Source organism: Streptomyces lothianensis, from assembly GCF_047779955.1.
Taxonomy (GTDB): Bacteria; Actinomycetota; Actinomycetes; order Streptomycetales; family Streptomycetaceae; genus Streptomyces.
Window position 1 is genome coordinate 1 of sequence record NZ_JBLMKT010000062.1, and the last position, 54,583, is coordinate 54,583.

Annotated in this window: 53 protein-coding genes, 4 tRNA genes and 1 pseudogene (1 of these 58 cut by a window edge); 30 read left to right on the forward strand and 28 right to left on the reverse strand. The window is 71.9% G+C overall.

All coding sequences use genetic code 11. The annotated features are described in order from the left end of the window. Positions 1-19: 19 nt before the first annotated feature. A tRNA-Lys gene (locus ACLF6P_RS21090) sits at positions 20-93 on the reverse strand. A 198-nt stretch (positions 94-291) separates the two neighbouring features. Between ACLF6P_RS21090 and ACLF6P_RS21095 the strand changes: the two genes are divergently transcribed. The 8 genes from ACLF6P_RS21095 to ACLF6P_RS21130 all read left to right on the forward strand — a co-directional run bounded on the left by ACLF6P_RS21095 (position 292) and on the right by ACLF6P_RS21130 (position 7,765). After that, positions 292-1,605 (forward strand): peptidoglycan-binding protein, encoded by a 1,314-nt coding sequence (locus ACLF6P_RS21095; RefSeq protein ID WP_415952176.1) that lies wholly within the window; start codon positions 292-294, stop codon positions 1,603-1,605. Positions 1,606-1,847: 242 nt separating this feature from the next. After that, the gene (locus ACLF6P_RS21100) at positions 1,848-3,089 is read left to right on the forward strand and encodes an SPFH domain-containing protein (RefSeq protein ID WP_415952177.1); all 1,242 of its coding nucleotides are present in this window, start codon (positions 1,848-1,850) and stop codon (positions 3,087-3,089) included. 69 nt (positions 3,090-3,158) lie between these two features. Continuing rightward, positions 3,159-3,806 carry a maleylpyruvate isomerase family mycothiol-dependent enzyme gene (locus ACLF6P_RS21105; RefSeq protein ID WP_415952178.1) on the forward strand — a complete coding sequence of 216 codons (648 nt, stop codon included), beginning with the start codon at positions 3,159-3,161 and terminating at the stop codon, positions 3,804-3,806. Then, positions 3,800-4,492, forward strand: coding sequence for a nucleoside/nucleotide kinase family protein (locus ACLF6P_RS21110; RefSeq protein WP_415952179.1), 693 nt, complete (start codon positions 3,800-3,802; stop codon positions 4,490-4,492). Before ACLF6P_RS21105 ends, ACLF6P_RS21110 begins: the two co-directional genes overlap by 7 nt. Positions 4,493-4,679: 187 nt before the next feature. After that, positions 4,680-5,279, forward strand: a complete 600-nt coding sequence (locus ACLF6P_RS21115) for a lytic polysaccharide monooxygenase auxiliary activity family 9 protein (RefSeq protein ID WP_415952180.1) — start codon at positions 4,680-4,682, stop codon at positions 5,277-5,279. A gap of 100 nt (positions 5,280-5,379) precedes the next feature. After that, positions 5,380-5,835, forward strand: coding sequence for a DUF3592 domain-containing protein (locus ACLF6P_RS21120; protein WP_415952254.1), 456 nt, complete (start codon positions 5,380-5,382; stop codon positions 5,833-5,835). Positions 5,836-5,931: 96 nt separating this feature from the next. Beyond that, entirely contained in the window at positions 5,932-7,602 is a 1,671-nt protein-coding gene (locus ACLF6P_RS21125; RefSeq protein WP_415952181.1) for an AMP-binding protein, read from the forward strand. Positions 7,603-7,691: 89 nt separating this feature from the next. Continuing rightward, a tRNA-Lys gene (locus ACLF6P_RS21130) sits at positions 7,692-7,765 on the forward strand. A 95-nt stretch (positions 7,766-7,860) separates the two neighbouring features. Here ACLF6P_RS21130 and ACLF6P_RS21135 read toward each other — a convergent pair. After that, on the reverse strand, positions 7,861-8,346 hold the full coding sequence (locus tag ACLF6P_RS21135; protein WP_415952182.1) for a cupin domain-containing protein: 486 nt from the start codon (positions 8,344-8,346) through the stop codon (positions 7,861-7,863). Positions 8,347-8,644: 298 nt separating this feature from the next. On the opposite strand from ACLF6P_RS21135, the gene ACLF6P_RS21140 reads away from it, so the two are divergent. After that, the gene (locus ACLF6P_RS21140) at positions 8,645-8,908 is read left to right on the forward strand and encodes a hypothetical protein (protein ID WP_415952184.1); all 264 of its coding nucleotides are present in this window, start codon (positions 8,645-8,647) and stop codon (positions 8,906-8,908) included. A gap of 106 nt (positions 8,909-9,014) precedes the next feature. Here the strand turns inward: ACLF6P_RS21140 and ACLF6P_RS21145 are convergent, their stop codons facing one another. Beyond that, positions 9,015-10,259, reverse strand: a complete 1,245-nt coding sequence (locus ACLF6P_RS21145) for a M6 family metalloprotease domain-containing protein (RefSeq protein WP_415952185.1) — start codon at positions 10,257-10,259, stop codon at positions 9,015-9,017. A 722-nt stretch (positions 10,260-10,981) separates the two neighbouring features. Here ACLF6P_RS21145 and ACLF6P_RS21150 point away from each other — a divergent pair. Continuing rightward, positions 10,982-12,757 carry a putative bifunctional diguanylate cyclase/phosphodiesterase gene (locus tag ACLF6P_RS21150; protein ID WP_415952255.1) on the forward strand — a complete coding sequence of 592 codons (1,776 nt, stop codon included), beginning with the start codon at positions 10,982-10,984 and terminating at the stop codon, positions 12,755-12,757. A 122-nt stretch (positions 12,758-12,879) separates the two neighbouring features. Further along, the gene (locus tag ACLF6P_RS21155; RefSeq protein WP_415952186.1) at positions 12,880-13,935 is read left to right on the forward strand and encodes an LLM class flavin-dependent oxidoreductase; all 1,056 of its coding nucleotides are present in this window, start codon (positions 12,880-12,882) and stop codon (positions 13,933-13,935) included. 113 nt (positions 13,936-14,048) lie between these two features. Here the strand turns inward: ACLF6P_RS21155 and ACLF6P_RS21160 are convergent, their stop codons facing one another. Both ACLF6P_RS21160 and ACLF6P_RS21165 read right to left on the reverse strand, forming a co-directional pair. After that, positions 14,049-14,786, reverse strand: coding sequence for a maleate cis-trans isomerase family protein (locus tag ACLF6P_RS21160; RefSeq protein WP_415952187.1), 738 nt, complete (start codon positions 14,784-14,786; stop codon positions 14,049-14,051). A 32-nt stretch (positions 14,787-14,818) separates the two neighbouring features. Beyond that, positions 14,819-15,856 carry a maleate cis-trans isomerase family protein gene (locus ACLF6P_RS21165; RefSeq protein ID WP_415952189.1) on the reverse strand — a complete coding sequence of 346 codons (1,038 nt, stop codon included), beginning with the start codon at positions 15,854-15,856 and terminating at the stop codon, positions 14,819-14,821. A 344-nt stretch (positions 15,857-16,200) separates the two neighbouring features. Between ACLF6P_RS21165 and ACLF6P_RS21170 the strand changes: the two genes are divergently transcribed. After that, entirely contained in the window at positions 16,201-17,175 is a 975-nt protein-coding gene (locus ACLF6P_RS21170) for a D-2-hydroxyacid dehydrogenase (protein ID WP_415952256.1), read from the forward strand. A 108-nt stretch (positions 17,176-17,283) separates the two neighbouring features. Continuing rightward, positions 17,284-18,681: an amidase gene (locus ACLF6P_RS21175; RefSeq protein ID WP_415952190.1), complete on the forward strand. Its 1,398-nt coding sequence runs from the start codon at positions 17,284-17,286 to the stop codon at positions 18,679-18,681. Between the two features lie 78 nt (positions 18,682-18,759). On the opposite strand, the gene ACLF6P_RS21180 is transcribed toward ACLF6P_RS21175, so the two are convergent. Beyond that, positions 18,760-19,275: a DUF3830 family protein gene (locus ACLF6P_RS21180; protein ID WP_415952192.1), complete on the reverse strand. Its 516-nt coding sequence runs from the start codon at positions 19,273-19,275 to the stop codon at positions 18,760-18,762. A gap of 151 nt (positions 19,276-19,426) precedes the next feature. On the opposite strand from ACLF6P_RS21180, the gene ehuB reads away from it, so the two are divergent. From ehuB to ACLF6P_RS21205, 5 genes are all read left to right on the forward strand, one after another. Then, entirely contained in the window at positions 19,427-20,383 is a 957-nt protein-coding gene (ehuB, locus tag ACLF6P_RS21185) for an ectoine/hydroxyectoine ABC transporter substrate-binding protein EhuB (protein ID WP_415952194.1), read from the forward strand. Beyond that, the gene (gene ehuC / locus ACLF6P_RS21190) at positions 20,383-21,123 is read left to right on the forward strand and encodes an ectoine/hydroxyectoine ABC transporter permease subunit EhuC (protein ID WP_415952196.1); all 741 of its coding nucleotides are present in this window, start codon (positions 20,383-20,385) and stop codon (positions 21,121-21,123) included. Before ehuB ends, ehuC begins: the two co-directional genes overlap by 1 nt. After that, the gene (gene ehuD / locus ACLF6P_RS21195) at positions 21,120-21,767 is read left to right on the forward strand and encodes an ectoine/hydroxyectoine ABC transporter permease subunit EhuD (protein WP_415952198.1); all 648 of its coding nucleotides are present in this window, start codon (positions 21,120-21,122) and stop codon (positions 21,765-21,767) included. The genes ehuC and ehuD overlap by 4 nt, the downstream gene beginning before the upstream one ends. Further along, positions 21,757-22,566, forward strand: a complete 810-nt coding sequence (ehuA, locus tag ACLF6P_RS21200; protein ID WP_415952200.1) for an ectoine/hydroxyectoine ABC transporter ATP-binding protein EhuA — start codon at positions 21,757-21,759, stop codon at positions 22,564-22,566. Before ehuD ends, ehuA begins: the two co-directional genes overlap by 11 nt. A 232-nt stretch (positions 22,567-22,798) precedes the next feature. Next, on the forward strand, positions 22,799-23,560 hold the full coding sequence (locus ACLF6P_RS21205; protein WP_415952201.1) for an IclR family transcriptional regulator domain-containing protein: 762 nt from the start codon (positions 22,799-22,801) through the stop codon (positions 23,558-23,560). A 138-nt stretch (positions 23,561-23,698) separates the two neighbouring features. Here ACLF6P_RS21205 and ACLF6P_RS21210 read toward each other — a convergent pair. The 3 genes from ACLF6P_RS21210 to ACLF6P_RS21220 form a co-directional block, all read right to left on the reverse strand. Continuing rightward, positions 23,699-23,772 (reverse strand) — tRNA-Lys (locus tag ACLF6P_RS21210). Next, on the reverse strand, positions 23,763-24,377 hold the full coding sequence (locus tag ACLF6P_RS21215; protein WP_415952202.1) for a bifunctional DNA primase/polymerase: 615 nt from the start codon (positions 24,375-24,377) through the stop codon (positions 23,763-23,765). Before ACLF6P_RS21215 ends, ACLF6P_RS21210 begins: the two co-directional genes overlap by 10 nt. Before the next feature lie 200 nt (positions 24,378-24,577). Continuing rightward, entirely contained in the window at positions 24,578-25,504 is a 927-nt protein-coding gene (locus ACLF6P_RS21220; RefSeq protein ID WP_415952203.1) for an NAD(P)/FAD-dependent oxidoreductase, read from the reverse strand. Between the two features lie 99 nt (positions 25,505-25,603). Here ACLF6P_RS21220 and ACLF6P_RS21225 point away from each other — a divergent pair, with 99 nt between their 5' ends. The 3 genes from ACLF6P_RS21225 (at position 25,604) to ACLF6P_RS21235 (ending at position 27,419) form a co-directional block, all read left to right on the forward strand. Beyond that, entirely contained in the window at positions 25,604-26,281 is a 678-nt protein-coding gene (locus ACLF6P_RS21225) for an SAM-dependent methyltransferase (protein WP_415952204.1), read from the forward strand. A gap of 39 nt (positions 26,282-26,320) precedes the next feature. Beyond that, positions 26,321-26,932, forward strand: a complete 612-nt coding sequence (locus ACLF6P_RS21230) for a TetR/AcrR family transcriptional regulator (RefSeq protein ID WP_415952206.1) — start codon at positions 26,321-26,323, stop codon at positions 26,930-26,932. Positions 26,933-27,077: 145 nt separating this feature from the next. Continuing rightward, positions 27,078-27,419, forward strand: coding sequence for a hypothetical protein (locus ACLF6P_RS21235; protein ID WP_415952207.1), 342 nt, complete (start codon positions 27,078-27,080; stop codon positions 27,417-27,419). A 121-nt stretch (positions 27,420-27,540) separates the two neighbouring features. Here ACLF6P_RS21235 and ACLF6P_RS21240 read toward each other — a convergent pair whose 3' ends face one another. The 4 genes and pseudogenes from ACLF6P_RS21240 to ACLF6P_RS21255 all read right to left on the reverse strand — a co-directional run. Continuing rightward, a complete protein-coding gene (locus tag ACLF6P_RS21240; RefSeq protein ID WP_415952257.1) occupies positions 27,541-28,824 on the reverse strand; it encodes an AAA family ATPase in 1,284 nt (427 codons plus the stop codon). A 146-nt stretch (positions 28,825-28,970) separates the two neighbouring features. Continuing rightward, complete coding sequence (locus tag ACLF6P_RS21245) at positions 28,971-30,560, reverse strand: cytochrome c oxidase assembly protein (protein ID WP_415952208.1); 1,590 nt, start codon at positions 30,558-30,560, stop codon at positions 28,971-28,973. After that, positions 30,551-31,777 carry a hypothetical protein gene (locus ACLF6P_RS21250; protein ID WP_415952209.1) on the reverse strand — a complete coding sequence of 409 codons (1,227 nt, stop codon included), beginning with the start codon at positions 31,775-31,777 and terminating at the stop codon, positions 30,551-30,553. The genes ACLF6P_RS21245 and ACLF6P_RS21250 overlap by 10 nt, the downstream gene beginning before the upstream one ends. Positions 31,778-32,457: 680 nt before the next feature. Beyond that, a pseudogene (locus tag ACLF6P_RS21255) lies at positions 32,458-32,790 on the reverse strand (hypothetical protein); the annotation flags it as partial. Between the two features lie 417 nt (positions 32,791-33,207). Between ACLF6P_RS21255 and ACLF6P_RS21260 the strand changes: the two are divergent. Further along, a complete protein-coding gene (locus ACLF6P_RS21260; RefSeq protein ID WP_415952258.1) occupies positions 33,208-34,638 on the forward strand; it encodes a hypothetical protein in 1,431 nt (476 codons plus the stop codon). A gap of 30 nt (positions 34,639-34,668) precedes the next feature. Here ACLF6P_RS21260 and ACLF6P_RS21265 read toward each other — a convergent pair whose 3' ends face one another. Further along, complete coding sequence (locus ACLF6P_RS21265) at positions 34,669-35,265, reverse strand: histidine phosphatase family protein (protein ID WP_415952211.1); 597 nt, start codon at positions 35,263-35,265, stop codon at positions 34,669-34,671. A gap of 312 nt (positions 35,266-35,577) precedes the next feature. Here ACLF6P_RS21265 and ACLF6P_RS21270 point away from each other — a divergent pair, with 312 nt between their 5' ends. Further along, the gene (locus ACLF6P_RS21270) at positions 35,578-36,429 is read left to right on the forward strand and encodes a spermidine synthase (RefSeq protein ID WP_415952212.1); all 852 of its coding nucleotides are present in this window, start codon (positions 35,578-35,580) and stop codon (positions 36,427-36,429) included. 14 nt (positions 36,430-36,443) lie between these two features. Here the strand turns inward: ACLF6P_RS21270 and ACLF6P_RS21275 are convergent, their stop codons facing one another. Continuing rightward, positions 36,444-37,022, reverse strand: coding sequence for a hypothetical protein (locus tag ACLF6P_RS21275; protein WP_415952213.1), 579 nt, complete (start codon positions 37,020-37,022; stop codon positions 36,444-36,446). A gap of 155 nt (positions 37,023-37,177) precedes the next feature. On the opposite strand from ACLF6P_RS21275, the gene ACLF6P_RS21280 reads away from it, so the two are divergent. Continuing rightward, positions 37,178-37,870 carry a response regulator transcription factor gene (locus ACLF6P_RS21280; protein WP_415952215.1) on the forward strand — a complete coding sequence of 231 codons (693 nt, stop codon included), beginning with the start codon at positions 37,178-37,180 and terminating at the stop codon, positions 37,868-37,870. Continuing rightward, positions 37,867-39,267, forward strand: coding sequence for a sensor histidine kinase (locus ACLF6P_RS21285; RefSeq protein ID WP_415952217.1), 1,401 nt, complete (start codon positions 37,867-37,869; stop codon positions 39,265-39,267). Before ACLF6P_RS21280 ends, ACLF6P_RS21285 begins: the two co-directional genes overlap by 4 nt. 72 nt (positions 39,268-39,339) lie before the next feature. Here the strand turns inward: ACLF6P_RS21285 and ACLF6P_RS21290 are convergent, their stop codons facing one another. From ACLF6P_RS21290 to ACLF6P_RS21310, 5 genes are all read right to left on the reverse strand, one after another. Further along, positions 39,340-39,765, reverse strand: a complete 426-nt coding sequence (locus ACLF6P_RS21290) for a hypothetical protein (RefSeq protein WP_415952218.1) — start codon at positions 39,763-39,765, stop codon at positions 39,340-39,342. 124 nt (positions 39,766-39,889) lie between these two features. After that, positions 39,890-41,455 carry a GH1 family beta-glucosidase gene (locus ACLF6P_RS21295; protein ID WP_415952219.1) on the reverse strand — a complete coding sequence of 522 codons (1,566 nt, stop codon included), beginning with the start codon at positions 41,453-41,455 and terminating at the stop codon, positions 39,890-39,892. Positions 41,456-41,557: 102 nt separating this feature from the next. Next, positions 41,558-42,493 (reverse strand): carbohydrate ABC transporter permease, encoded by a 936-nt coding sequence (locus ACLF6P_RS21300; protein ID WP_415952221.1) that lies wholly within the window; start codon positions 42,491-42,493, stop codon positions 41,558-41,560. Beyond that, positions 42,490-43,464, reverse strand: coding sequence for a carbohydrate ABC transporter permease (locus ACLF6P_RS21305; RefSeq protein WP_415952223.1), 975 nt, complete (start codon positions 43,462-43,464; stop codon positions 42,490-42,492). Before ACLF6P_RS21305 ends, ACLF6P_RS21300 begins: the two co-directional genes overlap by 4 nt. Before the next feature lie 59 nt (positions 43,465-43,523). Beyond that, positions 43,524-44,855, reverse strand: coding sequence for an ABC transporter substrate-binding protein (locus ACLF6P_RS21310; RefSeq protein ID WP_415952225.1), 1,332 nt, complete (start codon positions 44,853-44,855; stop codon positions 43,524-43,526). Positions 44,856-45,221: 366 nt separating this feature from the next. On the opposite strand from ACLF6P_RS21310, the gene ACLF6P_RS21315 reads away from it, so the two are divergent. Then, positions 45,222-46,298: a LacI family DNA-binding transcriptional regulator gene (locus ACLF6P_RS21315; protein WP_415952227.1), complete on the forward strand. Its 1,077-nt coding sequence runs from the start codon at positions 45,222-45,224 to the stop codon at positions 46,296-46,298. Between the two features lie 19 nt (positions 46,299-46,317). On the opposite strand, the gene ACLF6P_RS21320 is transcribed toward ACLF6P_RS21315, so the two are convergent. Genes ACLF6P_RS21320 through ACLF6P_RS21330 form a run of 3 tightly spaced genes read right to left on the reverse strand, consistent with a single transcriptional unit; the run spans position 46,318 to position 48,169 of the window. Next, positions 46,318-47,331 carry a threo-3-hydroxy-L-aspartate ammonia-lyase gene (locus tag ACLF6P_RS21320; RefSeq protein WP_415952229.1) on the reverse strand — a complete coding sequence of 338 codons (1,014 nt, stop codon included), beginning with the start codon at positions 47,329-47,331 and terminating at the stop codon, positions 46,318-46,320. Between the two features lie 29 nt (positions 47,332-47,360). Next, positions 47,361-47,681 carry a transcriptional regulator gene (locus tag ACLF6P_RS21325; RefSeq protein ID WP_415952231.1) on the reverse strand — a complete coding sequence of 107 codons (321 nt, stop codon included), beginning with the start codon at positions 47,679-47,681 and terminating at the stop codon, positions 47,361-47,363. Beyond that, positions 47,678-48,169: a hypothetical protein gene (locus ACLF6P_RS21330; RefSeq protein ID WP_415952232.1), complete on the reverse strand. Its 492-nt coding sequence runs from the start codon at positions 48,167-48,169 to the stop codon at positions 47,678-47,680. The genes ACLF6P_RS21325 and ACLF6P_RS21330 overlap by 4 nt, the downstream gene beginning before the upstream one ends. Positions 48,170-48,465: 296 nt before the next feature. Between ACLF6P_RS21330 and ACLF6P_RS21335 the strand changes: the two genes are divergently transcribed. Next, positions 48,466-48,849: a fimbrillin family protein gene (locus ACLF6P_RS21335; RefSeq protein ID WP_415952233.1), complete on the forward strand. Its 384-nt coding sequence runs from the start codon at positions 48,466-48,468 to the stop codon at positions 48,847-48,849. Positions 48,850-48,924: 75 nt separating this feature from the next. Here the strand turns inward: ACLF6P_RS21335 and ACLF6P_RS21340 are convergent, their stop codons facing one another. Next, complete coding sequence (locus ACLF6P_RS21340; protein ID WP_415952234.1) at positions 48,925-49,527, reverse strand: DUF2867 domain-containing protein; 603 nt, start codon at positions 49,525-49,527, stop codon at positions 48,925-48,927. A gap of 95 nt (positions 49,528-49,622) precedes the next feature. Here ACLF6P_RS21340 and ACLF6P_RS21345 point away from each other — a divergent pair, with 95 nt between their 5' ends. Beyond that, a complete protein-coding gene (locus ACLF6P_RS21345) occupies positions 49,623-50,183 on the forward strand; it encodes a TetR/AcrR family transcriptional regulator (protein WP_415952235.1) in 561 nt (186 codons plus the stop codon). 49 nt (positions 50,184-50,232) lie between these two features. On the opposite strand, the gene ACLF6P_RS21350 is transcribed toward ACLF6P_RS21345, so the two are convergent. Continuing rightward, on the reverse strand, positions 50,233-50,895 hold the full coding sequence (locus ACLF6P_RS21350; RefSeq protein WP_415952236.1) for an ATP-binding protein: 663 nt from the start codon (positions 50,893-50,895) through the stop codon (positions 50,233-50,235). Positions 50,896-50,962: 67 nt separating this feature from the next. On the opposite strand from ACLF6P_RS21350, the gene ACLF6P_RS21355 reads away from it, so the two are divergent. Continuing rightward, positions 50,963-51,382 carry an MmcQ/YjbR family DNA-binding protein gene (locus tag ACLF6P_RS21355; protein ID WP_415952237.1) on the forward strand — a complete coding sequence of 140 codons (420 nt, stop codon included), beginning with the start codon at positions 50,963-50,965 and terminating at the stop codon, positions 51,380-51,382. 142 nt (positions 51,383-51,524) lie between these two features. Here ACLF6P_RS21355 and ACLF6P_RS21360 read toward each other — a convergent pair. The 3 genes from ACLF6P_RS21360 to ACLF6P_RS21370 form a co-directional block, all read right to left on the reverse strand. Next, positions 51,525-51,597, reverse strand: a tRNA-His gene (locus ACLF6P_RS21360). Between the two features lie 94 nt (positions 51,598-51,691). Beyond that, the gene (gene orn / locus ACLF6P_RS21365) at positions 51,692-52,300 is read right to left on the reverse strand and encodes an oligoribonuclease (protein WP_415952238.1); all 609 of its coding nucleotides are present in this window, start codon (positions 52,298-52,300) and stop codon (positions 51,692-51,694) included. A gap of 4 nt (positions 52,301-52,304) precedes the next feature. After that, a complete protein-coding gene (locus ACLF6P_RS21370; RefSeq protein WP_415952239.1) occupies positions 52,305-53,633 on the reverse strand; it encodes a helix-turn-helix domain-containing protein in 1,329 nt (442 codons plus the stop codon). Positions 53,634-54,442: 809 nt separating this feature from the next. Between ACLF6P_RS21370 and ACLF6P_RS21375 the strand changes: the two genes are divergently transcribed. Continuing rightward, a protein-coding gene (locus tag ACLF6P_RS21375; protein ID WP_415952240.1) for a universal stress protein crosses the window boundary here: on the forward strand, positions 54,443-54,583 show its beginning. 402 nt of this gene lie beyond the right edge of the window; only the first 141 of its 543 coding nucleotides appear in the window; it begins with the start codon at positions 54,443-54,445; its stop codon lies off the right edge, out of view.

Genomic DNA, 54,583 nt, shown 5'->3' on the forward strand with positions numbered 1-54,583 from the left:
TGGAGGGCTTCCCTTCGCGTGCGCCGCCAGGGACTCGAACCCCGGACCCGCTGATTAAGAGTCAGCTGCTCTAACCAACTGAGCTAGCGGCGCCTGCTGACCTGAAGAACTCTACCCGATCTCCAGGGGTGCTCCTGACCACGCCCGGGCGCGGGGGTCGGGCGCAGAGGCCTCCGCGTACGGCATTCGGACCGTCAGCATGCGGTTTCCGGGAGCAGTTGGGAAACTGACGGTCATGCAGATTCGCGTACGGCGCTTTTCCGGTCGATTCCCGAGTGTGAGGCAGGTCGCATGAAATCCTCCGCCGCCGGCCTCCCGGCCTTCGGGGAAAACGAAGGGCCCGCCTTCCGGGAATTCGAACCCACGGATGAATGCGGATGCGAGGGGTGCGCCGACCCGTGGCTCACCGCCGCGGCGGGCGCGGACTCCAGTGCACCGCGCCGCTTCCACGCGGCAGGCTGCGCGCGCCGCGCCCTCGTCACCCTGACCGCCACCGGCACCCTCCTCGCCGGCGGCCCGCCGCTGACCGCGGCCGCCGCCCAGTCGCTCGCCCGCCCGGCCGCCGACGATCCCGACGGCAGCCCGCAGGGCACCGCGGCCCCGCTGCACGGCGCCGCCGGTACCCCCGCACCGGCCGCCGCAGCTCTCAAGCCCACCACCCGGACGGAGATCATCAAGCGGGCCAAGACCTGGGTGGCCGCGCAGGTGCCGTACAGCCTGCGCACGTACTGGCGCGACGGCTACCGCCAGGACTGCTCGGGCTTCGTCTCGATGGCCTGGGGTCTCGGCTCCAACCAGTGGACCGGCAGCCTCGACCGATTCGGCGTGCGGATCACGCGCGACGAGCTGCAGCCCGGCGACATTCTCCTCTTCCACAATCCCGACGATCCGGAAAGGGGTTCGCACGTGACGATTTTCGGCGGCTGGACGGATTACACCCGCGCCTATTACTACGCCTATGAACAGGCCCGGCCGCACACCAGGAAACAGGCCACCCCGTACGCGTACTGGAGCCATTCCAAGCGCTATACGGCCTACCGCTACAAGGCCCTGACGGCGACCTCCTCCGGCGCCCCCGTCACCCGCTACCCGGGCCGGGCGGCGTTCGGGACCGGGGTGCGCAGCCCGTACGTGACCCGGCTCGGAAGGATGCTCATCGAGCGCGGCGGCCGCCGCTTCTACCGGGTGGGCCCCGGGCCGGTCTGGGGCGAGGCGGACCGCAGAGCCACCCAGGCCTTCCAGCTCGCGCAGGGCTGGCGCGGCAAGGATGCCGACGGGCTGCCGGGCCCGCTGACCTGGGAGCTCCTGGTCAGCGGCAAGGGCAAGGACATCCCGCCGGGCGGGGCCTTCGGCGGGGGAGGCGGGGCGATGGCGTACCCCGGGCGGGGGCTGTTCCGGCCCGGACAGTCGAACGCTTATGTGACCGCGCTCGGGCGGCAGCTCGTGAAGAAGGGGTACGGACGGTTCTACGCGGTGGGCCCGGGCCCGCGCTGGGGCGCGGCGGACCGGCGCGCGGTTCAGGCCTTCCAGCGGGCCCAGGGCTGGCGGGGCGGGGCGGCCGACGGGTACCCGGGGCCGGAGACGTGGCGACGGTTGTTCCGGTGAGCGGGGTGGATGGGGTGGTGGACGGGGTGATGGGGGCGCTCGGGGTGACGGGCTCGCTCGGGATGACGGGCTCGGGTGGCTCGGTGGCGGCGGATCGGGCCATCGGGTCGGGGACGGCGGTGGAGCCGGGCGGTGGGGTGATGGGTCCGGTCGGTGCAAGGGGTCCGGTCGGGGCGATGGGTCCGGTCGGAGTGATGGGTCCGGTCGGGGCGACGGGTCCGGTAGGGGCGATGGAGGGTGCGATGGCGTCGGCTGGGACGGGCAGCGGTGCTCCGGGTGCCGAGCGGGTTCGGCTGATCCAGAACGAGGCGACGACCGAGATCCCGGTTCATCTGCTGTTCCGGGACGAGGCGGGCACCGGGGTGCGGCCGCCCGTACGGAAGCCGGGAGCCGTGCCCAGGACGGGGCCCGGGCCGAAGGCCGGACCCGCACTCCGGGCGGGATCCGCACTCCGGGCAGGAACCGCGCTCCGGACGGGAGCCGACCCCCGGGCAGGGGTCGCGCCCGAGGCGGGACCCGGACCCGCGGGGTCCGCCCGTCCCGTACTGCCCCTGGACGAGGCCCTGGCCGAGCGCCCGGCCGCCGCCTGCTCCGGTGGTGTGGCCGTCGGCGCCGGGGCGGCGGGGGTCGCGGGCTGCGGGGCGGGGCTGTGGTGGTCCGGCCTCGTGCCGGATCTGGCGCTGCGGCTCGCCCACCTGCCGGTGATCGAGGGCGCGCAGCCGGGCCCCGCCCAGTGGGCGCTGCTCACCGGCTCGGGCGCGCTCGCGCTGTGCTCCTTCGCCGGACTCGGGCGCGGGCGGACCGGCCGGGCGTGGGTGCTCTCGCTCTTCGGCCGCTACCGGGGGAGTGTGCGCCGTACGGGCCTGGTGTGGATCAACCCGTTCCTCAAACGGCGCCGTATCGACGTACGCCTGCGGCACTGGCGCAGCGAACCCCTGTCTGCCGTGGACGCGCAGGGCGCCGCGCTGCGGGTGGTCGTGCTCGTGGCATGGCGCGTACAGGACACCGCGCGGGCGGCCATCGGCGTCGACAGCCATGAGACGTATCTGCGCGAGTGCGTGGAGGCGGCGATCGCCCGGGTCTTCTCGCAGCTGCCCGCCGACGCCCTCCTCGACGAGGGCCCGAGTCTCCGCGACGCGGAGACCGTCGGCGACGCGCTCACCCGCGTACTCGCCGCGCAGGCCGCACCCGCGGGCATCGAGGTCTTCTCGGCCCAGCCCACCCGGATCGAGTACGCGCCCGAGGTCGCCGAGGCGATGCAGCGCCGCCGCGCCGCCGCCCTCGACGCGCTGCACCGCGAGTCCGCCCTGGCCAGGATGGCCGATTCGGTGGAGGACACCCTGACCCGGCTGAGCCTGCGCGGGCTCGTCGACTTCGACGAGGGCGAGCGCAAGGCCTTGGTGAAGGATCTGACGGTGGCGTTCTGTACGGGCCACGGAGACCGGTCGGCCGGCCCGGACAAAGGCGTGGGGACCGCGCGATGAGTTTTGCGGTGATCGTGAGTCTGTGTCCTTGCGGGGGCAGCAGGCCGATCACCGAGGAGAGACGACGCCATGGGGAATCCGGAGCGTGACAGGGATGTCTGGCCGATCGTGCACGCGGAGCGCGCGGCACTGATCCACGACCTGGAGGGTCTCGACGACCCGCAGTGGGAGCAGCCGTCGCTGTGCGAGGGATGGACGGTCCATGATGTCGTCGCCCACCTCGTCCACTCGGCTCGTACGACACGTCTCGGCTTCGTGACCGGCCTCGCCCGGGCACGCTTCGACTTCCACCGCCAGAACGCCCGGGGCGTGGCGCGCGAGCGCGGTGCCTCGCCGGCGGAGACGCTGGCGAGGCTGCGGCAGGTGGCCTCGCGGACGTCGGCACCGCCGGCGCCCCTCGACAGCCGGATCGTCGAGGAGATCGTCCACGGTGAGGACATCCGCCGCCCCCTGGGGCTCACCCGGGCCTACCCACGGGATGCCGTGATCAGGGCGCTTCGCCTGCAGGCCCGCACCCCGGCGTCCTTCGGCGGCGCCAAGGAACGCGTGGCGCCTCTCCGCCTCACGGCGACCGACGCCGAGGTGTCGATGGGCGAAGGGCCGGAGGCGACCGGACCCGTCCTCTCCCTGCTGCTCGCGATCACGGGACGGCGCATGGCGCTCGACGACCTGGACGGCGAGGGGGTGGACGTGCTGCGGAGGGAGGACTCATGGTGAACCGTCCGGCCGACTCGACGCACCGGCGTCTCGACTTGACGCACCGGCGTCTCGACGCGCTGGCCGCCGAGGCCTGGAGACTGACCGCCGCGGGCCCGCGCGTGCTGCTCGGGCTCGCGGGGCCGCCCGGCGCCGGGAAGTCCACGCTCGCGCGGGCGCTCGTCGAACGGCTCGGCGAGCGGGCCGCGTATCTGCCGCTCGACGGCTTCCATCTGTCCAACGCGCAGCTGGCGCGGCTCGGGCTCGCCGCGCGCAAGGGATCGGAGCCGAGCTTCGACGTCCACGGCTATCTCGCACTGCTGCGGCGGGTCCTGAGCGAGACCGGCCGTGACCTGTACGTGCCCGACTTCGACCGGACCCTGGACGAGCCGGTCGCGGCGCGGCACCGCGTGGCCCCCTCGGCGCGGCTGATCGTCACCGAGGGGAACTACCTCGCCTGCGATCTGCCCGGCTGGCGCGAGGCGCGCGGGCTGATGGGGGAGCTGTGGTACGTGGAGGCGCCGGAGGAGGTGCGCCAACAGCGGCTTGTCGAGCGGCAGTTGGCCGGTGGGTGTACGCGGCAGGGGGCGGCGGACTGGGTGCGGACGAACGACCGGCCCAACGGGGAGCTGGTGGAGGGATCGCGGGGGAGAGCCGACCGGATCCTGTCGACCATTGGTATGGACATGTTCAACTCCCAGTCATAATCTGGTACTTGGTCTAGACCTGGAATCCCGGGGTGTCCGGTACCCGTACCTCCATGACCCGTACCTCCCTCGCCTCCTCCCGCCCCTTCGGAGGCCGGCGACGCTCTCCGGGGAATCCCCCTCAGTACTGCGCAGCGCTCGAAGCTCAGTCTCACCCCCACCTCTGAAGAGCACCTGGAGCAGCAGCATGCGAAGAAAGAAGACATACGCGGCCTTCGTCGGCCTGGCGACCGTGGGAGCCCTCGCGCTCTCCTCCGGCGGCGCGAGCGGCCACGGCTACACCGATCTGCCCATCAGCCGGCAGAAGCTGTGCCAGCTCGGCACGGTCACGAACTGCGGCAGCATCCGATGGGAGCCGCAGAGCGTCGAAGGCCCCAAGGGCTTCCCGGCCCTCGGCCCGTCGGACGGGACCATCTGCTCCGGCGGCAACGCCCGCTTCGCCAGCCTCGACTCACCCACCACGCCGAACGGCGGCGCCTGGCCCACGACTTCGGTGACGAGCGGAGCGACGTACACCTTCCGCTGGCAGTTCACGGCGCGGCACTCCACGACCGACTTCCGTTACTACATCACCAGGAACGGCTGGAACGAGAACGCCCCGCTGACCCGGTCCGCCCTGGAGACCACGCCGTTCCTCACGGTCCCGTACAGCGGCCGCCCCCCGGCGAGCCTCTCCCACTCCGGGCAGCTCCCGTCGGGCAAGTCCGGCCACCACGTCATCCTCTCGGTCTGGACGATCGCCGACACCGGAAACGCCTTCTACGCCTGCTCGGATGTGCGGTTCTGACGCTCAGATCTTCCTCAGATCCGGTTGCCTGCATCCGGTCCGCGGGCATGCGGTCCGTGCACACCGCGAGCGTCCGGTGTGCGCGGATCGGGGGTTGCAGGTGGATTTCTTCTTCTATGCCGTGCCGCTGCTGATGATGGCCATCGCCGCCGCAGCCGCAGTCGGCATCCTGCGCCGGGCCCGGCGGATGCGGGCCGCGTGGGCGAGCGGCCTCACGGCCCGGGCGCGCTGCCTGCGCACCTACGCGACCACCCGCGGCGGCAACAACCGGACCACGACCCAGCACCACGTCTACGAGTTCGTCGCCCGCGACGGGCGCCCGGTCCGCTTCGAGGAGGCGGACGGACCCGCCATGACCGTCGAAGGCGACATCGTGACCGTCCACTACACCGCCGAACACCCGGAGCACGCCACGGCCTGCCCGCCCCGGAGCGGTCTGCTTTCCGGTCAGGTTCTCGGCGTGCTGATCGTCCTCGGGGTCGTCGTGGCCTTCTGTGTCTTCTTCATGAGCGCGTTCGGGGGAGCGCCCGACGGTTTCGGAGGTGCGGTGCCCTGACCGGGTGCGCCACGGCACTCCGGGTCGGGCCGGTCCGGCCGATCCCCCCCGGCCCCCTCCTCCACTTCTGACGTCTCGTCAGTTATGGTCCGCGGTATGGCCACTCCACCCGAAACGGCCGCCGACCTGGTACACGCCCACTGGGCCGACCGGCGTCCCGGTCTGTGGTTCGAGGACGAGGCGTACACCCATCACCAGGTGACCGCGGCCGCCGCCACCAGGGCCGCGCTGCTCACCGATCTCCTCCCTCGCGGAGTCGAACCCCACGCGGCCCTCCTCCTCGACAACACCCCCGAGTTCCCGTACTGGCTGAGCGCCGCCGCCCTCGCGGGGGCGGCCGTCGCCGGGATCAATCCGACCCGGCGCGGGGCCGAGCTCGCCCGCGACATCCTGCACACCGAGGCCCGCCTCCTGGTCACCGAGCGCGCCCATCTCCCGCTGCTCGACGGCCTCGACCTCCCCGGCGTCCGCGTCCTCGTCAGCGATACCGACGCGTACGCCGAGCTCCTCGAGGCGTACGAGGGCGCGAAACCGGGCGAGTACACCCTTGCCCCGGTCACCCCGGACAGCCGCCTGCTCCTCTACTTCACCTCCGGCTCGACCGGTGCCCCGAAGGCCGCGATCTGCACGCAGGGACGCCTCGCCGCGGCCGGTCGCTCCCTGGTGCGCTTCCACGGCGTGCGGGCGGAGGACGTGCATTACGTCTGCATGCCGATGTTCCACGGCAACGCGGTGATCGCCGACTGGGCCCCGGCCCTCGCCGCGGGCGCGGGCGTGGCCCTGCGCCGCCGCTTCTCCGCCTCGGCCTTCCTCTCCGACGTGCGCAGGTACAACGCCACGTACTTCACGTACGTGGGCCGCGCGATCCAGTATCTCCTCGCCACCGAACCCGCCCCCGACGACCGCGACAACCCGCTGCGCATCGGCTTCGGCACGGAGGCGGGGGCGGTGGACGCGCAGCGGTTCGCGGAACGCTTCGGCGTCAGGCTCGTCGAGGGCTACGGGTCCTCCGAGGGCGGCGCCTCGATCCAGCGCACCGCCGACACCCCGCCCGGTGCGATCGGCCGCGGTTCCCCGGGCGACGACCTCGCCGTCGTCGACCCGGCCACCCGCGCCGAGTGTCCGCCCGCGCGCTTCGGCCCCGGCGGGCGGCTGCTCAACGGCGACGAGGCGATCGGCGAGCTCGTCAACCGCGGCCGCAGCCCCTTCGAGGGCTACTGGCGCAACCCCGAGGCCGACGCGGCCCGCCTGCGCGACGGCTGGTACTGGACCGGCGACCTCTTCTACCGGGACACGGAGGGCTTCCTCTACTTCGCGGGCCGCACGGACGACCGGCTGCGCGTCGACAGCGAGAACCTCGCCGCGGCGATGATCGAGAACATCCTGGCGCGCTGGTCCGCGGCCTCTGCGGTCGCGGTGTACGCGGTGCCCGACCCGGTGGCCGGCGACCAGGTGATGGCCGCGCTCGCCCTGCGCCCGGAGGCCGGCGCCTTCGACCCGGCGGCCTTCGGCCGCTTCCTCGACGGCCAGGCGGACCTGGGCCCCAAGATGGTTCCCACGTATCTGCGCCTCGTGGAGCGCATGCCGGTGACGGCCACGAACAAGGTCCACCGCGTGGCGCTGCGCCGGTCGGGTTTCCGGTGCCCGGACCCGGTCTGGTGGCGATCCGGCGCCTCACCCTCGTACGCCCCGCTGACGGACCGCGACCGCACTGCACTCCTCGCCCGCTACCGGGAGCACGGCCGGGAGGATCTCCTCGGCCGCTGAGCGACCGCGGGCTCGACACCGCGCCGGCGCCTCCGGAGGGGTAGTGGTCGGGAGCACCCTCCGGAACCAGGTACTATTTACGAGGTCAAGCGCCGCTAGCTCAGTTGGTTAGAGCAGCTGACTCTTAATCAGCGGGTCCGGGGTTCGAGTCCCTGGCGGCGCACCGACACGAAGGCCCTCCATCAAGGTGGAGGGCCTTCGTCGTGTCCGAGCCGGTTCGCGGTGCGACGGCTCTCGTCGGGAGGGGTGCGGGCCCGCTCAGTCCACCGGTGCGGGTGCCGACAGGGCCAGTGGGCTTCCCTCCGGGAGGAGGTACGTCACGTACAGGATCACCGGCGTCGTGCCCAGGTTGCGGCCCACGTGGACGTCGTGCGCGCCGCCGGGCTCCAGGACGGTGCTGCCGGGCGGGGAGACCTCGACGGAGCGGTCGGCGAGGGTGCGGGTCAGGGTGCCCTGTTTGACGACGGCCAGGACCTGGCCGGGGTGGTAGTGCCAGCCCGTCGTGCCGCCGGGCGCGATCGTGACCGTGCGGAACGTGACGTCCGTACGGCCCTTCGCCTCGAACTGGAGGGTGTCCCCGGAGGTGCCCTTCGCCAGGACCGTACCGGTGGTGCCGCCGTCGCCAGTGGCGCCACCGGATCCGGATCCGCCGTCGCCGCCGTGGCCGTATGTGCCGCCTTCGCCGCTGTCGGCCGGTCGCGGCCGCCGTCGCGAAGGGCCTCGGGGGTGGACGCGGTCGGTCATCGGGTACGGCCCTCTCCTGGTCGGCATCGGCCACCGGGCTGATCGGTACAGGACAAGCTGATCAACGAATCAACCGTACTGATCACAAAGAGGCTTGCCGAGATCGCTTCCGGACAAGGGTTTACCTCCCCGGTCAACTGCGTGATCCTTGGCCCGCGTTCACCGGCCGCACGAGACCACCAGAACACCGGACAGGAGAACGCCGGACCACGAAGACCACCAGAACCATCCGGGGGAGCAGCGCCACTGAAAGTCGACCTGCTGGGGGCCCGTACGGGCCGGGGGCGAGGAAGGCCCCGTGGAGATCGGCGGCGTACGGCTGCGCATGCTGCTCGCCCGGCTTGCCCTGAAGGGCGGCCGCCCGGTCGGAGCCGACGGCCTCGTGGACGGCCTGTGGGGCGAGCATCCGCCCGCCGATGCCGCCAACGCCCTGCAGGCCCTGGTCTCCCGGCTCAGGCCGGACAGGGCGTTGTCGGGCCGGACAGGGCGTTGTCAGGCCGGACAGGGCGTTGTCAGGCCGGACAGGGCGTTGTCAGGCCGGACAGGGTGCTGTCAGGGCTGATGGGGCGTTGTCAGTGGGCGCCGATAGCCTTGGACAAGGGCTCGGCCCCCGGGCGGGAGGGGTCTGTCCGGCGCAAGGCGGGGCAGCTGCGCAGGCCGGGCAGCCGTCAGGGCGTGATCTTCACCGTCCATGAGCCCGACGGCGTGCGCCCCACCACCTGCACGCGGGTGCGTTCGCCCGGGACCTTGAAGGTTTCGCCGACGCGCACCGGGGCGTCCGCGAGCGGCGGGTAGACCGAGGAGTCCCAGCACGCCTCGGTCTCCGGGTGCGCGTCCAGGACCTCGACGGGACCGCCGCCGGACTCGGTGCCGCTGCGCACCCGGTACACGAGCACGCCTTCCGTGCAGGTGCGTTCGTCGTTGCCGACCGAGCCGCGTGCCTCGATGGCGAGGGCGCTGTCCCGGCCGGTGCGCACCACCGCGAGCCGGGTGCCGCCCGCTGATCCGCTGTCGGTCGGCGCGGCCAGCGGGGCGAGGGTGAGCAGCCCCGAGTCCGGGCCCCGCACGCAGGTCACCTGGTGCGGCTGCAGCCAGCCCAGCTTCCACTTGTGCCAGCCGAACGGCTCGGGCGAGAGCCCGAACTGGCTGCCCATGACATCCCAGTCCCCGACATACGTATCCCAGTCGCCGTTGCCGTCGCTCGGCCGGTGGTAGAGGTCGGGCAGGTCGAAGACATGGCCGGTCTCGTGCGCGAGGACGTTGCGGTCCGGCGGATGCTGCTCGAAGACGGTGACGATCCGCCGTACGTCCGTGCCGTCGGCGCGCGGTGGATGCTCGAAGTTGACGACCTTCGTGGCATCCGAGTCCACGCCGGGTGCGTCCGGATCGGCGACGAAGTAGACGACGTCGTAGGCGCTGAAGTCCACCACCGGATCGGCCGCGGACAGCGCGTCCCGCAGATACATGGAGCGCTTCCCGGCCTCCCAGTCCCGCTGTATGCCGTACGCGGTGGAGGCCCGCGGCATCTCGATCCACTCGGTGCGCGGATGCGGCCGCAGCCGGAATTGGCCGTAGGAGGCCCGCTCGAAGAAGCGGCTGGTGGCGGGGAAGTGGTCGGCGGTCAGCTCTTCGGGTGTGGTCAGCGGGCGCGCGTCCGGGAAGGAGAGGAAGACGAGGACCGCGTCGAGCCGCCGGACCGGGCGCGGATACGCGGTGTTCCAGGTGTCGAGGCCCTCCGAGTGGTGCGCGGAGGTGCGCTGCAGGGCGCAGGGCGCCACGACGGGCTCGGCCACCGCCGGTCCCGCGACGAGCGACATGGCCGCGAGCGCCGCGAGCGACGTGAGCGCGGCGGCGGCACTGCGTGCCCGGTCCCCCTCAAGAGGCAGGCCCCCTCGGGGGAGCTGACGCGGCACGTAGACCTCCCTGTGCGGATCGCGGAACACCTCCCTCAGCCTGTGGTGGTTTGTTCGGCTTCGTCCTGTTCGGGTGGCCCGGTCGGGTGAGGGCGTGACATGCCCGGGGTTCACGGAAAGTCACAGCCGTTCAGGAGCGGTCCGTGGGGTGCGGGTGGGCGAAAGGATCCGGGCGCGACCTGCGCAGAAACGATCGGGCGGCAACGGCCGTGCCGGACAAGGGAGTCCGGAACCTGCCCCCGGGAGGGCTCCGGGGCCGCCGGGTGACTGGAACGGCCCGTGAAACAGCCTCTATGATCGGCACACTTTCCGGCCGGACACCCCGACCGTCAGACCTGAACACGACAACTGCCCTGCGGGGGTGTGCGGTGAGCGGAACGTCCGAAGGGCCGGCACCGACGGCGGGACCGACCGCCGCTGAGACCGGGTCGATGCTTACGGAGCGTCACGGGATGGTGCTACGAGAGGCAGCCGACGGCGGCGGCACGGGAGCCGCGGGCGAGGACGTCGTGAGCGAGGACGGCGCGGGAGCCGCGGGCGAGGACGTCGCGGGCGCCGTGGATCATGGCGGAGCCGGATCCGTCGACCCTGGATCCGGCGACCTCGGTGCCGAGCGTGGCGGCGAGAGCGGTGCCGAGAGTGGTGCCGAGCGTGGCGGCGAGGGCGCCTACGGCCACCGGGCCCCCGGCCCCGAACCCGCCGCCTCCAGCGCCCCCGCCCCCATGGACCGCCTCGGCCGCAGAGCCAAGGAGCTCCGCGACTACCGCGCCGCCTTCCACGCCGCGCACTTCGCCATGGCCGTCGTCGACCGCGAGGGCTTCGTGGTCTCCGGCAACGACGCGCTCGCAGACCTCATCGGCACCACCGCCGCCGAGCTCACCGGCCTGGTCGCCGCCGACCTCGTCGACCTGGCCTCCGACGCCCGTACCTGGCACGCCTACCGCGAGGTCCTGCGCGGCCGCCAGGCCCGACTCCGCTGCACCCGCCGCCTCAAGCACCCCGACGGCCACTCGCTCTGGGCCCAGATCACCGTCTCGCCGATGCCCGGCACGGCGACCGTCCTGCTCGCGCTCGCCGACATCAGCGCCCGCCGCGAACTCCAGGCCCAGCTGCGCCACCTGCAGATGTACGACGCGGTCACCCGTCTGCCCAACCGCACCCTGTTCTTCGAACGCCTCACCACCGCCCTGGAGTCCGCCGCGGACGAGGACGGCGGCGGCACCGGCCGGATCGGCCTGTGCTACCTGGACCTCGACGGCTTCAAGGCCGTCAACGACACCCTCGGCCACCGCATCGGCGACCGCCTGCTCGCCGAGGCCGCGGCCCGCCTGACCCGCTGCGCCGACCAGGTCGCGTACGACCGCTGGCAGCACGGCCATCCGGCACCGCTCGTGGCACGGCTCGGCGGTGACGAGTTCGCCCTCCTCGTCGAGGACTCCACCGGCACGGAGCAGCTCGCCGACCTCGCCGAATCGGTCCTGAAGACCCTCCAGGAACCCTTCGACCTCGCCGGTCACCGCCTCTCGGTCTCCGCCTCGATCGGCGTCGTGGAACGCCGCGCGGCCGGCACCACCGCCACCCACCTCATGCAGGCCGCCGACACCACGCTCTACTGGGCGAAGGCCGACGGCAAGGCCCGCTGGACCCTCTTCGACCCTGAGCGCAACGCCCACCGAATGACCCGCCAGGCGCTCTCCTCCACACTGCGCCCCGCCGTCGACCGCGGCGAATTCGCTCTCGAATACCAGCCGCTGGTCGGCCTGGACGACGGCGCCGTCCGGGGTGTCGAAGCCCTCGTCCGCTGGCACCACCCGCAGTTCGGCACCCTCACGCCGAATCGGTTCATCACATTGGCCGAGGAAGACGGCTCGATCGTCCAGCTCGGCCGCTGGGTCCTGCGTACGGCCTGCGCCCAGGCCCGCCGCTGGCAGCTCGACCACCCCACCGCCCCACCGCTCTTCGTCTCCGTCAACGTGGCGGTCCGCCAGGTCTGGGACTCGGATCTGGTGGCGGACGTGGCATCCATCCTCGCCGAAACCGGCCTCGACCCGTCCCTCCTCCAGCTCGAACTCACCGAATCCGCGGTCATGGGTTCATCGGGCCGCCCCTTGCGAGCCCTCAAGGCCCTCTCCGACATGGGCGTCCGCATCGCCATCGACGACTTCGGCACCGGCTACTCCAACCTCGCCTACCTCAGCCGCCTCCCCGTCTCGGTCCTCAAACTCGACGGCTCCTTCGTCCGCGGCTTCCAGTACCCGGACGACGACCCCACCCACACCAACCCCGCGGACGCCACCATCGTCGAGGCCATGGTCCACCTGGCCCACCGCCTGGGCCTCACGGTCACCGCCGAATGCGTCGAAACCGCCCTCCAGGCCGACCGCCTCCGCGCCATCGGCTGCGACACGGGCCAGGGCTGGCACTACTCCCGCGCGGTCCCACCGGACCGGATCTCGCAGCTCCTGCGCGAGGCGGCCGAGGCCAGGCCCAGCCGCTGAGCGGATGGCCTCCCCGTTGACATCGGTGCCCCTGGTCTCCTCCCCGCCGGGGAATAGCCGAGCGCCCGCACGGGTTCGCACCTCCTGTGCATCCCCGCAGGTCAGGTACAGGAGGCAACCCGGTGAGCGATCCCATCCGCGGAACAGTGCAGGGCGCGGCGCCCGTCCCCCTCTCCGTGCTCGACCTTGCGACCGTGGGCGAGGGGAGCAGCTCCACGCAGGCGCTGCGGACCAGCGTGGAGATAGCGCGTCTCGCCGAAGCGCGGGGGTTCCATCGGTACTGGGTGGCCGAGCATCACTCCATGCCCGGAGTCGCCTCCAGTTCGCCCGCGGTGATCCTCGCCCATCTCGCCGCGCACACCGAGCGCATCCGGCTCGGTTCGGGCGGGGTGATGCTGCCGAACCACGCGCCGCTCGTGATCGCCGAGCAGTTCGGGACGCTGGAGGCGATGGCTCCCGGGCGGATCGACCTCGGGCTCGGGCGGGCGCCCGGGACGGACGGTGCCACGGCGGCGGCCCTGCGACGCACTGAGAACCTCCATGAGGGTGCGGACGCATTCCCGCAGCAGCTCGCCGAGCTGGTCCGGTTCCTCGACGACGACTTTCCCGACGGGCATCCGTACGCCCGTATCCACGCCGTCCCCGGTCCCGTGCAGGGCGTGAAGGGGCGGCCGCCCGTGTGGCTGCTCGGGTCCTCCGGGTTCAGCGCGCGGCTCGCCGGCACGCTCGGGCTGCCGTTCGCCTTCGCGCACCACTTCTCCGCGCGCAACACCGTTCCCGCGCTCGACCTCTACCGCGAGAGCTTCCGCCCGAGCGCCGTGCTCGACGAGCCGTACGCGCTGATCGGCGTCGCCGCGCTGGCGGGCGAGGACGAGCGTGAGGCGCGGCGGCAGGTGATGACCGGGGCGCTGTCCATGCTGCGGCTGCGCAGCGGGCGCCCCGGGCTCATCCCGACGCCCGAGCAGGCCGAGGCGTACGAGTTCAGCGCCGTGGAGCGGGAGTTCGTGGACGGCTGGGTGCGCAACGTCGTCCACGGCACGCCCGATGCCGTACGGGACGGGCTCGACGCGCTGCAGAAGCGCACGGGCGCGGACGAGCTGATGCTGACCGCCAATGCGCATGGCGGTGAGGCACGGCTGCGGTCGTATGGGCTCATCGCGGACGCGTACGGGATGTGAGCCGGAGGTGCGCCCCGGGCGCCGGGTGCGGCGTGGTCGTTCCGGCGCCCCGGAGGCGGTGTGCGCAGTCCCCCGCGCCCCTGGGCAGGGCCCCTGACGTGTCCCCGGGGCCGTCAGCCGTGGGACTGGACGACCGGTTCTTTTGTGAAGAGGGCTCCCAGGGCGGGGGCGTTGACGCGGCGGCCGGCGAGGCGGAGGGCCTCCCAGACCGTGACCTGGTTGGCCGTGAGGACCGGCTTGCCCAGCTCCGCCTCCAAGGCGCGCAGGTGGGAGGCGGTGTGCAGGGCCGTGTCCGGGAGCAGCACCGCCTGCGCGTCGGGGTGGTCGCCGGTGCGGGCGAGCTCCAGGACCTCCTCGCGGCCCCACGTGCCCACCTCCGCGGCCGTGATGATGCCGCTGCCGCGCATCGCGACGACGTCGATGCCGGCCGCGTTCAGGAACGTGACGAAGTGGGCCGCCACGTCCTCCGGGTACGTCGCGGCCACCGCCACCCGGGTCGCGCCGACTTCCCGTACGGCGTGGGCGAAGGCGAAGGACGTGCTCGACGCCGGGAGTCCGGCGGCCTTCGCGAGGGTGCGGACCTGTTCGTGCGCGCCCTCCCAGCCGAAGACGAAGGAACCGCTGGTGCACGCCCACACCACCGCCTCGGCGCCCGAGAGCCGCAGCTGCTCGATACCGGCCGCGAGGCGGTCCGGCGCACCCATCTTCAGCAGCGCGTCCACGCGATGGGCGTCCTCACCGATGTCCGTGTGGATCACGGTCAGGCGGACGTCCGTGTCGAGCAGCTGCTCGATCCGCGGGTAGTCGTCCTCGGCGCTGTGGCCCGGGTAGAGGAATCCGAGTGCGGTCATCTGGGTGGCCTCCCGGGGAGGGTCGGGGACGGTCATTCGGGTCGTGCGGGGTCCTCCGGCGACGCGGGTGGCTCCGGCAGTACGCCGCCGGGTGCCTCCGATACCGGAAGCCCCGCCGGCTCGGCCGGGTACGCCGGTGCCTCCGTCACCGGAAGCCCCGCAGGCTCCGCCGGGAACCCGGACGGCTCCGCCGGGAACCCCGGCGCCTCCGTCACCGGCAGCCCTGCAGGCTCCGTCAGGGCCACCGCCGGTGGTGGGTCCTGGAAGGACGCCACCTCCGGGAGGGCACCGACCGGCGGATCCTCGTGCACCACCAGCATGCGCCGCGCCGCCGTGTCGAGCAGCGACTGATACGGGCCCACCGCATCCGTACCCATCCGGCGCAGCGCCGACCACATCGTCACCTGGTTCGCCGAAAGCACCGGGATCCGCAGCTCCGCCTCGAGCTGCGGGATCGCGTCGTACGTCGGCAGGTTGGTGCAGCTGATGAAGAGCGCGTCGACCTCGGCGGGCAGCCGGTCGACCGCCTGGCGCGCCACCTCGACGACATCGCGGTACGGCACCTTCCAGATGTGCCGCGTCAGCCCCAGATACGAGCAGCCCTGGACGGTGATGCCCGCCTCGCCGAGGAAGTCCTCGAGGGACTGCGTGACGGAGTACGTGTACGGGGTGACCAGCGCGATCCGCCGGGCACCCAGCCAGTGCAGCGCCTCGACCAGCGCCCCCGACGTGGTGAGCGCGGGCACCTCGCCCGCCGTCTCCATGGCCGTGGACATGGTGCGCTCGCCGGCGGCGCCGTCCACGAAGCTGCCCGAGGTGCAGGCGTAGGCGATGACCTCGGGTTCGGCGGAGGTGAGCGCCCGTACCGCCTCGCGCAGCGTCTGATGCTCGCTGACCAGGCGGGCCAGGTCGAGACTCACCTCGACCGGTACGAACGGGGTGCGGGTGAGGTAGAGCGAGATCTCGTCGGGGACCCATCGCCACAGCTCCCGGTCGAGAGCGAAGTCGAAGGGTGCGACGACACCGAGTCCGCGTTGCGGATGGGGTCCGCTGAATACGGAGACGTCCATGACTGGCCCCTTGAAAAACGCAGGTGAGGGTAAGGGCCGGCCGGGGGCCGGAGGGTGCGGAGATCCGGCAGCGCTTGCCGGGACGCCGGGACGGAGGGTGCGCGGAGCCGGCGGATGGCCGGGACGTCGGGACAAATGACGTTGTGCGGTTGTGATGCCCCATCTGAGGCCCGTTCACGCAGGTGAACAGGGACCTGTCTGTAGTCCGATCGGTGGTCCGTGCGGGCGGAAACAGAGCCCGTGTTGACGACGGTAGATTCGGGTGCCAGCGTGGTCAATCCGTGCACTTCAGACGGCCGCAGAAACCACCTCCAGGGAGGCGGACCCCGCCCTTGCCGAACGGTCTGACGCCCACGCCGGGGCCCGCACGCGCGAAGCGCCCCACGCTCCTCGTCCTCGACGCCGACCCGCCGCCGCGCCTGGGCGGACTGACCGGTCGCGCCCACGTCGTCCACACCGACGAGGCGCACCTCGCCGAGCGGCTGCCCACCGCCGATGTGCTCCTGGTCTGGGACTTCTCCTCGCACGCGCTGCGCGACGCCTGGCCAGGCGAAGGCCCGCGGCCGGTCTGGGTGCACACCGCGAGCGCGGGCGCCGACCATCTGATGAGCCCCGAACTGATGGACTCCGACACCGTCGTCACCAATGCGCGCGGCATCTTCGACGCACCGATCGCCGAGTACGTGGCGGGTCTGGTGCTCGCCTTCGCAAAGGACCTGCCGCGCACGCTCGACCTCCAGTCGCGCCGCGAGTGGCGGCACCGCGAGACCCGGCGGGTCGCGGGAACCCGGGCCTGTGTGGTGGGTTCGGGGCCGATCGGGCGGGCGATCGCATCGAGTCTGAAGGCGCTCGGCGTGCACGCCGCCGTCGTCGGCCGCACCCCGCGCACCGGCATCCACGGCCCCGACGACCTGGACCGGCTGCTCGCGCAGGCCGACTGGGTCGTGTGCGCGGCGCCGCTCACCGAGTCGACGCGCGGCATGTTCGACGCCCGCCGCTTCGGCCTGATGCAGCCCTCGGCGCACTTCGTCAACGTGGGCCGAGGCGCGCTCGTCGTCGAGGACGACCTGGTGGAGGCGCTCGGGCGCCGCTGGATCGCGGGCGCCGCGCTCGACGTCTTCGACCGGGAGCCGCTGCCTGCAAACAGCCCGCTGTGGGAGGTTCCCGGCCTGCTCGTCTCCCCGCACATGAGCGGCGACATCATCGGCTGGCGCGATGAACTCGCCGTGCAGTTCGTCGAGCTGTACGAGCGCTGGGAGTCCGGGAAGCCGCTCAGGAACGTGATCGACAAGAAACGTGGGTATGTCCCCGGACACTGACCGCGGGCAGGTATCCGGACACCGACCGCGGATACGTCCCCGGACGTCGACCGTCACCGCGTCGAACGACCGCACCACCTCGCACCACGTCAAGGACTGGGAGGGCGCATGACCGAACCCGGCAGCCTCACCGCCGTACAACTCCTGACGGCCTACGGCAAAGGCGAGCTGAGCCCCGTCGACGCCACCCGCGCGGCGCTCACCCGGATCGAGGAGACCGAACCGGCGGTCAACGCGTTCGTGCGCGTCGACGCCGCCTCCGCCCTGCGGCAGGCCGAGGAATCGGCGGCGCGCTGGCGGCGCGGCGAGCCGGAGGGACTGCTCGACGGCGTGCCGGTCACGGTGAAGGACATCCTGCTGCAGAAGGGCGCCCCGACCCTGCGCGGCTCGAAGCTGAGCCGTACAGAGGGGCCCTTCGACGAGGACGCGCCGTCCGTGGCGCGGCTGCGCGAGCACGGCGCGGTCTTCCTCGGCAAGACCACCACCCCCGAGTTCGGCTGGAAGGGCGTCACCGACAGCCCGCTCTCCGGCATCACCCGCAACCCGTACGATCCCGCGCGCACCGCGGGCGGCTCCAGCGGCGGCGCGGCGGCCGCGGTGGCGCTCGGCGCCGGCCCTGTCGCCCTCGGGACCGACGGCGGCGGGAGCGTGCGCATCCCCGGCGCCTTCTGCGGCATCTTCGGCCTCAAACCGACCTACGGGCGGGTCCCGCTGTATCCGGCCAGCGCCTTCGGCACGCTCGCGCACGTCGGCCCGATGACCCGGGACGTCGCCGACGCCGCCCTGGTCATGGATGTGATCGGCGGCGCGGACCACCGCGACTGGTCCGCGCTCGCACCGCCCGAGGGCTCCTTCCGCGAAGGCCTCGACGCCGGGGTGCGCGGGCTGCGGATCGCCTACTCGCCGTCCTTCGGCGGGCAGGTCGCCGTCGACCCGCGGGTGGCCGCCGCCGTCCGCGCGGCCGTCGAGCGGCTCGCCGGGCTCGGGGCGTACGTGGAGGAGGCGGACCCCGACTTCAGCGACCCCGTCGAGGCCTTCCACACCCTGTGGTTCGCGGGCGCGGCCCGCGTCACCGAACACTTCGGCAAGGAGCAGCGCGAACTGCTCGACCCGGGCCTGCGCGAGATCACCTCCCGCGGCGCCCGCTACAGCGCCCTCGACTACCTCGCCGCGACGGACGTACGGATGGGGCTCGGGCGCCGGATGGGCCGCTTCCACGCCACGTACGACCTGCTCGTCACCCCGACCCTGCCGCTCACCGCTTTTGCCGCGGGCCGGGAGACGCCGGGCGGGCGCGGCCGGTGGACCGGCTGGACCCCGTTCACGTACCCCTTCAACCTCACCCAGCAGCCCGCCGCCACGGTCCCCTGCGGGGTGGACGGCGACGGCCTGCCGATCGGCGTACAGCTGGTCGCCGCGCGGCACCAGGACGCGCTGGTGCTGCGGGCGGCGCAGGCGCTGTACGCGGCCGGGGTGGCGGATATTCCGCCGCCCCGGCTGCCGTAGGGCCGCCTGCCCGGCTCCTCCTCCGGCCCGGCGGCGGATCCGGCGCGGACTCGGAGCCGACGGGATTCCGCCGCGGGCTCAGAGCCTGCGGAAACTCAGGGTCTCGCCCACCGCCCCCGACCGCCACAGGTCCTGGCAGGCCTCGGCCATCCGGTCGAGGCCTTCCACGATCTGGCCCCAGACGATGCCGGGCACCCAGCCCACATCACCGTTGAGGAGCAGATTGTTGCGCTCGTAGAACAGGGCGAGGTCGACGACAGTGCCCCGCTGCTCGGTGTCGTAGCCGTAGGATTTCGTGCCCAATTCCGTGTCGGAAAAGGTGAAGTAGCACAGATCGCCCGGGATCGGGGTGACCGTCGGGTTCTCCAGCGGCGGCTCCTTTTCGGCGAAGGCCGGGAAAAGGGCGTAGATCTCGTTACGGGCGTACTTGGCGTGGTAGACGGGCGAGCCGAGCGGCAGCGCCTTCCACACCGCCGCGCAGGTCAGCGGGGCACGGTCCGTCAGGAGCCGGGCGGTGCAGCGGACATCGCGCTTGTCGAGCGCGACCTCGATGTGGCGTTCGGTCGGACGTGTGCCGTGGGGTTCGGTGTCCATCTGGCCTTCCGTGGATCGTTCCGTTTGTGCCGTCATCTCCTTATCGTCCCGCCTGGGTCAACACCGCCTCGCGCACAAGTGGGAACAAGCATTCCGTGTCGGGCCGAAAATGACCCGCATAACCGGACTGAGTTCGGGTAGCCGCGCGGCCATGGCTCCACCACATGGGAACGACTCAGGGAAAGCACAAGGTCTCCGCACACCATGGGCTGGGCGGTCGCTGCGCCGCCGGTCCCTGCTCGCGGGCGCCGCGGCACTCGGGACACTGGGTGTCAGCGCGTGTGCCCGCGTGCCCGAGCCCGGCAAAATCGAGGGTGGTGATCTGCTCGAACGGCTCAGGGATGCCGGGACGGTACGGATCGGTGTCGCCGGCGAGGTCCCCTATGGCTACATCGACAAGAAGGGTGAAGTCACCGGCGAGGCGCCGGAAATCGCCAAGGTCATCTTCCCGCGGCTCGGCGTGCCCAACGTGACGGCCGTGCCCACGGAGTTCGGCGCGCTGATCCCGGGCCTGACACAGGCACAGCAGTTCGATGTCGTCTCGGCCGGTATGTACATCAACCCGCCGCGCTGCGAGCAGGTCCTGTTCTCCGATCCCGACTACATCATGCTCGACTCCTTCATCGTCAAGGCCGGCAATCCGCACGGCATCAAGACGTACAAGGACATCGCGGAGAAGGGCCTGAAGCTGGCCAGCGGCACCGCGTACGCGGAGATCGACTACGCCAAGGCCAACGGGGTCAAGGAGGTCATGGTCCTGCCCGACCAGGTGGCCGGCCTCGACGCCGTACGCCAGGGCCGGGTGGACGCCTTCGCCGGCACCAACATCACCGTCGTGGAAGTGGTCAAGGGCGCGAGCGGTGTCGAGGCGACCGAGGCCTTCCAGCCGATCGTCGACGGCGAACCGGCCTACGGCGCCGGCGGCTTCGCCTTCCGGCTCTCCGAGCGGAACCTGCGCGATGCCTTCAACGAAGAGCTGCAGAAGATGAAGAAGAGCGGTGAACTCCTGCGGGTGGTGCAGCCGTTCGGCTTCACCAAGGACGAGATGACCGACCTCACCGTCGACGACCTCTGTCCCGGTGCTTACGGGAACGGAGGGGCATCCTGATGACCTGGGCCTTCTTCGAGAGCTGGTTCCTTCCGGGGATCTGGATCACCATCCAGGTCACCTTCTTCAGCGCGATCGTCGCCCTGGCGATCGCCTTCATCATCGGCCTGGGCCGCACGGCACCGAGCCGGACGGTGCGGATCCTCTCGGGCATCTACTTCGAGATCTTCCGCTCCACCTCCTCGCTGGTCTTCATGTTCTGGATCGCCTTCACGGTGCCGATGCTGTTCCAGGTCAGGTTCATCGGCATGGCGGCCGGCATCGTGGCACTCGGCATGACCTACGGGGCATACGGCTCCGAGGTCGTGCGCGGCGCACTCCAGGCCGTACCCGCCGCCCAGCGCGAGGCGGGCATCGCACTGAACTTCACGCGCGCCCAGCGACTGCGCAAGATCGAGATTCCGCAGGCCTGGCCCGAGATGCTCCCGCCGTTCAACAACCTGCTGATCGAGCTGCTCAAGGGCACCTCGCTGGTCTCGCTGATCCTGATCGCGGACATGACCTTCGCGGGCAACCTGCAGCGCCTGGTGTCGGGCGACAGCGCGCCCGTCTACACGCTGCTGCTCGTCGTGTACTTCATCCTCGCCTTCCTGCTCACCCGAGGGATGCGCCTTCTGGAGCGGCGCGCCAAGGCGAAGGTCGGCCAAGCGCCGCCGAAGAGCGGATTCTTCGCCGGTCTGCGTGAGCGCGGGGCCGTCGACGCCGTGACCGGCACGGCAGGTACCGGGGGTGCCAAGTGAACTGGGACTGGTCAAACGTCGACGCGTTCATGCCGCGGTTCTGGGACGGCGTGCTCGTCACGCTGCAGGCCCTGGCCGGCGGTGTGATCATCGCCTTCACGCTCGGCCTCGTCTGGGCCATAGCGCTCCGGTCCTCGCAGCCCTGGGTCCGCTGGCCCGTCGCCGTGTTCACGGAGTTCGTCCGCAACACCCCGCTGCTCGTCCAGCTGTTCTTCCTGTTCTACGTGGTGCCCTCCTTCGGGCCCACGATGTCCCCGCTCATGACGGGCATCGTCGGCCTCGGCCTGCACTACTCCACGTACACGAGCGAGGTCTACCGCGCGGGCATCGAAGGTGTTCCCGTGGGCCAGTGGGAGGCGGCCACCGCGCTCAGCCTGCCCAAGCGGCGCACATGGACCGCGGTGATCCTGCCGCAGGCCGTGCGCAGGGTGATCCCCGCGCTCGGCAACTATGTGATCGTCATGCTGAAGGAATCCCCGCAGCTGGCCGCCATCGGCGCGCTCGAAATGCTCGGCGAGGCGCGCGGTTTCAGCAGCGAGACCTTCACCTTCGAGGCGATCAGCATCGTCGGCATCGCCTTCATCGTCATCGCCTACCCGGCTTCTGTCCTCATGCGAGCTTTGGAGCGTCGCCTTGTCCGCTGAAACCACATCCGCAGACCAGAATCCCGCCGTCGACGGCAGCGAACTGATCCGCTTCGACAAGGTCACCAAGCGCTTCGGCTCCAACACTGTCCTCGACGAGCTGGACTTCTCCGTCGACTCCGGCAAGCACGTGACCCTGATCGGTCCGTCCGGCTCCGGCAAGACCACGATCCTGCGTCTCCTGATGACCCTGGTGAAGCCCGAGGAGGGCACCATCACGGTCAACGGCGACTACCTCACGCACGAGAAGCGCGGCGACAAGCTGGTGCCCGCCTCCGAGAAGCACATCCGTGAGGTGCGCAAGAACATCGGGATGGTCTTCCAGCAGTTCAACCTCTTCCCGAACATGCGCGTCCTGCAGAACATCATGGAAGCGCCGGTCACGGTGCTCGGCCTGTCCAAGGACGAGGCCGAGTCGCGCGGGCGCGAACTGCTGGAGATGGTCGGCCTCGCCGACAAGGCGAATGCCTACCCGTCGCAGCTCTCCGGCGGTCAGCAGCAGCGTGTCGCGATCGCCCGCGCGCTCGCGATGCGCCCGCAGATCCTGCTGCTCGACGAGGTGACCTCGGCGCTCGACCCGGAGCTCGTCGCCGGTGTCCTCGACGTCCTGCGGGACGTCGCGCACTCCACCGACATCACGATGCTCTGCGTGACCCACGAGATGAACTTCGCCCGGGACATCTCGGATCAGGTCCTCATGTTCGACAAGGGCAAGGTCATCGAATCGGGCGCACCGGACAAGATCTTCGGTGATCCCGATCACGAGCGCACCCGGGAATTCCTCAGCGCAGTCCTCTGAATGCGCCGGGTGAACGGCGCCGTGTGAAGCCGCGCGGCGCACAACACCCGAGCTAGCGGCGTCATCCTGTGCCGCTGGCATATGCCAGAGTGGCGCGCTCCTGCGCAGGCGGCCTGTCCGCCCGCGCGGAGCGCGCCACAATCTCGTCAACAGGCCCTCCGCATGCGCCGTTTGGCGGCTATCGTGGTAACCGAGCCCAGCTGTCCGGAACCGGTCCATGCAGGGGGATACCGTGGCGCTGAAGCCTGAGTCGACCGCGCCGAACCACTCGGTGCAGCACGCGCTGCGTGTGCTCGAAACCGTGTCGAGGCACGCCGCGGGCGTGACGGATGTCCAGATCGCCCGCGAAACCGGGCTGGCCACGGAGCAGTTGACCACGCTGCTGCTCATGCTGCGCCGCGAGGGATACGTCCAGCAGGTCGCCGACGGCGCCTATGTGGGCGGCGACGCGCTCAACCGCCTCGGCTCCTCCACCGGCGCCCGCGAGCAGGCCATCACCGACCAGCTGCAGACCGCCCTCGACCGGCTCCGCGACTCCGTCGGCGCGGCCGTCTACATCAGCCGCTATGTCGACGGCGAGGTCCGCATCATGCAGTACGCGGCCGGACCGACGACCCCCGCGGTCAACGAATGGGTGGACTTCCGCTCGGCCGCCCACGCGAGCGCGGTGGGCAAGTCACTCCTGACCCAGCTCGACATCAACGGGCGCCGCGACCACCTCTCCCGGCACAAGCCGGCCCGCCTCACCTCGCGCACCATCACCAACGAGCGCCTCCTCTTCAGTCGCCTCGACGCCCAGCCGCCCACGGTTCCGGTCCTCGACCTCCAGGAGTACGCGGTCGGCACGGTCTGCGCGGCCGTCCCCATCACGGCAGGCGCGGCGGTCGGCTGCCTGGCCCTCTCGATGCCGGTCGAACACGCCCACCGCCTGCGCGCAGCAGCGGACACGCTGAACCGCGGGGCGGCGCCGGTGCTGCTCTCGCTGGCGATCTGAGGGGGCGCCCCGGCGGATGGGGTGAACTGTCGCGGGGCGTGCGGCGAAGCCATCCGCAGCCGGTCAGCCGTCCGCACGAGTGCGGCGACCCGGACATGACGAAGGCCCCCACCGTGAGGTGGGGGCCTTCCGTGTCGGTGCGCCGCCAGGGACTCGAACCCCGGACCCGCTGATTAAGAGTCAGCTGCTCTAACCAACTGAGCTAGCGGCGCCTGCTGACGTCGTAGACCTTAGCATCCTGGTCCGGGGGAGGAAAAATCGATATGCGGACCGCCGCACGCGCGGCCTGTACCCCGGCCCAGAGCAGCACCTCCGGCCCCGGCAGCCAAGGGCTGCGGGTGTCCGGCGCGACCACCCAGCGCGATCCGCAGGCCCCGCCGGGCACGGCCGCCGGGGCCGGAACCGTCACCGCGTCGCCTGCCCCGTGGCACAGCGGAGTGGGCACGGCCTCGCCCCACTCCTCCCAGGCCAGCAGTGACGGCAGCCGCTGCGCGGTCCCCGGCGCGGTGAAGATCAGCATGCGCCCGCGGTACGTGGCCACGGGCCCCGACCCCGGACCCTCCTCCCATAACCGGTCCAGCATCCGCCGCCCGAAGACCGCCGGCACGCTCACCACGTCGAAAGCCTTCCCGCACGGCAGCACGACGGGCGCGGCGGGCCGCAGCTCCCACAGGGCGAGGGTTGAACGCGGATGGGTCGTCGCCGACGCCAGCCATGCGGCCCCGTCGGGCGTCACGCAGTCGACGTGCGCCGCCGCCGCGTAGGCGCCACGGGCGTGCCCGGGGTGGGGGTGCTGGCTGCTCAACCGAGTACTCATGGTGCCTATGTCTACCGGTGGTGAGTGCGTGATCTCATGGAGTTACGCATTCCGGAGACGTGTGGACCTGCCATGGGGTATGACTCCCGCCCGGGCGCCGGGCGGGAGTCATGCGTCATGCGTCATGCGCCGGACGCCGGACGCCGGACGCCGGACGCCGGACGCCGGGCGCGCCCGGGCCCGGTCGGGGGTGCGGGCTGTCAGGTCAGGTGGGCGAAGTGGATGGCGTCGGCGGCTGCGGCTCCGGCGGTGACGGCGGGGACGGCTCCCTGTTCCCAGGTCCGCGCGGTCAGGTCGCCGGCGGCGTAGAGGCCCGGGATGCTGGTCTGCCGGCTGTCGTCCACCGTGATGTAGCCGTCGGCGTCGAGGGCGAGGCCATGGTCCCTGGCCAGGCGTTCGACGATCGGGACCTGCCGCTGAGGCTGCGGCCACAGCAGGGTCTGGCGCTTGAGGAGGGTGCCGTCGGCCAGTTCGACGGTGTGCAGGTCGCCCTCGGTGTGGTGCAGGCGGACGATCTGGCCCAGGACGAGGTCGCCGCCCTGCTCGCGCAGGCTGCGGCGCAGGTCGTCGGCACCGGGCAGGGAGGGCGGGGCGATGGCGATGGTGTCGCCGGTCCAGGCGCGGAATGCGGTGGCTGCCATGCCGAGGTAGCGGGGCTCGTCGGAGACCAGGGCCCAGGTGCGGTCGGCGTTCTCCTCGCCGATGCAGAACGGGCAGTGGATCACCGTGCGGCCCCAGCATGCCGCGAAGCCGTCCACGCCGTCGGGGTGCTGGTCGATCACGCCGGTGGCCAGGATGACGTTCCGGGCCCAGGCGGTGGCTCCGTCGTCGGTGCGCACGGTGAAGCCGTCGCCGGGCAGCGGGGTGACCTCGCCGACCGTGGCGTCGAGCCGCGTGGCCAGGCCGTAGCGGTCCAGCTCCTCCCAGGCGCGGGAGCGCAGCTCGTCGGGGGTGGCGCCCTCCAGGCCGATCAGGCCGTGCACGCCGCGGGAGGCGGCGTTGCGGGGCGGCGTGGGGGACTCGATGACGAGGCTGCGCTGCCGGTAGCGGGTCAGGGTCTGCGCGGCGGTCAGGCCTGCGGGCCCGCCGCCGATGATCACGGTGTCGTACTGGGCGGTGGTGTCCATGGGGTGCCTCCGAGGGGGCTTGACGGAATCGAATGACCAGTGGTCATACTACTGACCAACGGTCATTCGCTCGATCCCATTCCCGCTGGAGGAAAAGTGATGCACACCACCGGACACGCCTGCGAGACGCAGGACGGCAACCACACCCACGGACCCGGGGCCGCCTCGTACCCGGATTTCGCGTGGGACGACCTCTACACCGGCGACGGCAGCGACACCGCCGCCCCCGACCTGGCGCTCCTGGCCCCCGCCGACGGCCTCCCGCCGGGCAGGGCCCTTGACCTGGGTTGTGGCGCCGGGGGCAACGCCCTCGCGCTCGCCGAACGCGGCTGGCGCGTCACCTGCGTGGACCTCGCCCCCCGCGCCATCGCCTCCACCCGCGCCGCCGCCTGCGCCCGCGGCCTGGACGACCGGATGGATCTCGCCGTCGCCGACAGCGCCGTCTGGCGGCCCGAGACCGGCTACGGCTTCGCCCTCAGTTCCTACGCGCTGCCGCCCCGCGGCCCTGCCCGGACCGCGACCCTGGCCACCCTGGCCGCCGCCCTGGCCCCGGGCGGGATCCTGGCCCTCGGAGAGTGGGACGAGGAGGCCTGCGACTGGGGGGAGCCCGGCGACCTGGCCACCCTCGCCGAACTGACAGCGGCCTTCACCGGTCTCGGCCTGGACATCCTGAGTGCCGAACGGCAGGTCGTCCCGCGGATCCAGCACCCCAGCGAGGACCACGCGGTTCTCGTCGTCGCCCGCAAGCCGCATGACACCCTGGAGGGCACCGGCTGACCGGCCACCGGTCAGTCACCTGACCACGAAGGAGGGACCGTGCCCGCGGACCAGTCCGCCCCCGCCAAGCCCACCGGCCGCTTCCAGCCCCCGGACGTCCGGCGCCGCCAGATCCTCGACGCCACCGCCGCCCTGCTCCTGGAGGACGGCTACGAGGCGCTGACCGTCAGCAAGGTCGCCGCCCGCGCCGGGGTCGCCAAGGGCACGGTCTATCTCTACTTCGACGCCAAACAGGAACTCCTGGCCGCCCTCCAGGCCGAGATGTGGGACCGCATGCTCCAGCAGCCCGCCGCTCTCCTCGAGCAGCCCGGGCTGACCTGGACCGAACGCCTCGACGGCCTCGTCGCCGCCTGGATCACCGCGGAACAGGACCACCACGAGCTCTACCACCGGCTCTTCCACGAACCCGGCGGCGCGGCCGGCGAGGAACCGATGGCCGCCGCCCGCGACCTGCTCGTCACCCTCCTCGTCGAAGGCCACGCGGCAGGCGAGTTCGACGTCCCCGACCCCGAACTCACCGCCGACTTCCTCAGCCACGCCTACACCGGACCCTGCCACCACACCCAGGCAGGCACCGACATCACAGGAGCAGTCCAGGCCCTCTTCCGCCGCGTCGTCGCCGCTCACCCACCGACCGGCCCAGCCGCCTGACCAGCTCCGGTGAATGCCGTCACGCTCCGCAGGCCGGGGGCTGCGCCCCCGGTTTCGGGAAGGGGCGGGGCTGGGGAGAAATGCACGGGAGAATGGAGGGAACCCGCGAGGTCCCACCACCCACCGCACCAGGAGGATCGAACCCATGGCGGAGCCCCCATCCGACCGGCGACGCCTGCGCCCCGCCCCCCTCCTCTTCGAGCCCACGACGGCCGCCGCCGACCCGGAGCACTTCTTCGACCTGGAGTCCATCGAGGACCCCCGCGAGCTCCTGTCCCGCGCCACGGAACTCACCCTCGCCTTCCGCGCCGCCGCCGACCGCGCCGTGGAGTTCCAGGCCATAGCCGCGGCCCAGCTCGCGGACCCGCGCCGCTTCGACCGGCTCACCTCCGCGGTGATCGCGGAACGCGCCGAGTGGACCGAGGACTACGCCCGCAAGATGATCGAGTTCGGCCGTAGTCTGCAACGCACCGAACCCATGGACTGAGCACCGAACCCATGGACTGACGGCCGCGGCACCGAAGGCCGTCGCACTGACGGCCGCCGCACCGAGGGCCTCGGCATCGACGACCGCTGCACCGAGGGCCTCGGCAGCAACGGCCGGAGCCTCAAGGCCGGTAGGCCACCCGATGCTCCCCCAGGTGCGAAAGCACCGTATGGTTCGCGTCCCAGCCGTCCGGGAATTTGACCGTGACCCCCAACTGCACGGGCTCCGTGGACGGATGCTCGTCGAGCAGCTCCGCCACGCCCGCCCGGCAGACCACGATGCACGCGTGCCGGTGCCGTGAGGCGAGGACACAGAGGCGGCCCGTCTCCAGGTGGAAGGCCGTCGCGTCGGGGCGGCCGGAGAGCGGGTGCAGGACGAGGGTGACGTCGTATTCGCGGCCCTGGAGCCGGTTGGCCGTGTCGACGGTGACGCCCTGGACTCCCAGCTCGTCGAGGGCCGCCCGTACCGCGGCCGCCTGGTCGCGGTGTGCCGTGCCGACCGCGATCCGGTCGGCGGTGAGCGGGGACGGGTCCGGTGAGCGCTCGCTGACCGTCACCCCGCCACGGTCCAGGATCCTGCGCACCACCTGCGCCAGCGCCCGTACCGCCTCGGGGTCCGTACGGGGCGTGTGCCGCGCGGGCAGTTCGAGGAGCCCCCAGCCCGAGGCCGCCGCCTCGTCCAGGACGCGGTCGTGCGCACTGCCGTCCCCGGCGACGCCGAAGCGCAGCGCGCGGTCCCCGTGCGAGGTGCCGCTGCGGAACCGCGTATACGGGTAGAAGGCCTCGGAGACCAGCGGCGCGGCGGAGGCCGGGAGCCGCCAGGACACGGGAAGCCGGTGCTGGGGGAGCTGGGGATTGTGGGCGAGCAGGGTGGAGACGGCGCTGGCCGAAGGATCGTAGGTGAGTCCGGCCCACTGCTCGGAGCCGACGATCGAGAAGGGGTCGAGCTGCCCCGGATCGCCCACGAACAGGGCCCGTTCGAAGAGCCCGGCGACGGCCAGGAGGGCGTCGGAGCGCATCTGGTACGCCTCGTCGACGATCGCGTGCTGCCAGGGTTCCACGTTCTTGACGTGCGCCCATTTCGCGGCGGTCGACAGGGTGATCGGGAGGCCGGCCAGCTCGCCGGCCTTTGCGGATTTACGGACCTGGGGGTGCTCGTCGAGCGCTTTGTCGTAGGGGTCGGCATCGCTGCTGTGGAGGCGGCCGAGCGGCAGGTCCGGATTCTTCTCGGCGAGGCGCAGGACCAGGTCGTCGACCTGGGCGTTGGTCTGGGCGATGACCATCAGCGGGCGGCCCGCGGCGGCGAGTTCGAGCGCGGTGTTCACCACGAGCGTCGACTTGCCGGCGCCCGGCGGGGAGTCGACGACCACGCCGCGGTCGGTGCCGTGCAGCGTGTCGTGCAGGATCGCGGCCGTGGCCTCGGCGGCCGCCGAGGAAGGGTCGAAGGAAGGGCCGAAGGAGGAGGTGAGCGAAGGCGCGGAGGCGTGATCGAAGGGCGGGTCGCCAGCGGGGGCGGAGGAGGGGGCGGAGCCCGCGGGCTTCTGCAGGCCGGTCACAGCAGGTCCTCCGAGGTCGGCGGGTCGGGTTGCTCGGCGGCCGGCTCGCCGGGAGGGCCGCCGTGGGTCCACGGCGTCTGCTCGGCATCGGGCAGCTTGGCGCCGCCGCGCGCCTCGTGCTCGAAGAGGGTCCAGCACAGCCGGTCACCCTTCACGGGCACGGTCTTCTCGTCGGGCTCCTTGCCGCGCCCCATCTTGTCCAGGAGGCGAAGGACCACACCGTCCTCCTCGTCATACCCCACGAACTCGGCCGACTGCGGCTTGCCCTGCAACGAGCGATACACCTTCGCGCCGGTGGCCAGATGCGGCCGGTCCTCGGTCCGTACGGTGATCAGCGGGCGCGGCCGGGGCCGCTTGTCCTCGCTGTACGCCATGACCGCCTCGGTCACCTCACCGGCGAAGGCCTCGCCGACGAGCCGCCGTCCGGCCATCACCAGCGGATCGTCGAGCGCCTCGTGGGCTTCGAGCCGGGCCTGCGCCTCCTCGCGCCGCTGCAGCTTGCGGGCGGCGGTGACCGCGTCGTCACGGCGGGGCTGCGGCGGTTCGCCGGCCAGCACACGGTCGTGGTGGCCGGTGCAGGACCACAGGTCGCGGGTCCAGCGCTCCGCGTTGTGGCCCGCGTCGGGCAGGGTGCGCAGGAGGTCGAGCCCGCGCCAGACCGCGTCCCAGGTGGGCCGGGTGTGGGAGGCGATCAGGGCGCCGATCTCGCGCTGTGCGGCGGCCAGTTCGCCGAGCCGGTCGTCCGCGTCCAGGCCGTCCTCGGCGGAATGGAGGGCGGTCCGCGCGCGGTCGAAACGCTCGATGGCCGGGGCGAGCAGCCGGTTGTCGAAGGCCGGGTCGGTGGCCGGGCCCGCGGGCGGGTGCAGCAGCTGCCCGTCCTCGCCGCGGCGCAGCTCGGCCGCCAGGGCCGCCTCGGCGCCGCTCGCCGGCTCCGGGGGATCGATCCAGGCGAGCAGCGCGCCCAGGTGCTGGTCCTCCAGGCTCGACTGGCCGGTCGCCCAGTGCCGTCCGAGCAGCTCGGTCATCGCAAGCAGCTGCGCCGAACCGGGCACGTGCGCCCGTTCGCCGAAGTGGGTCAGCCACCGCCCCAGCAGCGGCACCCGCGGTGGTGCGGGATACGGCGTGTCCGGGTCCTGTTCGGCGGTCCGCCGGAAACGCATGGAGCGACCGAGCAGCCGTACGAAGTCCACACCCGCCCGGCTCGGCACGATCAACTGCGGTGCGTCCAGGCACAGTTCGACCTCGACTTTTACCTTCTTGCCGGTCTCCGGGTCCGTCTCGCTGCGGGTCTCCGGCCGGGTCCGCCCGGCGAAGGACTCCACGTACGGCAGGATCTCCTCGGCGAGATCGGCCAGGAAGGCGAAGCGCAGCTCGCGGTCGCGTGGCTGCGGTACGACGAGCAGTCGGGGTGCCTCCCGGTCCGTGCCGACCAGGGCGCCCAGCGGTGCGCCCGCCTCGCCCGCGGTGGTCAGCGGCACGAAGACCAGCGGGCGCTCGGACAGGTGCCGGTGGCGCACGGTGGCCGTCGGCTGCGCCCGGCCGCTGCGGACCGCTTCGAGCCGGGCGAGGGTGGTGATCAGCGACATGGGGTGCCCCCGTTCCGTACCGCTGCGGGGGCCCGTACGCCTGCTGTCTCCCGTACGGCGGTGTCTTCCGTACGAGGAGCAGGGGGCGGGGACGTCAGGGCCTCCGTGCGCAGGGCGGCGGCGCGGCGGAGGGCGGCGACCGCGGGGTCGGCCGGGTCGCCGCTCTCGCCGCGCGCGGCGGACAGCACCGCGTCCACCGTGGTCAGTTCGCCCAGTTCGCCGCGGAGCGAGCGGCCGAGCGCCGTGACCTCGCGCTGTTCACGGGCCCGGTCGCGGCAGTGGAAGGCGAGCTCGCAGGCGGCCAGGCACTCCGGGGCGTAGGTTGCGGGCACCGATTCGACCGCCTCGGTCAGCTGCTCGGCCGGCTGGTCGAGTGCGAAGCTCGTGCCGGGAGCGAGGGTGTCGGCGATGGCCTCGATGCGGGTGAGGCGGGACAACTGGCGCCGGGTCACCGCCCGTTGCTTGCGGACGTCGACCACCGAGGCCGTCGGCAGGTTGGAGAAGTCCTTCGGGCAGACAAGGAGCACACGATGGCCGACCTCGGGGGCGGGGTCGAGGCCTGCGGCGATCTGCTCCAGGGCCAGGACGTAGACGGCGGACTGGCGGGCGGCGGCGCCGACCTTCGCCGCATCCGCCGAACCGTCGATCATCGGGAAGGACTTGATCTCCACGACCGTCCAGCGGCCGTCCGGATGCACCACGACCGCGTCCGGTTCGAGGTAGGCGGGTGAACCGGCGACGTCGAGGGCCACCAGCGGGTGGTCGAGCAGCGTCCACGCGCCGGGCTCGGCATCGCGCAGGGCCAGCGCGGTGCGGGTGGCGCGGCCCTCGGGGCCCGCGGCGGTGAGCTCGGGGACATGGGAGGTGTCCGCGGTGGGCTCCGGGCCGCCGGGCAGGCGCTGGTGGGCGAGGCGCAGGAGTTCGGCGCCGCCGTCCTTCTTGACCCTCGCCTCGAAGGCATTGCCCCGGATGAAGGCGAACTGGGACTGACCGAAACCGGAGGGCGATCCGAGCGCCTCGGCGAGCGCGGACTTGTCGACGCCCGCGCCGTCGAGCAAGGCGCGCCTGCGGCAGCCCGGGTTCGCCGCGAGGGCGGCGAGGGCGCGTGCGTCCAGCGGTTTGGGCTGGGTGTCGGGGCCGCGCAGGGTGGAGAGGCGACCGTGCAGCGGGGTTGCGCCGGGCGCCTTCCGGGGCGGGGTGGTCGGGAAATCGCTCACAGGTGAGAGTCTTGCATTTCGCACTGACAGTGGGCCCGGGTGTGTGGTGCGCCCACAAGGTGGGGGCCGTTGTGCGGTGCACCCACGGGTGGGTGGGCCACCCCGGGGGCTCCGCCCCCTGGACCCCCTTTTTTGGGGCTGCGCCCCTTGCCCCCGATCGCGCTGAACGCGCTCGTCCTCAAACGCCGGACGGGCTGAGTTGCTGGACCGTGCTTGTTCCGGGACGCCGGGCAGGCTGGAATGCCGGACCGAGCTCGTCCTGGAACCCCCGACGGGCGGGGCCGGGGTTGTCCTCAGACGCCGGATGGGCTGGAGGTGTGGGTGATTGCGTCTGCTGCGGCGATCATGCGGGCTGCCTCGCCGAGTGCGGCCCGGAGTGCTGCCGGGTCCGTGACCGGGTCGGTGTCCGTGGGCGGGAGGAGCCAGCCCGCGCTCTCGGAGGGGGTGGCCGGGCTCGCGGACGGGGCGGCCGAGCCCGGGAGCCCCGCGGCTGGGTCCGGGATTCCCGCGGCCGATCCCGGGACTTCCGCGGCTGGGTCCGAGGGTCCGGCGGACCCGTCGACAGATCCGGCGGGCGCATCCATGGGTCCGGCGGGCATATCCACGGGCCGGGTGGTCGAGTCCGCGGCCCGGGCGGACGGGCTCGCGGACCCTGCGGCGCCCGTGGGCGAGGTGGCCGCGGGGGCCAGGGGCAGGCCGCGGCCCGCTGTTCCGGTGCAGGCGGAGCCCGGGAGGTCCCACGCGGCCGCCGTACCCGCGGGGACGACGAAGCCGAGCGTGTCGTGGCTGTCGTCGTGCAGGACCGGACCCACCGAGGGCGCCTGGCGCCGCAGGATGTCGACGGCCTCCAGGCCCTGCCGGGTCGGCACGGTCACCAGATCGCAGGCCTCGGCCGCCGGGGCGAAGGGGCACGGCGCCTCGTCGGCCGGTGAGGGTGCGGCGAGGGGGTCCGGCGCGGCGGCGTGGCGCTGTACCTCCTCGATCCGTTGCGTGCGGGAGCGGCTGCTGTTCATACCTGCCTCCGACAAGGGAACCCCTCCTTGCTCAGGATGCTCGCGGTCCGGGCGTCACCACATGGTTCAACGCCCGTAAGCGTCAACAGCTACGGCGCAGAGTCGCCGCATTGGATGGCAGTTCATGGCGGATCAGGGCGGGGATTTCCGGTTTGTAGCAAAACTCCGCGTGCCGACCCTGTCACTCCCGGTACCTTCGACACCCGCCGGAGCCACCGGGGCGTGACACCGCACCCGGTTCGGCACCGGCCCCACCGTGAGCCGTGACGAGAGGGCTGTTCCATGGCATCGACCTCGCGGACACCTGCACCGGCCGCAGCCAAGTCGGCCACCACACCGGCCACCACACCGGCTGCCGCGCCGGCGGCCGCGCCGCCGGAGCAGGCCGGTTCACCCCGGCCCAACCGTGCCTTCCGCATGCTCCGCGGCGGCCTGTCACCGGGCGAGTTCGCCGCCTCCGTACGCAGGGCCGCGCGCGAGATCGGCGAGCGGGTGTCCTGCGACGCGCGGTACATCGGACGCGTCGAGGCGGGCGAGATCCGCTGCCCCAACTACGCGTACGAGCGGGTCTTCCTGCACATGTTCCCCGGCCGCACGCTTACCGACCTGGGCTTCGCGCCCCGGGACGCCGTCCGCGGCCGCAGGGCGCGCTCCGGCGCATCATCCGCACCACGGGAACCACACGTCGCGGATGCCCCGCCCGCCCCCCGGGTGCCGGGTGCACGAGCGGAACCGCCCAACCCCACCCCGTACTTGAAACACCCAGAGGAGAGCGACGTGCTGCGTCGCGTATTCATGACCGGTACGACCGCCGCGGTCGCCGCATCCCTGAGCCACGCCCCGCCGGCGGCGGCCCATCCGCCGCCCGAGCCGTCCGTGCCGCCCAAACCCGTTCCGCCCGAACCCGTTCCGCCCGTGCCCGTCGATCTCTCGGCCCGCCGCCGCGTGGGCTGTGCGGAGGCCGATGCCGTCGAGGAGGCGGTGCGCCGTATCCGGCTGCTCGACGACCGGCACGGCGCCGAAGGCCTGTACCGGCGCGCCGCCGTACCCCTGCGCAACGCCTATGCCCTGCTGGACGCGGGCACCGCGCGCCAGTCCGTGGTCGACCGGCTGCAGGCGAGCGCGGGCGAACTCGCCATCTCGGTGGGCTGGCTCGCGCACGATTCGGCGCGCTACGAGGACGCCCGCTCGCACTACGGGGAGGCCCTGGCCACCGCGCGGCTGCTCGGCGATCCGGCCCTTGAGGCGCATGCCTTCTGCAATCTGTCGTTCCTGGCGCGGGACGCGGGACGGCCGCGCGAGGCGGTGCGGGCCGCGCAGGCCGCACAGCGGGCGGCCGCGCCGCTCGGCTCCGACCGGCTCCTGGCGCTGCTGGCGCTGCGCGAGGCCGGCGGGCTCGCGGGGCTGTCCGACCGTTCGGGCTGCGCGCAGGCGCTCACACGGGCGCAGCGGTTCTTCGGGAAAGGGGTGTCGGAGACGGATCCCGAGTGGATGTCGTTCTTCGGGCCCGCCGAGCTCGCGGGCCTGGAAGCCCAGTGCTGGGCGGCGCTCGGCGACTGGTCGCGGGCGAGCACGCATGCCCGTGCGGCCGTGGTGCTCCAGGACCCGCACTTCACCCGCAACATCGCGCTGTACACGGCTCAGCTCGCCGACGACCTGGCGCGCGCGGGCCGCCCCGACGAAGCCGCGTCGGCGGGCCGTCGCGTGCTCGACCTGCTCGGGGAGGTCCAGTCCACCCGCGTCCGCTCGATACTGCGCGGCACGGCCCGCGTCCTCCTCCCGCACCGCCGTACAACGGGAGTGGCCCACTTCCTGGACCGCCACGAGGGCCTGGCCCGAAGCGCCTAGGGTCCCGGCGCGTGTGAGGGGTGGAGGGCGTCAGGCCTCCAAGTGTCCCGTCTCGTTCCACGACTCGATCGCCGGTGCCCCGTACGCCCACCCCAGCACCGACAGTGACGTCGGGCCGAGCCGGATCCGTGCGGCGAAGTCGAGCGGGAGCCCCAGCCAGCGCGCGCCGATCGCCCGCAGGATGTGTCCGTGCGCGAAGACGAGCACGTCACGCTCCGCCGAGCGCGCCCAGGACACCACCTCGTCCGCGCGCGCCGTGACCTCGGCGAGCGTCTCACCCTCCGGTACGCCGTCCTGCCAGATGAACCAGCCCGGCCGCACCGCCTGGATCTCGGCGGGAGTCATCCCTTCGTACGCCCCGTAATCCCACTCCATGAGCGTGTCCCACCGCTCGGCCCGCCCGCCGAACCCGGCGATCTCGCAGGTCTCGGCCGCGCGGGCGAGCGGTGAGGTGCGCACCTCGACGTCCCGGAGTCCGTCGTACGGGGACCTGCGCAGCCGCTCGCCCAGCAGTTTCGCGCCCGTGCGGCCCTCGTCGAGCAGCGGGATGTCCGTACGGCCGGTGTGTTTACCGGCGAGCGACCACGCGGTCTGTCCGTGGCGGGCCAGGAGGATACGGGGGGACATACGGGCTCCAGGGTGCGGGCGGATGGGGTACGTACCGGGCGTATCGCCATTGATCGCGCCGCCCGTCCATCATCGCGCACCTGGGGCGAGGACTGCCCGGTGGGTCGCGCGGGAGCCCTGCCGGTGGGTGCGTGCGCCCCTCCCGTGGCGCGCCGCCGCGGCGTATGCCCTTCCGTGCCGCGCGCCGCCGCCGCGTACGCCCTTCCGTGCCGCGCGCCGCCGCCGCGTACGCCCTTCCGTGCCGCGCGCCGTCGCCGCGTATGCCCGCCCCTCGCGGCGCGCCGCCGCCGTGGGGCGCCGCATAATGGCCAGATGGCCAGAAGGAAAAGCGCAGCTCAGGCCGTCGTCGAGCAGGTCGACGGGGGGCTGGCGGAGCTGCAGCCCGATCCGGACCGGCCCCGCGCCTGGACCCTGCTCGTGGACGGCGCGCCCCAGTCGCATGTGGACCTCGACGACCCCGCGCACCTTGACTTCGCCTACCAGCGCCGCCTCGGCCACGTCATCGACCTGATCGCCCCGCCCGGCAAACCCCTGCGCGTCGTCCACCTCGGAGGCGGCGCCTTCACCCTGGCCCGCTATGTGGCGGGGACCCGGCCGCGCTCCTCGCAGCAGATCGTCGAGCGCGACGGACCGCTCGTCCAACTGGTGCGGCGCGAACTGCCGCTGGATCCCGGTGCGCGGATCAGGGTCCGTTCCACGGACGCCCGCGAAGGGCTCGCGAAGATCCCCGAGGGCTGGGCGGACCTGGTGATCGCCGACGTGTTCAGCGCCGCGCGCACGCCCGCGCATCTGACGAGCACCGAATTCCTCGCGGACGTCCGGCGCGTGCTCCGGCCCGGCGGGCACTACGCCGCCAACCTCGCGGACGGCCCGCCGCTCGCCCATCTGCGCGGCCAGATCGCGACGGCCGCGGCCGTCTTCCCGCGGCTCGCGCTGGCCGCGGACCCGGCGGTGCTGCGCGGCAAACGCTTCGGCAACGCGGTCCTGCTGGCCTCCGAGACCGAGCTCCCGCTCGCGGAACTCACCCGCCGTATCGCCTCCGACCCCCATCCCGGGCGGGTCGAGCACGGCAGGGCGCTGGCCGACTTCACGGGCGGCGCCACGGCGGTACGCGACGAGGCGGCGATCGCCTCGCCCGCGCCGCCGCCCGGGGTCTTCGGCTAGCCGGGAGCGCGGCCCTAAGGATCGTCGATCTCCACCAGCGGCGGGTGATCGTGCCAGGTGCAGAAGACCGAGACCTCGCGTGAGCCCTGGGTGAACGTCACCCGGAGCCAGTCCTGCTGCGGCTGCTTCCAGATCTGCATCTGCCAGCCGGTCTTCGGTGTCGCGGAGACCAGTTCGGCGGAGTCGGCGTGGATCTCGAAGACGACCCGGCCGCCCGAGACGCGGTAGCTCTTCACCTCACCGGCGGGGGCTGCGGCGGCGGAAGGGGCCGAGTCGCTCGAACTGTCCGGCTTGTCCGGTGTGCTGTCAGGGGGTTGGGAGCTGTCGCTTCCCGCGTCGGGTGACCTGCCCGAACCGTCTCCCTCGCCGGGAGCGCCCGACTCGGCGGGCGGCCTGGGCCGTTGGGTGGAGGACGCGGAGGCGCCGGGCCCGGCGGCCTGTTGCGGAGGCTCCTGGGAGGCCGTCAACGGCAGTGCCTTGGGCGGGTCGTAGGCCGTTCCGGCCATGACGGTGTGCACCCCCCACCAGGACAGCGTCACCGCCGCCCCGGTGGCGCATGTCCACGCCGCCACATGTGCCAGACCTCTGTACATCGCGGCCATACTGCCTCATCGGCCCCCTGCGCGTCCCGGGGGTACGGGAAGGGGACGGGGCAGGAGCGAGGCGGGGCGGGGCAGGGGCGGGGCAAGGAGTGAGGGCTTTCGCCGTCCCCTGACCGGCATCCCCCGTATGGCGTACGGTGCGGGCCATGGCAAGTGTGCTCGTGGTCGAGGACGACCAGTTCGTACGCTCGGCCCTCATCCGGCACCTCACCGAGGCCTCGCACACCGTGCGCAGCGTCGGGACGGCTCTGGAGGCGCTGCGCGAGGTCGCTCATCTCCGCTTCGACGTCGTCATCCTCGATCTGGGGCTGCCCGATCTGGACGGTGCCGAGGCGCTGAAGATGCTGCGCGGGATCACCGACGTCCCTGTCATCGTCGCCACGGCGCGCGATGACGAGACGGAGATCGTACGGCTGCTCAACGACGGCGCCGACGACTATCTGACCAAGCCCTTCTCCGTCGAACACCTCTCGGCCCGGATGGCCGCGGTGCTGCGCCGCGCGGGCGCCGGAGGCGGCTCGGACGGCGCGGCGTCGAGCGTGCTGCGCGTCGGCGGGCTCGCGATCGACCCGCTCAGGCGGCAGGCCTCGCTCGACGGCACGGCGCTCGACCTCACCCGACGCGAATTCGATCTCCTTGCCTTCCTCGCCGGGCGGCCGGGCGTCGTTGTGGCCCGCAAGGAACTGCTCGCGGAGGTCTGGCAGCAGTCGTACGGGGACGACCAGACCATCGACGTACATCTGTCGTGGCTGCGGCGGAAACTGGGGGAGACCGCGGCGAAGCCGCGCTATCTGCACACGCTACGCGGTGTCGGGGTGAAGCTGGAGCCTCCGCGGTGAGATGGGCCCTCGTGAAGGTGTGCCTGGCCGTCACCACGATGGTCGTGGTCGCCTTCGCGATCCCGCTCGGCCTGGTCATCAAGGAGATGGCGAGCGACCGCGCCCTCTCCGATGCCGAGCGGCAGGCCGCCAACATCGCGCCCACGCTCTCCATCACCACCGAACGTGTCGAACTGCAGCGGGCCGTCGCGATCACCGAGGCCGGTGGTGAGGGGCGGATGGCGGTGCACCTGCCGGGCGGGGACGGGCAGCCGGCGCGGCGGGTCGGGGTGCAGCGGGCCACGGACGCGGACGTGGAGACGGCGCGGCGCAAGAGCCGGGCGTTCATCGCCGAGGCGCCCGGCGGGTCCGTGCTGCTGCAGCCGACGGCGCTGAGTTCCGGGCGCAACGCCGTCGTGGAGGTCTTCGTTCCCGAAGGCGATGTCACCAACGGGGTCACCACGGCGTGGGTGGTGCTCGCGGGCGTCGGAATCGGGCTGGTCATCGGCTCCGTCGCGGTCGCGGACCGGCTCGGCGTACGGCTCATCCAGCCGGCCAAACGGCTCGCGGGCGCCGCGCACGACCTCGGCGAAGGGAAACTGGGGGTGCGGGTGCCGGAGGAAGGGCCCAAGGAGCTCAGGTCCGCCGCCGTCGCCTTCAACTCCATGGCCGACCAGGTGGTCCGGCTCCTCGCCAACGAACGCGAACTGGCCGCCGACCTGTCCCACCGCCTCCGTACCCCACTGACCGTCCTGCGCCTGAACGCCGCCTCGCTCGGGGACGGGGCGGCGGCCGAGCAGACGCGCTCCGCGGTCGAGCAGTTGGAGCACGAGGTCGACACCATCATCCGCACGGCCCGCGAGGCGAAGCCGCAGACCGCCGCGCAGGGCGGGGGCGGCGGCTGCGACGCGGCAGCGGTCATCCGCGAACGCATGGCGTTCTGGTCGGCGCTCGCAGAGGACGAGGCGCGGGAGGTACGGGTCGCGGGGGTGGACCGGCCCGTGTCCATCCCGGTTCCGCGCACCGAACTCGCTGCCTCCCTCGACGCGTTGCTCGGCAACGTCTTCCGGCACACACCCGAGGGCACGGCCTTCGCGGTCGACGTGCACAGCGGCGGAGACGCGGTGATCGTCCTCGTCTCCGACGCGGGGCCCGGCATCACCGACCCCGAAGCGGCCCTGCGCCGCGGCGGCGGCTCGGGCGAGGCGGGCTCGACCGGCCTCGGCCTCGACATCGTCCGCCGCATGGCGGAAGCCACGGGCGGCGACGTCCGCATCGGCTCCTCGGTCCTCGGCGGCACGGAAATCCGCATCTGGCTCCAACTCGACCCCCGCCACGGACCGGAGGGCCGCCGCGGCCACGGGGGGCGGGCGGTGCGGCGCCGCAGGAAGGGGGCGGCGGCGAGCGCTTCAGGGTGATGGGCGAGGGGCACGGTGCGAGGGCCGGCCGGGCCCCCGCTGCGGGGCAGGTCGGCCCGCTCCCGGTGTCGGTCAGCTGTCGGGGCAGAGGGTTTTGCGCAGCCCGGCGTTGAGGTGCTTCCCGTGCTCTTCGGTGATCGCGGCCCCGGAGTACATGAAGAGCATGGCGGCGAGGGTGTCCTCCATGCCCGCGGAGTTGGGGTTGTCGAGGTTCTGGCACTGTCTGCGCGCCGCGTCGATGGCCTTGTCCTCGTCCTGGACGAGCTCCGGGAGGACGTCCCGGATCGCCGCGAGAACCGCATCGCGTTCCGCCCCGGTGGGCTCGTCCGGGAGCCTGCCTTGCGCCGCGGTGTTGTCCTCCTGCTGCTCGGTGGGCTTGGAGGAGGCATTGGGCGGCTTCTGCTTGGCCTGGTCGCCGCTGTCCTCGCTGCCGCAGCCGACGACGGCCAAGGCGAGGGTGGCGAGGATGCCGATCGTCTTCGTGGTGCGTGTGCGCATGGTCCCCCCTGGGATGGCTGGTGCAGGCGGGAGCCATGATCGGGTACGTGAGGTTCGTGTGTAAACGATGGCCCGGCCGGCCCCCTGTGCCGGCCGGGCGCGTATCACCGGAGCGGCAGAGGACTCAGCCCGGCGGCGGCAGCATGCCCTCGCGGGCCGCGCGGGCGTACCAGTGCGCGCTGGACTTGGGGGTACGGGACTGCGTCTCGTAGTCCACGTACACCGCACCGAAGCGTTTGCTGTAGCCGTAGGCCCACTCGAAGTTGTCGAGCAGCGACCACAGGAAGTACCCGCGGACGTCCGCCCCCCGCCGCAGGGCCTCGTGCACGGCCGACAGATGCCCGTACAGGTAGCGGACCCGGTCCGGGTCGTGGACCTGCCCGTCCTCACCCACCCGGTCTTCGAACGCCGCCCCGTTCTCCGTCACGAAGAGTGGAACCCCCGGAGCCTGAGCGGTGTATTCGAGGAGAAGGTCCGTGAGGCCGGTCGGATCCACCGGCCATTCCATCGCGGTCAGTTCGCCCGGCGCCCGGTGGAAGGCCACCTGGTCCGCACCGGGCCAGGGGGAGTGGGAGCTCGCATTGTGGCCGTCCTGGCGAGGGGCGGCGGGATCGCTCGCGGCCGAGACCACCGCGGGTGCGTAGTAGTTGATGCCCAGGAAATCCAGGGGGTGCTTGATGACGGTGAGGTCTTCCGAGCGTACGAAGGACCAGTCGGTGATATGCGAGGTGTCCGCGATCAGATCCGCCGGGTAGGCCCCCTTGAGCAGGGGACCGCTGAAGATCCGGTTGGCGAGCGCGTCGATCCGCCGCTGCGCGTCCCGGTCCTCGGCCGAGTCGGTCAACGGCCGTACGGCACTGGGGTTGAGCGCGATCCCCAGGCCCGCCCGCGACGGCAGCGCGGCGCGCAGGGCCTGGGCCGCGAGGCCGTGCCCGAGGTTGAGGTGGTGGGCCGCGCGCAGGGCCGCCACATCATCGGTGCGTCCCGGCGCGTGCACCCCCGAGCCGTATCCCAGAAAGGCACTGCACCACGGCTCGTTGAGGGTGGACCACAGTTCGACCCGGTCCCCGAGCGCGGCGCCCACGATCCCGGCGTACTCGGCGAACCGCTCCGCCGTGTCCCGCTCGGGCCAGCCGCCGCCCGCGCTGGACCCGCTGGGGAACGCGGTCTCCAGGTCCTGCGGCAGATCCCAGTGGTAGAGCGTGGCCATCGGGGTGATGCCGTGTTCGAGCAGCTCGTCGACCAGCGCGCGGTAGAAGTCGAGCCCGCGCTGCACCGCGGGCCCGCGCCCGGTGGGCTGCACGCGCGGCCAGGACACGGAGAACCGGTAGGCACCCAGGCCGAGTTCGGCCATGAGGCGGACGTCGTCACGGAAGCGGTGGTAGTGGTCGCAGGCCACATCCCCTGTGTCGCCACCGAGTACCTTGCCCGGCGTGCGGCTGAAGGTGTCCCAGATGGAGGGGGTGCGCCCGTCGGCCTGCGCGGCGCCCTCGATCTGGTACGCGGCGGTGGCGGCGCCCCACAGGAAGCCGGGCGGAAAGGTGAGGGACCCGTCGGCGGCCGGCTCGGCGGAGGGCGAGGACGGAGCCGACGAAGGTGATGCCGCAGACGACGACGAAGACGGAGAGGAAGGTGACGATGATCGCGAGGGCGAAGGCGAAAGTGTTTCGGATGCTTCGACTGAAGGCAAGGGAGCGCTCCCATTCTGTGTACGGGAAAGGGGAGGTGATGAGGAGACGGGGCGGTAGGACGGCGGGAGGAGGGCGGCGCAGGGGCAACCGGGTGGCAGCGCCTACCCCTTGACCGCCCCCTGCATGATCCCGCCCACGATCTGCTTGCCGAACACGATGAACGCGAGCAGCAGCGGCAGCGTGCCGAGCAGCGCACCTGCCATGATCACCGACTGGTCGGGGATGTATCCGCGTCCGAGGCCGGTGAGTGCGACCTGTACGGTCGGGTTCCCGTTCTGGGTGAGGGCGATGATCGGCCAGAAGAAGTCGTTCCAGGCCTGGACGAAGGTGAGCATCCCGAGCACCGCCATGGCGGGCCGCGCCGCGGGGAACACGACATGCCACAGGACCCGCCCACTGCTCGCGCCGTCCACGCGCGCCGCCTCGACCAGTTCGTCCGGCAGCGCCTGCAGCAGGTACTGCCGCATGAAGAACACCCCGAAGGCACAGACGAAGAAGGGCATGATCACGGCCTGCAGCCGGTCCGTCCAGGACAGCTCGGCGATCAGCATGTACAGCGGTACGACACTGAGCTGCGGCGGCACCATCATCGTGGCGATCACGAAGAAGAGCAGGAAGTTCTTCCAGCGGAAGCGCAGCTTGGCGAAGGCGAACCCGGCCAGGGTCGAGATCAGCACGGTCCCGGCGGAGGCGATCCCCGCCACGATCGTGGTGTTGAGCAGCGCCGTGCCCATGTTGGCGTCGGTCCAGGCGATCTCGAGGTTCTTGAAGAGATTGCCGCCGAACCAGAAGGGCGGCGGTGTCTGGGCGAGCCGTGTGTTGTTGCGCGAGGCCGCGATCGCCGTCCACACCAGCGGGAACAGCGAGAGCACGGTCACGGTGATCAGCACGAGATACGTCCATTTGCCGCCGTGCAGCGTCTTGCCGGCCTTGCTCCTGCGCGGGCCGCCGAGCCCGCGCCGCCCACGCGTGCCGCCCCCACGCAGCCGCCGCCGCTGTTCGTCCTGGGGCACCCGGTCGGTGACGGTGGCGCTCATCGGGCCCTCCCTTCGCTCTTGGCGAGCCGACGGGCGACGAGCCAGTTGACGCCCGCGATGACCAGCAGGATCAGGAACATGGCCCAGGCGATGGCCGAGGCGCGGCCCAGGTTGAGGTTCACCCAGCCCTGTTCGTACAGGTAGAGCCCGAGCGTCTGGAACTGGTGGTCCGATCCGCCGGTCGGCGAGCCGCCGTCGTTGAACAGCAGCGGTTCACCGAAGAGCTGGGTCGCGCCGATCGTGGAGACGACACAGGTGAACAGGATCGTGGGACGCAGCGAGGGCAGCGTCACATGGAAGAACTGCTGCCAGCGCGAGGCGCCGTCCAGCGCCGCGGACTCGTACAGATCGTCGGGGATGGACTGCATCGCGGCCAGATAGATCAGCGCGTTGTAGCCCGTCCAGCGCCAGATCACGATCGTGGAGACCGCGAGCTGCGAGGTCCACGTCCCGTTCTTCCAGTCGATGCCGTCGATCCCGAGCATCCCGAGACCCCAGTTGAACATGCCGTAGTCGCGCCCGAAGAGCAGCACGAACACCAGCGTCGCCGCGGCCACCGACGTGGCGTAAGGGGTGAGGACCGCGACCCGGAAGAACCAGGAGCCGCGCAGCCGGTAGTTGAGCAGATGCGCGATGCCGAGCGCCATCACCAGCTGCGGCACCGTCGAGAGGAGGCCGATGGTGACGGTGTTCTGCAGCGCGTTCCAGAAGAATTCGTCGTCGAGCAGCCGGGTGAAGTTGTGCAGTCCCGCCCACTCCATGTCGTTGGGCGCGGTCAGGGAGACCCGGTGCAGGGAGGCCCAGCCGGTGTAGAGCAGCGGGAAGAGACCGAAGGCGAGAAAGAAGAGGAAGAACGGGGTGAGCATCGCGTACGGGCTGAACTTCATGTCCCAGCGGTAGCGCCGGCTGCGCCACGCACGGGACCTGAGCTCCTTGCCGCCGGGCGGCGCCGGGGCGGGCGCCTTGTCCACACGCGGGGCCGCGGCCCCCTCCCCTCGGGGGGCCGCGGTGGACCGGTACTGGTTCACCACTACTGATCCAGTGCGTTGTCGATCGACTTCACTGCCTTGTCCCAGGCCTCATCGGGGTCGGTCCCCTTCTGGTCGACCTGGAGCATGCCCACGTCCGCCAGATTCTGCGCGATGATCAGGTCCTTCGGGCCGAGGATCTGCACCGGCGTGCCCTCGGCGGCCTGCGCGAAGATCTCGCCGATGGGCGCATTGCCGAAGTACGCGTGCTGGGCGCTCTTGACCGCGGGCAGGTCGTAGGCGGCCTTGGCGCTCGGGAAGCTGGCGCGCTCGGTGAAGAGCTTCGCCTGCTGTTCGGGGGCCGTCAGCCAGGCGGCGAGCTTGGCGGCCTCCTTCTTGTTCTTGCCGGCCTCGGGCACGACGAGGAAGGAGCCGCCCCAGTTGGAGGGCTTGGGCGCGGAGGCCACGTCCCACTTGCCCTTGGCCTCGTCGCCGCCCTTGTCCTGGATGTAGCCGAGCATCCAGGCCGGGCAGGAGATCGTGGCGAAGTCACCGTTGGCGAAGCCCTGGTCCCAGGCGGGGGTGAAGCTCTGCAGCTTCGCCGACAGACCCGCCTCGGCGAACTCGGCGGCGAGGTCCCAGCCCTCCTTGATGACCGGGTTCGACTTGTAGACGATGTTGCCGTCCTCGTCGTAGAAGCGCTTGGCGCTGCTGCCGTGCACGGCGGCCATCACGTTGGAGGCGCCGTCGACGAAGGCGGTGTCCTTCATCTTCTTCCCGAAGGTCTTGCCGACCTCGAGGTACTTGTTCCAGTCGCCTGCCCACAGCTTGCCCACCTCCTCGCGCTCGGTGGGCAGCCCGGCCTTCTCGAAGAGGTCCTTGCGGTAGCAGATGCCCTGCGGGCCGACGTCCGTGCCCAGGCCGACGGTCTTGCCGTCCTTCGAGGTGCCCTGCTGCCACTTCCAGTCCAGGAAGGCGTTCTTGTCCACGCCCGCGGCCTTGCCCAGGTCCATCAGCTTGTCGGACTGGGTTGCGGTGATCTCCGCGATGTTGTTGACCTCGACGGCCTGGATGTCGGCGAGTCCGCTGCCCGTGGACAGGTGGGTGAGCAGGGCCGGGTAGTAGTTCTCGTTCCGCTCCACCGAGGTCTGCTCGATGACGATGTCCGGGTTCTCCTTCATGTACTGCTCGTAGAGACCCGCCTCCTTGAGGCCGAAGGCGCCGAACACCCCCACGGTGATGGTGGTCTTGCCCTTGCCGCCCTTCGTGCCACCGTCGCCGGATCCGCCGGGCTCGTCCGAGTCCTCGGCACAGCCGGCCAGCAGGCCCGCGCCCAATGCCGCGACGGCCGCGACGGCCACCGCCTTAAGGGACGTTCGGTGCCTCATGCGCATTGCGTCCTCCTAGTGCCCTGACGTGCTCCGACTCCCAGCCAACTCTCTCGTGCTGTGGGGGTGATCCAACGTGCGGCTCGGGCGGGAACGTGCGGGTTGTGTAGGTGCCGGGTACGGTGGGAGCGCTCCCATGTGTGATGAGTTGAAGAGTCGCGGCTGCGCCGAAGGGTGTCAAGGGACCTGACGTAGGGAGTCGGATCGGTTATCCGGCTGTTAGTTTTCGCCCGGGTGACCGGGCTTCGTCCGTACGTACGGATCTGTCGGACGAGTCGCCCGTACGGGCCGGTCGTACGTCGCGTACGTACGAAAGGGTCGTACGGTGAACGCCGGGCGCAAAACGATCAGCACGCCGATGGGGAGGCAGGGATGACGATCCGTCAACCTCGGGCCGGGGGCCGGCCCGGGAGCGGGCGCAGGCCCACGCTCGAAGAGGTCGCGGCCCGCGCCGGCGTCGGCCGCGGCACGGTCTCCCGCGTCATCAACGGCTCACCCCGCGTCAGCGAACGCACCCGCGCCGCCGTCGAGGCCGCCGTGGCCGAGCTCGGCTACGTACCGAACACGGCGGCCCGCGCGCTCGCCGCGAACCGTACGGACGCGATCGCCCTGGTCGTCCCGGAACCGGAAGGCCGCTTCTTCACCGAGCCCTACTTCTCGGACATCATCCACGGTGTCGGCGACGCGCTCGCCGACACCGAGGTGCAGCTTCTGCTCACCTTCGCGAGCAAAGCCCGCGAACGCCGGCGCCTGGCCCAGTACCTGGCCGCCCAGCGCGTCGACGGCGTCCTCCTTGTCTCCGTGCACGCCGACGACCCACTGCCCGAGCTGATCGAACAGCTCGGCATACCCGCCGTCGTCAGCGGCCGCCGCTCCGCCTCCGAGCCCCTCACCTCCGTCGACTCCGACAACTTCGAGGGCGCGAAAGCAGCCATCGACCACCTCCTGAGCCGCGGCCGCACCCGCATCGCCACCATCACCGGCCGCCTCGACGTCTACGGCGCCCAGCGACGCCTCGACGGCTACCGCGCGGCGCTCGCGGCGGCCGGACTGCCCGCCGAGGAATCCCTCGTCGCACCCGCCGACTTCACCGAGGAAGGCGGCCGTCGCTCGATGCAGCGGCTGCTCGAAGAACGCCCCGACCTGGACGCGGTCTTCGCCGCATCGGACGTGATGGCCTCCGGCGCCCGCCAGGTGCTGCGCGAGGCCGGCCGCCGCATCCCCGACGACGTGGCGCTCGTCGGCTTCGACGACTCGGCCATCGCCCGCCACATGGACCCGCCGCTGACGAGCGTTCGCCAGCCGACCGAGGAGATGGGCCAGGCGATGACCCGGCTGCTGCTCGACGAGATCGCCGCGGTGGCCGCCCACCACGGCCCGTCCTCCCGCCGGATGGCCCGCGAACAGCTCGTACTGCCGACGGAACTGGTGATCCGGGCCTCTTCCTGAGCGGCCCGCGCGAGCCCCGTCAGCGACCGGCCCCTCCCTCGCCCCCGCCCCCGCCCAGAAACTCCCCGAGCCGCGCGAGGTCCACATTCCCGCCGCTCAGGATGACCCCGACCCGCTGCCCGCGCAGCTCGGCCGCGCGCTCCAGGGCCGCGGCGAAGCCGAGACAGCCCGTCGGCTCCACCACGGTCTTCATCCGTGCGGCGAACAGCCTCACCCCGTCGACCAGTTGTGCATCGCTCGCCGTCAGCACATCGGTCACCCGCTCCCGGATCACCGGGAACGTCTGCTGTCCCAGATGCTGTGTCTGCGCCCCGTCGGCGATCGTCTGCGGCGTGTCGATATGCACGATCTCGCCCTTGCGCAGCGACTGCTGTCCGTCGTTCCCGGCCTCCGGCTCCACGCCGTAGACCGCGCACCGCGGCGAGAGAGCACCGGCCGCGAGCAGTGTGCCGGACAGCAGCCCGCCCCCGCCCAGCGGCACGAACAGCGCGTCGAGCTCCCCGACCTCCTCGAAGAGCTCCTTCGCCGCGGTGCCCTGCCCGGCCATCACATCCGGATGGTCGTAGGGCGGCACAAGCGTCAGTCCCCGCTCGGCCGCCAGCGCCTTCCCGATCGCCTCCCGGTCCTCGCGGTAACGGTCGTACGAGACGATCTCGGCCCCGTAGCCACGCGTGGCCGCCACCTTCGCCGCCGGTGCGTCATGCGGCATCACGATGGTCGCCGGGATCCCGAGCAGACTCGCCGAAAGCGCCACGGCCTGCGCGTGGTTCCCCGACGAGAACGCCACCACCCCGGCCCGCCGCTGCTCCCGGTCGAAGCGCGAGAGCGCGTTGAACGCCCCGCGGAACTTGAACGCCCCCATGCGCTGCAGATTCTCCGCCTTGAAGAAGAACCGCACCCCGCTCTCCTGGTCGACCAGCCGCGAGGTGAGCACGGGCGTCCGGTGAGCGTGCCCGGCGATGCGCTCGTGGGCGCGGATGACGTCTTCGTAGGTGGGGGAGTCCGCGGATGTCGCGGCAGCAGTCGAGTCCATGACGGCAGTCTCGCAGCCCGCCTCGGCCGTCACAGAGCCGGATCCGACGTCCCCACGATCGCCCGCAGCGCCGCGAGGTGCCCCTGGTAGGCAGCCCGGCCCTGCCGGGTCAGGCGGAGCCACACGCGCTGCCGGGTGTCGCGGACGGCCTTGCGCTGCTCGACGTAGCCGGCGTCCATCAGCGCGGTGACGTGCTTGCTCAGCGCGGAGGCGGAGAGGCCGAGTTGCGTTTGGACCAGGCCGAACTCCGCCTCGCCCGCAGTGGCGAGGAGGGCGCAGATACGCAGCCGGTTCGGGGCGTGGACTGTGGTGTCGAACCCCTCCAGGGGATCGCGGGAACCGGCGCTCATGCGGTCTTCCGGTGTAGGCGGACGAAGGCGAGGTGGAAGCCGACGGACACGGCGGCACCGGCCACCGAGGCCGCGATCAGCCAGCCCGCCCATCCGGTGGCGCGGAACGCGACGGGTGCGCCCACCAGCAGCATGGGCAGGCCGACGGCGAGCGGCACGGTCGCCCGCTTCGGCAGCACGTCCAGCCGCAGCGCCACGCCGGTCTTGACGCGCCACTTCCTGGCGGCGACGGCGAAGAGCGCCATGTACAACGCGGTGCTCGCGAGCAGTATGCCCACCCAGGCGGGGCCGGGAAGCAGCCAGTCCGGGTCGGCCATGGCGCCACCGTAGGTGATCGGGAGGGCGGCGATGTAGAGCGTGAGTGTGATGAAGAACCAGGTCGGCCAGGGCGTGGCCGAGCGCGCCGCCGTGGAGGCCTGGATCTGCTCGGTCTCGGCCAGCGCGGAACGCGCCTGTTCTGCTGTCGGTCGTACCCCGTTGGTTTCCATGGTGGAAAGAGTAGCCTCTGGTTTCCGGTGCGGAAAGTGATGAGTTTCCCACATGGCAAGTGACGGGCTTCCTGCATGGCGAGTGACGGGCTTCCCGTATGGCGAGTGACGGGCTTCCCGCATGGCGAGTGACGAGCCCGCCCGCCGCTCGCCCGCCTGTTCCGCGTGTTCGGTCCCGAGGGGCGGTGCGCACGGCGAACGCGCCTTCGCTCAGGGGGCTTTCGGTCCCGTTTCCGGGCGCCCCTCGGGTCTGCTTGAATGCGGGCCGGCCTGTCGTAGCGCCCTGGGAGACCCGCATGCGCCGAACCCGCACCGTGACCGCCGTTCTCGTGGCCGGGCTGCTGCTCGGAGGGTGTTCCCAGGAGGTGGATCCGCTGGTCGGGGAGTGGGTGGCGGACGGGCCGCAGCCCCGGGGGTTCTCCGACTTCGGGGACCGGGCGATCATCCGGGTCGACGAGGACGGCGAGGCGATACTCGGCACTTCCCCCTCCGACCTGTGCGGGAACGCGGAGGTGACGGCCGGGGAGGGGGACGGCGAGTTCCGGATCGCGTTCGAGTCCCGATGCCTGACGGTCGGCGTGCCGGTGAGCCTGGACGTCGTCCTGGACGGCGACACCCTGGAGGCGGTACCGACCGGCCGGCCGGACGGGGAGCCGTACCGCTTCCGGCGGGCGGACTGAGCGACCGGGCCGTCCTCGTGATGCCCCGTCGGAGAGCGTCCCGGGTTGCGGGCCGTGGTGGGTTCCGGGCCCCGGTCAGTGCGCGCTCCGTTCGGCGGCGTTCGCCTGCCACTCGCGGCCGATGGAACGCATCAGTGCCGGGTACACCCCGAGGTACCGGAAGGGCTTGATGGTGGCCATGTAGAGGGCGCCGAACAGGCCGTTCGGTCTCACCAGTACGGCCATCTGGCCGCGGTGGCCGCCGGAGCCGTCCGGGACCCAGCCGATGTGCATCACGGCGTGCACGGTCCTGTTTCCCATCTCGGCGGCCCACTCGTCGTGCCGCTGGTAGAGGGAGGTGAACGGGGACGAGCCGAGGTCGGGGCCCCGGGGGCCTTCGCGGAGATCCGTCGGCAACCGTTCGCTGAGGGAGGGCAGCCGGGCGCCGACGCCCGTGCCCGGCCTGTCCAGGCCGAGCAGCGCTCCGAGCTTCCAGCGGATGGCGAAGAGCGCGCGGGAGACGGGGCCTTCCCCCTTCACCCCGTCGCTCATTCCTTCGGCCATCTGGCGTACCAGCCACACGAAATCGTCGGGTCCGCCGGGGGTGGGCAGTGCCCACACGTCCTCGACTGTGAAGTCGTCGGCGATGTCGTGGATCCGCCAGGGGCGGTCCGTGTGGGCGGTCCGGGGAAGTCGCATGAGCTGACCCCTGTCTATACGGTGGCGTATAGATCGAGCGTAGACCCGTCTATACGGCACCGTATACTCGGCGGGGACGTGAGGAGCCACACACCATGGGCGCGACCCGCACACCACGCGGCAAGTGGATCGAGGAAGGTCTGCGGGCCCTGGTCGCAGGAGGCCCCGAAGCCGTCCGGATCGAAGCGCTGGCGCAGGCGCTGGGCGTCAGCAAGGGCGGCTTCTACGGGTACTTCCGCAACCGGGACGCGCTGCTCGCCGAGATGCTCGACACCTGGGAGTACGAGGTCGCCGAGGGCGTCATCGAGGAGGTGGAGAGCGGTGGCGGAGACGCCAGGGCCAGACTGGAGCGCCTGTTCGCTCTCGTCGCCGCGTCCACCGACGGGCCGGTGCGGGGCACCACCGCCGACATCGCGATCCGCGACTGGGCCCGCCGGGACGCGGCCGTCGCCGAGCGCCTGCGCCGCGTCGACAACCGCCGCATGGACTACCTGCGTTCGCTGTTCTCCACCTTCTGCCCCGACGAGGACGAGGTCGAGGTCCGTTGCCTGCTCGCCGTCTCGGTGCGTATCGGCAACCACTTCAACGCGGCCGACAACGGCAGGCGCAGCCGCGGGGAAGTGATGGAGCTGATCAGGCAACGGCTGCTGGAGTAGCCGCCCCCGTCCGGAGCGGTGCTTCAGGCGCCCCGTCCGGAGCGGTGCTTCAGGCGGCGCCGCGGCGGTCGTCGATCCCGACGCAGAGGTGTGGCCAGGCCCGGACCTGTCGTGCCAGGGCGTCGACCGCGATGCCGTGTGCCGTACGGGACGGCTCCCCGGGAAGGAAGCGGACCGTTGTGCCGGTTGCAGTGGTGGTGCCGCTTGCGGCGGTTGTTCCCGTGACCTCATCGGCGATCGGCTGCAGATCCGTGGTGGGCACCCCGTACTCGTACCGCTGCGTCCAGGAGCCGCTGCGGCGGCGGTTGGTGTGGACGAGCCAGGTGCTGAGCGCGGCGACGACGGACATGCCCCGGCGCGGGTGCCCGTCCGGCAGGACCGGGGCGTCGGGGCGGTCGAAGAACCGTAGGTCCTTCGTCGCCATGACCGGCTTGCGCACGATCCGCCCGTGCTCGTCGACCCGCGTATCCGTGCCCCGCCCGTCGTCGGCGACGGTCACCGAGCCGTCCGGCTGCAGGGTGATCCGGCACGCTCCGCCGTTTACCGAAGCGGCTTCGTCCGCCGCGTATGCGACGACCTCCAGGATCAGGTGCAGGCAGCCACCGGGGGCGAACACGGCGGGCTGCCGGCGGATGTGCTCCAGATGGCCGAGATCGACGGTGCTCGCCCAGTCGTGCGTGGTGTTCCGCCAGGTGGCCCTCGATGTGTTCACGAGGGGATTATGCGGGGAGCCGTCCGAGGCCGGGGACGAGAGGCTCGGCCGGCGCTAGTGTCGGGCCATGTCCAGCCCTGGAGACGTACCGCCGGAGATCCTCGACCGGCTCCGGCCCATCTGCCGCCAACTGCCCGAATCGTACGAGGAACCGGCCTGGATCGGTGTGCGCTGGCGTATCCGCAAGCGCACGTTCGCCCATGTCTACTCCCCGGATCCGGACCGCCACCCGCTCTACGCGCCATACGTGACGGAGGGGCAGGAACCGGTCGTGCTGTCCTTCCGGGTCCCTGCCGACGACCTGCTCGGCCTGACCACCGGCGGGTTCCCGTTCCTCCGGCTGGACTGGGGCCGCAACGTGGTCGCCGCCGTGCTCGGCGGACACACCGACTGGACCGAACTCACCGAACTGATCGCGGACAGCTACTGCCAACAGGCCCCGAAGTTCCTCGCGTCCCGCGTGGCCCTTCCGCCGTCGGCCGGGTGACGGGTGCCCAGCGCACCCGGATCGGTTCCGGACCCGGCGGAGACCTCCCGACCTTCGCCGGGTCCGCGGCCATGGTCTTCGCGGGAGTCCGGCAAAGATCAAGGCCCGGCCTGCTTCCGCAGACCGGGCCTTGACCCTTCAGGGTGAGTGACGGGACTTGAACCCGCGGCCACCTGGACCACAACCAGGTGCTCTACCAACTGAGCTACACCCACCATGTCCGGTCGTTTTCCCGACCGGCCGAGAAAAAGTGTACAGGGTCCGAGAGGGTGCTCGCGCCCACCTTTTCCCGGAGGGGATCAGCCGGGCTCAGGACTCGTCCGCAGGCCGGACGTGCTTAGCCGCGATCGTGCGGGCCGTGTCCGAGTCCGGGCCGGGCTGCGGGACGAAGACCGCCTCGCGGTAGTAGCGCAGCTCCGTGATGGATTCGCGGATGTCGGCGAGGGCCCGGTGGTTGCCGTTCTTGGGCGGACTGTTGAAGTACGCCCGCGGGTACCAGCGCCGTGCCAGCTCCTTGATCGAGGAGACGTCGACGATGCGGTAGTGGAGGTAGTCCTCCAGCGTGGGCATGTCGCGGAGCAGGAAGCCGCGGTCGGTGCCGACCGAGTTCCCGCACAGGGGCGCCTTGCCGGCGTCCTTGACGTGCTCACGTACGTACGCGAGGACCTGGGCCTCTGCGTCCGCCAGCGTCGTGCCGTCCGCGAGCTCGTCGAGGAGGCCCGAGGCGGTGTGCATCTGGCGCACCACCTCGGGCATCGTCTCCAGCGCCGCGTCCGGCGGGCGGATCACGATGTCCACGCCTTCACCGAGCACGTTCAGTTCCGAGTCGGTGACCAGCGCGGCCACCTCGATGAGTGCGTCGTCCGTCAGCGAGAGCCCGGTCATCTCGCAGTCGATCCACACCATGCGGTCGTTCATGCCCTCACCCTACGGGGCGCTCCCGCCGCCCGGGCAGCGCCTGACGGCCCGAGGTCCCGGGGGCGAAGGCGTCGGAACCCGGTTCGTCCGGGTCCGGGGTGCCTTCGCCCTGACGGTCGTGGCGGTCGTGGCGGGCCTCCAGGTGGTCCATCCGGTCGGGACGATCCGGGCGGTCGGGACGGTCCAGGCGGTCGTGGCGGTCAAGCCGGTCCGCCGCCGGTGCCGGTGCCGGTGTTATCCCCGGCGCCGAGGGTGCCGCCGTACGACGGGACTGGGGCGGGATCGTCCCCTCGGCCGCTTCGCCCGCCCGCTGCTCACTCTGCGGCCGGCGCGCCCGGTAGGCGGCCCGGTACGCGGCGGGCGAGGATCCCAGCTGGCGCCGGAAGTGGCCGCGCAGCGCGACCGGGGAGCGGAAGCCGCAGCGGCCCGCGACCTCGTCGACCGAGTAGTCGGAGGTCTCCAGGAGCCGCTGGGCCTGCAGGACACGCTGGGTGATGAGCCACTGCAGCGGTGCCGAGCCGGTCAGGGAGCGGAATCGGCGGTCGAAGGTCCGGCGCGACATGTACGCGCGGGCCGCCAGCGTTTCGACGTCGAACTGTTCGTGGAGGTGCTCCAGTGCCCAGGAGACGACCTCGGCGAGCGGGTCCGCGCCGATCTCCTCCGGTAAAGACCTGTCGAGGTAGCGCTCCTGACCGCCGGGGCGGCGCGGCGGTACGACGAGACGGCGGGCCAGGGCTCCGGCCGCGTCCGCTCCGTGGTCGCTGCGCACGATGTGCAGACAGAGGTCTATGCCGGCCGCGGTCCCGGCGGAGGTGAGCACGTCGCCGTCGTCGACGAAGAGCTCGCGCGGGTCCACATGGACGGAGGGATAGCGCTTGGCCAGCGTCGGCGCGTACATCCAGTGTGTGGTCGCCGGACGCGCGTCGAGGAGTCCGGCCGCCGCGAGGACGAACGCGCCCGTGCACAGGCCGACGATCCGCGCGCCTTCCTCGTGTGCGCGGCGCAGCGCGTCGAGGGCGCTCTGTGGTGGCGGCGCGGTGATCGAGCGCCAGGCCGGTACGACGACGGTGCCGGCCCGCGCGATGGCCTCCAGGCCGTACGGGGCGGTGAGCTCGAGCCCGCCCGTGGTGCGCAGCGGCCCGTCCTCGCCGGAGCAGACGAGCAGGCGGTAGCGCGGCACCCCGGCGTCCTGGCGGTCCACGCCGAACACGGACAGGGGGATGGAACTCTCGAAGATGGGCCCGCCGCTGAACAGCAGGACGGCGACGATTTCCCGGCGCCGGCGGCCGGAGAGCTTTCGACTTGTCTCCGGTGCGGCGGAGTCGTGGCTCATGGTGCTAAGCCCCCCTCGGTGGTTTCGGCACCCCTTGCGTGTCGGCGTTCTGCTTGGTCGCGACGTCGCTCCTGCACGATTCCCCTCGCAACGAGTCCCCCGCCCGGACGGTCATGATCGAATCTACTGTGTCCGATGGTGCCGGCGTGACCAGTTCGACCCGGACTGCATTGTCGACAAGGCAACTTGGCGCGAAGCTTTCGATCACGAAGCCTCGCACTCCGCAGCTCCGCAGGGAAGTCCGCCTTTCGCCCATGGCCGGTCCGCGTGGGGTGGCCAGGGGGTCCGGAGGGCTCTTTCCGCTGGTGGTACGGGGGTTCGGGGCCCTGAGGGGGCACGTCGGGGCCTACTCGCGAGTTTGGCTGAAAAGCGACGGGGGCGCACGACGGTTTCCGGACGGCGCACAGCGTGAACCGGTCGCCCCCGGCTCCCGCCGTCGCGAGCTCCCCCGGCAGAGGGAGTGGATCTTGGCGTCCGGCCGTGGAAGCGCACCCCGGCAGGCGTCACGACGGCCCCTTCGTCGGTTGCGACGAGCCCGGCAGAAGGCTGTAGGAGACAGGGACCATTGCGATCCGGGCAGCCCTCCGGCATGCTCCTGGAACGCCGCGGGGGAGCCCCTGCGAAGCCTGGGCAGGAGAGGAGTGTCGCCGTACCCTTGGGGTATACGGGTTGGGAAGATGATTCCCGGACACTGCTCCGAGGTACCCCTTCGCCGACCCTGCTCCTTGAGCCGTACACGTTCTGAGCCCGCACCAGATCGTCCCCGCTCCGCCGCCCTCTCCCGGAGGGCCCACCTTCCCGAGACTCCGATGGCCGGTCACGAATATCCCGAACCCGCGCCCCGCAAGCGCCAGGTCGCCGAGCCCGATGAGGCCGCGGCCTTCGCAGGCGAGCCGCTCGCCGCGGAGGAACTGCGCAGGACCTGCGATCCCGCCTTCCGCCATGGCGTC

Bases quoted from the DNA above. Each gene is read 5' to 3' on its own strand.
- ACLF6P_RS21095 (WP_415952176.1), top strand. From the start codon at position 292: ATGAAATCCTCCGCCGCCGGCCTCCCGGCCTTCGGGGAAAACGAAGGG.
- ACLF6P_RS21100 (WP_415952177.1), top strand. From the start codon at position 1,848: ATGGCGTCGGCTGGGACGGGCAGCGGTGCTCCGGGTGCCGAGCGGGTT.
- ACLF6P_RS21105 (WP_415952178.1), top strand. From the start codon at position 3,159: ATGGGGAATCCGGAGCGTGACAGGGATGTCTGGCCGATCGTGCACGCG.
- ACLF6P_RS21110 (WP_415952179.1), top strand. From the start codon at position 3,800: ATGGTGAACCGTCCGGCCGACTCGACGCACCGGCGTCTCGACTTGACG.
- ACLF6P_RS21115 (WP_415952180.1), top strand. From the start codon at position 4,680: ATGCGAAGAAAGAAGACATACGCGGCCTTCGTCGGCCTGGCGACCGTG.
- ACLF6P_RS21125 (WP_415952181.1), top strand. From the start codon at position 5,932: ATGGCCACTCCACCCGAAACGGCCGCCGACCTGGTACACGCCCACTGG.
- ACLF6P_RS21135 (WP_415952182.1), bottom strand. From the start codon at position 8,346: ATGACCGACCGCGTCCACCCCCGAGGCCCTTCGCGACGGCGGCCGCGA.
- ACLF6P_RS21150 (WP_415952255.1), top strand. From the start codon at position 10,982: ATGGACCGCCTCGGCCGCAGAGCCAAGGAGCTCCGCGACTACCGCGCC.
- ACLF6P_RS21160 (WP_415952187.1), bottom strand. From the start codon at position 14,786: ATGACCGCACTCGGATTCCTCTACCCGGGCCACAGCGCCGAGGACGAC.
- ACLF6P_RS21165 (WP_415952189.1), bottom strand. From the start codon at position 15,856: ATGGACGTCTCCGTATTCAGCGGACCCCATCCGCAACGCGGACTCGGT.
- ACLF6P_RS21175 (WP_415952190.1), top strand. From the start codon at position 17,284: ATGACCGAACCCGGCAGCCTCACCGCCGTACAACTCCTGACGGCCTAC.
- ACLF6P_RS21180 (WP_415952192.1), bottom strand. From the start codon at position 19,275: ATGGACACCGAACCCCACGGCACACGTCCGACCGAACGCCACATCGAG.
- ehuB (WP_415952194.1), top strand. From the start codon at position 19,427: ATGGCTCCACCACATGGGAACGACTCAGGGAAAGCACAAGGTCTCCGC.
- ehuC (WP_415952196.1), top strand. From the start codon at position 20,383: ATGACCTGGGCCTTCTTCGAGAGCTGGTTCCTTCCGGGGATCTGGATC.
- ACLF6P_RS21215 (WP_415952202.1), bottom strand. From the start codon at position 24,377: ATGAGTACTCGGTTGAGCAGCCAGCACCCCCACCCCGGGCACGCCCGT.
- ACLF6P_RS21220 (WP_415952203.1), bottom strand. From the start codon at position 25,504: ATGGACACCACCGCCCAGTACGACACCGTGATCATCGGCGGCGGGCCC.
- ACLF6P_RS21225 (WP_415952204.1), top strand. From the start codon at position 25,604: ATGCACACCACCGGACACGCCTGCGAGACGCAGGACGGCAACCACACC.
- ACLF6P_RS21235 (WP_415952207.1), top strand. From the start codon at position 27,078: ATGGCGGAGCCCCCATCCGACCGGCGACGCCTGCGCCCCGCCCCCCTC.
- ACLF6P_RS21245 (WP_415952208.1), bottom strand. From the start codon at position 30,560: ATGTCGCTGATCACCACCCTCGCCCGGCTCGAAGCGGTCCGCAGCGGC.
- ACLF6P_RS21260 (WP_415952258.1), top strand. From the start codon at position 33,208: ATGCTCCGCGGCGGCCTGTCACCGGGCGAGTTCGCCGCCTCCGTACGC.
- ACLF6P_RS21265 (WP_415952211.1), bottom strand. From the start codon at position 35,265: ATGTCCCCCCGTATCCTCCTGGCCCGCCACGGACAGACCGCGTGGTCG.
- ACLF6P_RS21270 (WP_415952212.1), top strand. From the start codon at position 35,578: ATGGCCAGAAGGAAAAGCGCAGCTCAGGCCGTCGTCGAGCAGGTCGAC.
- ACLF6P_RS21275 (WP_415952213.1), bottom strand. From the start codon at position 37,022: ATGTACAGAGGTCTGGCACATGTGGCGGCGTGGACATGCGCCACCGGG.
- ACLF6P_RS21280 (WP_415952215.1), top strand. From the start codon at position 37,178: ATGGCAAGTGTGCTCGTGGTCGAGGACGACCAGTTCGTACGCTCGGCC.
- ACLF6P_RS21290 (WP_415952218.1), bottom strand. From the start codon at position 39,765: ATGCGCACACGCACCACGAAGACGATCGGCATCCTCGCCACCCTCGCC.
- ACLF6P_RS21300 (WP_415952221.1), bottom strand. From the start codon at position 42,493: ATGAGCGCCACCGTCACCGACCGGGTGCCCCAGGACGAACAGCGGCGG.
- ACLF6P_RS21310 (WP_415952225.1), bottom strand. From the start codon at position 44,855: ATGCGCATGAGGCACCGAACGTCCCTTAAGGCGGTGGCCGTCGCGGCC.
- ACLF6P_RS21315 (WP_415952227.1), top strand. From the start codon at position 45,222: ATGACGATCCGTCAACCTCGGGCCGGGGGCCGGCCCGGGAGCGGGCGC.
- ACLF6P_RS21320 (WP_415952229.1), bottom strand. From the start codon at position 47,331: ATGGACTCGACTGCTGCCGCGACATCCGCGGACTCCCCCACCTACGAA.
- ACLF6P_RS21325 (WP_415952231.1), bottom strand. From the start codon at position 47,681: ATGAGCGCCGGTTCCCGCGATCCCCTGGAGGGGTTCGACACCACAGTC.
- ACLF6P_RS21330 (WP_415952232.1), bottom strand. From the start codon at position 48,169: ATGGAAACCAACGGGGTACGACCGACAGCAGAACAGGCGCGTTCCGCG.
- ACLF6P_RS21335 (WP_415952233.1), top strand. From the start codon at position 48,466: ATGCGCCGAACCCGCACCGTGACCGCCGTTCTCGTGGCCGGGCTGCTG.
- ACLF6P_RS21340 (WP_415952234.1), bottom strand. From the start codon at position 49,527: ATGCGACTTCCCCGGACCGCCCACACGGACCGCCCCTGGCGGATCCAC.
- ACLF6P_RS21345 (WP_415952235.1), top strand. From the start codon at position 49,623: ATGGGCGCGACCCGCACACCACGCGGCAAGTGGATCGAGGAAGGTCTG.
- ACLF6P_RS21355 (WP_415952237.1), top strand. From the start codon at position 50,963: ATGTCCAGCCCTGGAGACGTACCGCCGGAGATCCTCGACCGGCTCCGG.
- orn (WP_415952238.1), bottom strand. From the start codon at position 52,300: ATGAACGACCGCATGGTGTGGATCGACTGCGAGATGACCGGGCTCTCG.
- ACLF6P_RS21370 (WP_415952239.1), bottom strand. From the start codon at position 53,633: ATGAGCCACGACTCCGCCGCACCGGAGACAAGTCGAAAGCTCTCCGGC.